The 50,732-nt window shown below is 52.4% G+C and carries 44 protein-coding genes and 1 pseudogene (1 of these 45 only partly in view); 1 reads left to right on the top strand and 44 read right to left on the bottom strand.

Going from position 1 to position 50,732, the window contains the following annotated elements; all coding sequences use genetic code 11:
• Positions 1–173: 173 nt before the first annotated feature.
• The gene (gene pduL, locus HYD27_RS18390) at positions 174–746 is read right to left on the bottom strand and encodes a phosphate propanoyltransferase (RefSeq protein WP_219217572.1); all 573 of its coding nucleotides are present in this window, start codon (positions 744–746) and stop codon (positions 174–176) included.
• Positions 747–908: 162 nt separating this feature from the next.
• On the bottom strand, positions 909–1,880 hold the full coding sequence (locus tag HYD27_RS18385; protein WP_309242090.1) for a dipeptidase: 972 nt from the start codon (positions 1,878–1,880) through the stop codon (positions 909–911).
• A gap of 58 nt (positions 1,881–1,938) precedes the next feature.
• Here HYD27_RS18385 and HYD27_RS32435 point away from each other — a divergent pair, with 58 nt between their 5' ends.
• Positions 1,939–2,067: a hypothetical protein gene (locus HYD27_RS32435; protein ID WP_255596478.1), complete on the top strand. Its 129-nt coding sequence runs from the start codon at positions 1,939–1,941 to the stop codon at positions 2,065–2,067.
• A gap of 266 nt (positions 2,068–2,333) precedes the next feature.
• On the opposite strand, the gene HYD27_RS18380 is transcribed toward HYD27_RS32435, so the two are convergent.
• From HYD27_RS18380 to proS, 42 genes and pseudogenes are all read right to left on the bottom strand, one after another.
• Positions 2,334–2,594: a stage V sporulation protein S gene (locus tag HYD27_RS18380; protein ID WP_019910496.1), complete on the bottom strand. Its 261-nt coding sequence runs from the start codon at positions 2,592–2,594 to the stop codon at positions 2,334–2,336.
• Positions 2,595–2,794: 200 nt separating this feature from the next.
• Positions 2,795–3,589, bottom strand: a complete 795-nt coding sequence (locus HYD27_RS18375) for a TIGR00282 family metallophosphoesterase (RefSeq protein ID WP_219217578.1) — start codon at positions 3,587–3,589, stop codon at positions 2,795–2,797.
• A gap of 52 nt (positions 3,590–3,641) precedes the next feature.
• Positions 3,642–5,183: a ribonuclease Y gene (gene rny, locus HYD27_RS18370; protein WP_219217569.1), complete on the bottom strand. Its 1,542-nt coding sequence runs from the start codon at positions 5,181–5,183 to the stop codon at positions 3,642–3,644.
• Between the two features lie 308 nt (positions 5,184–5,491).
• Positions 5,492–6,226 carry a regulatory protein RecX gene (locus HYD27_RS18365; protein WP_219217567.1) on the bottom strand — a complete coding sequence of 245 codons (735 nt, stop codon included), beginning with the start codon at positions 6,224–6,226 and terminating at the stop codon, positions 5,492–5,494.
• Positions 6,227–6,454: 228 nt separating this feature from the next.
• A complete protein-coding gene (recA, locus tag HYD27_RS18360) occupies positions 6,455–7,519 on the bottom strand; it encodes a recombinase RecA (RefSeq protein WP_219217565.1) in 1,065 nt (354 codons plus the stop codon).
• A gap of 280 nt (positions 7,520–7,799) precedes the next feature.
• Entirely contained in the window at positions 7,800–9,089 is a 1,290-nt protein-coding gene (locus HYD27_RS18355) for a competence/damage-inducible protein A (RefSeq protein ID WP_219217563.1), read from the bottom strand.
• Between the two features lie 54 nt (positions 9,090–9,143).
• Positions 9,144–9,731 carry a CDP-diacylglycerol--glycerol-3-phosphate 3-phosphatidyltransferase gene (pgsA, locus tag HYD27_RS18350; RefSeq protein ID WP_219217561.1) on the bottom strand — a complete coding sequence of 196 codons (588 nt, stop codon included), beginning with the start codon at positions 9,729–9,731 and terminating at the stop codon, positions 9,144–9,146.
• Positions 9,732–9,882: 151 nt separating this feature from the next.
• A complete protein-coding gene (locus HYD27_RS18345) occupies positions 9,883–10,374 on the bottom strand; it encodes a YajQ family cyclic di-GMP-binding protein (RefSeq protein WP_219217560.1) in 492 nt (163 codons plus the stop codon).
• 1,136 nt (positions 10,375–11,510) lie between these two features.
• Positions 11,511–11,675 carry a hypothetical protein gene (locus tag HYD27_RS18340; protein WP_219217558.1) on the bottom strand — a complete coding sequence of 55 codons (165 nt, stop codon included), beginning with the start codon at positions 11,673–11,675 and terminating at the stop codon, positions 11,511–11,513.
• A 130-nt stretch (positions 11,676–11,805) separates the two neighbouring features.
• The gene (locus tag HYD27_RS18335) at positions 11,806–12,747 is read right to left on the bottom strand and encodes a helix-turn-helix domain-containing protein (RefSeq protein ID WP_219217556.1); all 942 of its coding nucleotides are present in this window, start codon (positions 12,745–12,747) and stop codon (positions 11,806–11,808) included.
• 23 nt (positions 12,748–12,770) lie between these two features.
• Positions 12,771–13,538, bottom strand: a complete 768-nt coding sequence (locus tag HYD27_RS18330) for a DUF3388 domain-containing protein (protein WP_219217554.1) — start codon at positions 13,536–13,538, stop codon at positions 12,771–12,773.
• 179 nt (positions 13,539–13,717) lie between these two features.
• On the bottom strand, positions 13,718–13,978 hold the full coding sequence (locus HYD27_RS18325; RefSeq protein ID WP_219217552.1) for a DUF3243 domain-containing protein: 261 nt from the start codon (positions 13,976–13,978) through the stop codon (positions 13,718–13,720).
• Positions 13,979–14,099: 121 nt separating this feature from the next.
• A complete protein-coding gene (ymfI, locus tag HYD27_RS18320) occupies positions 14,100–14,867 on the bottom strand; it encodes an elongation factor P 5-aminopentanone reductase (RefSeq protein WP_219217550.1) in 768 nt (255 codons plus the stop codon).
• A complete protein-coding gene (gene yfmH / locus HYD27_RS18315) occupies positions 14,867–16,147 on the bottom strand; it encodes an EF-P 5-aminopentanol modification-associated protein YfmH (RefSeq protein WP_219217549.1) in 1,281 nt (426 codons plus the stop codon). The genes ymfI and yfmH overlap by 1 nt, the downstream gene beginning before the upstream one ends.
• A gap of 2 nt (positions 16,148–16,149) precedes the next feature.
• Complete coding sequence (gene yfmF, locus HYD27_RS18310) at positions 16,150–17,388, bottom strand: EF-P 5-aminopentanol modification-associated protein YfmF (protein WP_375373929.1); 1,239 nt, start codon at positions 17,386–17,388, stop codon at positions 16,150–16,152.
• Positions 17,389–17,607: 219 nt separating this feature from the next.
• Positions 17,608–18,462: a spore cortex-lytic enzyme gene (gene sleB / locus HYD27_RS18305; protein WP_219217545.1), complete on the bottom strand. Its 855-nt coding sequence runs from the start codon at positions 18,460–18,462 to the stop codon at positions 17,608–17,610.
• Positions 18,463–18,654: 192 nt separating this feature from the next.
• Complete coding sequence (locus HYD27_RS18300) at positions 18,655–21,306, bottom strand: FtsK/SpoIIIE family DNA translocase (RefSeq protein WP_219217544.1); 2,652 nt, start codon at positions 21,304–21,306, stop codon at positions 18,655–18,657.
• A 126-nt stretch (positions 21,307–21,432) separates the two neighbouring features.
• Positions 21,433–21,648 (bottom strand): YlzJ-like family protein, encoded by a 216-nt coding sequence (locus tag HYD27_RS18295; RefSeq protein ID WP_219217541.1) that lies wholly within the window; start codon positions 21,646–21,648, stop codon positions 21,433–21,435.
• Complete coding sequence (locus HYD27_RS18290; protein ID WP_219217539.1) at positions 21,645–22,424, bottom strand: ClpP family protease; 780 nt, start codon at positions 22,422–22,424, stop codon at positions 21,645–21,647. The genes HYD27_RS18295 and HYD27_RS18290 overlap by 4 nt, the downstream gene beginning before the upstream one ends.
• 157 nt (positions 22,425–22,581) lie before the next feature.
• A complete protein-coding gene (locus HYD27_RS18285) occupies positions 22,582–23,595 on the bottom strand; it encodes an anti-sigma factor (RefSeq protein WP_219217537.1) in 1,014 nt (337 codons plus the stop codon).
• A complete protein-coding gene (locus HYD27_RS18280; RefSeq protein WP_219217536.1) occupies positions 23,592–24,089 on the bottom strand; it encodes an RNA polymerase sigma factor in 498 nt (165 codons plus the stop codon). The genes HYD27_RS18285 and HYD27_RS18280 overlap by 4 nt, the downstream gene beginning before the upstream one ends.
• Before the next feature lie 167 nt (positions 24,090–24,256).
• A complete protein-coding gene (locus tag HYD27_RS18275; protein ID WP_219217534.1) occupies positions 24,257–25,936 on the bottom strand; it encodes a ribonuclease J in 1,680 nt (559 codons plus the stop codon).
• A gap of 599 nt (positions 25,937–26,535) precedes the next feature.
• On the bottom strand, positions 26,536–27,411 hold the full coding sequence (dapA, locus tag HYD27_RS18270; RefSeq protein ID WP_309242089.1) for a 4-hydroxy-tetrahydrodipicolinate synthase: 876 nt from the start codon (positions 27,409–27,411) through the stop codon (positions 26,536–26,538).
• Between the two features lie 16 nt (positions 27,412–27,427).
• Entirely contained in the window at positions 27,428–28,648 is a 1,221-nt protein-coding gene (gene dapG, locus HYD27_RS18265; protein WP_219217530.1) for an aspartate kinase, read from the bottom strand.
• A gap of 187 nt (positions 28,649–28,835) precedes the next feature.
• On the bottom strand, positions 28,836–29,432 hold the full coding sequence (locus HYD27_RS18260; RefSeq protein ID WP_219217528.1) for a dipicolinate synthase subunit B: 597 nt from the start codon (positions 29,430–29,432) through the stop codon (positions 28,836–28,838).
• Entirely contained in the window at positions 29,433–30,329 is an 897-nt protein-coding gene (dpsA, locus tag HYD27_RS18255; RefSeq protein ID WP_219217526.1) for a dipicolinate synthase subunit DpsA, read from the bottom strand. It abuts the gene before it with no gap.
• A gap of 930 nt (positions 30,330–31,259) precedes the next feature.
• On the bottom strand, positions 31,260–31,706 hold the full coding sequence (gene dut, locus HYD27_RS18250) for a dUTP diphosphatase (protein ID WP_219217524.1): 447 nt from the start codon (positions 31,704–31,706) through the stop codon (positions 31,260–31,262).
• The gene (locus HYD27_RS18245) at positions 31,684–32,949 is read right to left on the bottom strand and encodes a M16 family metallopeptidase (RefSeq protein ID WP_219217521.1); all 1,266 of its coding nucleotides are present in this window, start codon (positions 32,947–32,949) and stop codon (positions 31,684–31,686) included. The genes dut and HYD27_RS18245 overlap by 23 nt, the downstream gene beginning before the upstream one ends.
• A gap of 78 nt (positions 32,950–33,027) precedes the next feature.
• Positions 33,028–34,014 (bottom strand): polysaccharide deacetylase family protein, encoded by a 987-nt coding sequence (locus HYD27_RS18240; protein ID WP_219217519.1) that lies wholly within the window; start codon positions 34,012–34,014, stop codon positions 33,028–33,030.
• Between the two features lie 268 nt (positions 34,015–34,282).
• Positions 34,283–36,385, bottom strand: coding sequence for a polyribonucleotide nucleotidyltransferase (pnp, locus tag HYD27_RS18235; RefSeq protein ID WP_219217517.1), 2,103 nt, complete (start codon positions 36,383–36,385; stop codon positions 34,283–34,285).
• A gap of 353 nt (positions 36,386–36,738) precedes the next feature.
• On the bottom strand, positions 36,739–37,008 hold the full coding sequence (gene rpsO, locus HYD27_RS18230) for a 30S ribosomal protein S15 (RefSeq protein ID WP_219217515.1): 270 nt from the start codon (positions 37,006–37,008) through the stop codon (positions 36,739–36,741).
• Positions 37,009–37,164: 156 nt separating this feature from the next.
• Positions 37,165–38,106, bottom strand: coding sequence for a bifunctional riboflavin kinase/FAD synthetase (locus HYD27_RS18225; RefSeq protein WP_219217513.1), 942 nt, complete (start codon positions 38,104–38,106; stop codon positions 37,165–37,167).
• A gap of 38 nt (positions 38,107–38,144) precedes the next feature.
• Positions 38,145–39,059: a tRNA pseudouridine(55) synthase TruB gene (gene truB, locus HYD27_RS18220; RefSeq protein ID WP_219217511.1), complete on the bottom strand. Its 915-nt coding sequence runs from the start codon at positions 39,057–39,059 to the stop codon at positions 38,145–38,147.
• Positions 39,056–40,033, bottom strand: a complete 978-nt coding sequence (locus HYD27_RS18215; protein WP_219217509.1) for a DHH family phosphoesterase — start codon at positions 40,031–40,033, stop codon at positions 39,056–39,058. The genes truB and HYD27_RS18215 overlap by 4 nt, the downstream gene beginning before the upstream one ends.
• 21 nt (positions 40,034–40,054) lie before the next feature.
• Positions 40,055–40,408, bottom strand: coding sequence for a 30S ribosome-binding factor RbfA (rbfA, locus tag HYD27_RS18210; RefSeq protein ID WP_219217507.1), 354 nt, complete (start codon positions 40,406–40,408; stop codon positions 40,055–40,057).
• An 18-nt stretch (positions 40,409–40,426) separates the two neighbouring features.
• Positions 40,427–43,054 (bottom strand): translation initiation factor IF-2, encoded by a 2,628-nt coding sequence (gene infB, locus HYD27_RS18205; RefSeq protein WP_219217505.1) that lies wholly within the window; start codon positions 43,052–43,054, stop codon positions 40,427–40,429.
• A pseudogene (locus HYD27_RS18200) lies at positions 43,052–43,370 on the bottom strand (YlxQ family RNA-binding protein); the annotation flags it as partial. The pseudogene HYD27_RS18200 and the gene infB, both read right to left, overlap by 3 nt.
• On the bottom strand, positions 43,363–43,671 hold the full coding sequence (gene rnpM, locus HYD27_RS18195) for an RNase P modulator RnpM (RefSeq protein ID WP_219217503.1): 309 nt from the start codon (positions 43,669–43,671) through the stop codon (positions 43,363–43,365). The pseudogene HYD27_RS18200 and the gene rnpM, both read right to left, overlap by 8 nt.
• A gap of 34 nt (positions 43,672–43,705) precedes the next feature.
• Complete coding sequence (gene nusA, locus HYD27_RS18190) at positions 43,706–44,803, bottom strand: transcription termination factor NusA (RefSeq protein ID WP_219217501.1); 1,098 nt, start codon at positions 44,801–44,803, stop codon at positions 43,706–43,708.
• 26 nt (positions 44,804–44,829) lie between these two features.
• Positions 44,830–45,297: a ribosome maturation factor RimP gene (gene rimP, locus HYD27_RS18185; RefSeq protein ID WP_219217500.1), complete on the bottom strand. Its 468-nt coding sequence runs from the start codon at positions 45,295–45,297 to the stop codon at positions 44,830–44,832.
• Between the two features lie 278 nt (positions 45,298–45,575).
• Positions 45,576–49,901 carry a PolC-type DNA polymerase III gene (locus HYD27_RS18180; RefSeq protein WP_219217498.1) on the bottom strand — a complete coding sequence of 1,442 codons (4,326 nt, stop codon included), beginning with the start codon at positions 49,899–49,901 and terminating at the stop codon, positions 45,576–45,578.
• A gap of 184 nt (positions 49,902–50,085) precedes the next feature.
• On the bottom strand, positions 50,086–50,732 hold the final stretch of the coding sequence (gene proS, locus HYD27_RS18175; protein WP_219217497.1) for a proline--tRNA ligase. It continues 802 nt past the right edge of the window; only the last 647 of its 1,449 coding nucleotides appear in the window; the start codon falls outside the window, past its right edge; its stop codon occupies positions 50,086–50,088.

Raw genomic sequence — 50,732 nt, 5'->3', positions numbered from 1 at the left:
GACACCCTGCCTATCCGGGCAACCTTCGGTTGCCCGGATATCTACTTCGGCTACGGCACTTTAAAGGGTAAAGTTACCGGGTGGACTTGAACCACCTAGATGGTGCGACTGTGAGGCGCACAAAAAAGCGGAGGATTGCTCCCCCGCTCCTTCAATCTTATAAAGGATTAAGACTAATCCACAATTTCAGCAGTATCGCCGTTGCTGGCACCTGCAGCGTTGGCTTCGTCAGTGTCAATATGCATGTCGAGTGCAAAGTTGTCGGATACACGGGCAATCACGTTCTCAAGTACCAGGCCGCGTTCGCCGCCAAGGCGCACCTTCAGCAGCTGCTTGTCGGCAATGCCCCAAGCTTCAGCTTCCGAAGTATGGAGATGGATGTGGCGGGCTGCCACAATCACACCTGTTTCCAGCTCAATTTCGCCGGCAGGTCCTTTGACCGTAATGCCTGGCGTGCCTTCAATGTGGCCGGATTCGCGGACAGGGGCTTTCACGCCGAGGCTGAATGCGTCAGTGCGGGAAACCTCGAGCTGCGAGGCCGGACGGACAGGACCAAGAATTCTGACCTTGTCAAATTTTCCTTTGGTGCCAATCACGGCTACCTGCTCGTTTGCTGCAAATTGTCCGGGTTGGGAAAGCGGTTTGAACTCAGTCAATTGATATCCTGGGCCAAACAGCGCTTCTACGTGCTCCTGCGTAAGGTGAATATGTCGGGCCGACACACCTACGGATACAGTCTTGCTCATTGTAAAGTCACTCCTTGTATTTTCTCTGGTATCTGTACAAGCCATTGAACATTATACATCTATTTCTCTGAAAATAAAAAGACCCCCGTCACATAGAGGGTCCTTTTTTCCGCATTTTACGACTTTGGAAGTGGATTGTCAAGAAATCGCCACTTGCGGCGGTCAGGTCTTTCCGTTCAACGACGGCAGATGTTTTGCGAGAAAGGCCTGGGCATTGCCGTACAGCCAGCCCTTCACCTCTTCCTCCGGATAACGGGCCAGCAGCAGCTCGGCGAATTCCGTATATTTGCCCGGATGCTCCAGCCCTTCCACCCAAGATTCAATGCCGTCAAAATCCGAGCCGAACATAATGTGCCGGGAACCGCCGAAAGAACAGACATGCTCGATATGCCGCAAAATATCCTCCGCCTTCGCTTCTCCTCCGTCGCGGACAAACCAGGGGACAAACGTCAGCCCGATCCTCCCATCCATAGCGACCAATGCCTGAATCTGCCCGTCGCTCAGATTGCGCGGGTGTCCGCATACAGCGGCGGTGTTGGAATGCGAAGCAATGAACGGCCGCTCACTCCGTTCCGCAAGCTCCCAGAACCCGGCAGGCGCGAGATGCGACACATCCAGCAGCATTCCGCTTGCGTTGCACCAGTCAACCAGCTTCCGTCCCTGCTCTGTAAAACCGCCGTTCCGCTGCTCCAGCACGCCATCCGCCGCCCAGTTGGCATAATTCCAGGTAATCCCGAAGAAACGCACTCCCAGCTCAAAGCATAACTGGGCATAGAACAGATTGCCCTCCAGACCGTCTACACCTTCCAGGGAGAGCATTCCCCGGACAGCGGGTGTATCGGCCAGCTCTGCCGCCTCTTCCTTCCAGCGCAGCCACTGGAGGCCTCCAGGACCTGCTACTTTATTCCGGAAAGCTTCAATTTGTCCAAGAATACGTTCAAAGTCCGCTTTTTCCCGCAGCACCGAAAGATAAATGGCAAAAACCTGCAGTTCGACACCCCCCGCCAGCAACCGCTCCAGGGTCACATCCAGCCGGCTGTCCTGCCTGAAATCTATCTCCGGCGATGCCTGCAGCTTGCTGAGCACATCACAGTGAAAGTCCGCTACCTTCAATTGCCTATTTCTATTTTCCACCAGCGTATAAACCTCACTTTCTGTCCTGAAATATCGGTGTCCGAACGGAGGACTTGTTATGGAAGCATTGTCTGAAGTGCCGCGAACGGGCGGCATGAATGTCCGCTGCTCTATTTTGCCATATCCGCATTGGGCCTACTATAATGCTTATGCCACAGCATCGCTTCATTCAACCGGGAGCACCTAATTTCTTGAGACAGAAGAATTTACAGGCTTCACGCTATCCATTATCCTTCTGTTTCTCGCTGAAACGGATGCCTTAAGGCAAATTGCGGATCACTGCTCCGGATGTATATTGCACCCTTCAAGGACAGCGAGCGTTTCTGCTCGATTCACAGCAAAAAACCTGCTCACCGAAGTAAACAGGTTCATTCTCATAGTTTTACGCGGATGACTTCAACGATTTCGCTTCACGCAAAACCCGCTTCGGAAGCATCTGCTTAAGGCTATCTATTATCTGGGCTCTACAATCAGTTTAATCGCGGTCCGATCCTCTCCATCAATCACTATGTCTGTAAAAGCCGGGATGCAGATCAAATCGACGCCGCTTGGTGCGACAAATCCCCGGGCAATGGCAACTGCTTTGACGGCTTGGTTCAGTGCTCCGGCTCCAATGGCTTGCAGCTCGGCCGATCCGCGTTCACGAAGAACACCTGCTAACGCGCCGGCAACGGAATTTGGATTGGATTTAGCTGATACTTTTAATACATCCATAGTAAGTACCTCCCCTGGGAAAATGATGGTGTTCTTCCACTACTGTAGATGTTATTCGCGTTAGAAGAATTAATTCCTTCTTTTTGCGGACCATTCCGGAGAAATTAGGACAAAAGATACTCTTTTTCGATATAATAAAAATCACACTCAACCCAAACCCAAAGATATTTCCCAACAAACCTATTGAATTGTACCTTAGCCTAGCTCATTATCCAATCGCCTTCGCGCAGCCGGATCTTCTCCACACGGGTTGCCTTCCCTGTAGCCTCGTCAAGCTCTGCGAACAAGCCATGCAGCTGCCATTTGCCTTCATCCACCACAAATCTTGCCGGAAGCTGGGTAGTGAATTTATACAACACCGCATCCTTTTCCATACCCAAAATTCCTTCTCTTGAACCAACCATCCCGGCATCAGTTAAATATGCGGTCCCTCCCGGCAGGATAACCTCGTCATTGCTCTGCACATGCGTATGTGTTCCGACCACAATCGAGGCCTGTCCATCCATGAAGTAACCCATCGCAATCTTCTCGGAGGTGGCTTCGGCATGAAAATCGACAAGAATGCACTTATGCTTTTGCCGCAGCTCTTCCACAATCTCTTCACCAATCCGGAACGGGTCATCAATGGCAGGCAAAAACGTACGCCCCTGCAGATTGACAATGGCGAGCTGCTTCCCGTTCGCTTTGATCACTGTATGCCCGCGGCCCGGTGTTCCGGGAGGGAAATTAGCCGGACGGATAAGGCGCGGCTCATCGTCGATAAATTCAAATATATCCTTGTTGTCCCACGTATGATTGCCCATCGTAATGCCATGGACCCCCCAATTGAAGAATTCATTGGCAATCGCCGAGGTGATGCCTCTGCCGGCAGCGGCGTTCTCTCCATTCACGATGATAATATGCGGCTGATATTTATCCTTCAGGGAGGGCAGCATTTCGCGCAGCGCTTTTCTGCCTGTATTCCCACAAATGTCGCCAATAAATAAAACTTTAATGATGTTCTCCTCCTGAAAGAAAAAAGGCCCCGCAGAGGGGCCGATTTCCTGATTATTTAGCGTATTCTACTGCCCGTGTCTCACGGATTACCGTAACCTTGATATGACCCGGATAATCCAGCTCACTCTCAATCATCTTCGTAATGTCGCGTGCCAGACGGAAAGCTTCGGCATCGTCGATCTTCTCAGGCTGAACCATCACACGAACCTCGCGGCCCGCTTGAATGGCATAGGATTTCTCCACGCCTTCGAAGGATTCGGAGATTTCCTCCAGCTTTTCCAGACGCTTGATATACGTTTCCAGGGTTTCGCGGCGTGCACCGGGGCGTGCGGCCGACAAAGCATCGGCTGCTCCAACCAGCATGGCGATAACCGAGGTAGCTTCGCAGTCCCCGTGATGGGAAGCGATGCTGTTGATAACCACCGGATGTTCCTTGTATTTCTTCGCCAGTTCGACACCGATTTCCACGTGCGAACCTTCCACCTCATGATCCAGCGCTTTGCCGATATCATGCAGCAGCCCGGCGCGTTTTGCAAGCACGATGTCTTCCCCAAGCTCACCGGCCATAAGTCCAGTCAAATAAGCAACCTCCATGGAGTGCTTGAGTACGTTTTGACCATAGCTCGTACGGAATTTCAGACGGCCCAGGATTTTGATCAGATCCGGATGCAAGCCGTGAACGCCAACCTCGAAGGTAGCTTGTTCACCGTATTCGCGAATCCGTTCATCCACTTCCTTACGGGACTTCTCGACCATTTCCTCGATTCGGGCCGGATGGATACGTCCATCAGCAACAAGCTTCTCAAGTGCCGTACGGGCCACTTCGCGGCGAATCGGATCAAAGCCTGAGAGTATAACCGCTTCCGGCGTATCATCAATGATGAGATCAATACCAGTGAGAGTTTCCAGTGCACGAATATTGCGGCCTTCACGGCCGATAATCCGGCCCTTCATCTCTTCATTAGGCAGTGTTACGACCGACACGGTGGTTTCCGCCACATGATCGGCTGCGCAGCGCTGGATCGCCAAAGTAATAATTTCACGGGCTTTCTTGTCCGCTTCTTCTTTGGCCTGCTGCTCAATTTCCTTGATCATCTGGGCGGTTTCGTGGCGAACTTCCTGCTCAACATTGCTGAGAATGATACTTCTGGCATCATCGATGCTCAGATTGGAAATGCGTTCCAGTTCAGTGACTTGGTTCTTGTAAATAACATCAATTTGCTGCTGCGTTTCGTCAATTCGTTTCTCTTTGTTAGCTACTTGTTCTTCTTTTCGTTCGAGCGATTCCATTTTTTTATCCAGCGATTCTTCCTTTTGCAGCAAACGTCTCTCTTGCCGTTGGATTTCATTCCGGCGCTCACGAGTTTCTTTATCAGCTTCGGTGCGGATTCTATGGACTTCGTCCTTAGCTTCAAGTACCGTTTCCTTCTTCAGCGCTTCTGCCTCTTTCTTCGCGGTCTCCACGATGACTACGGCTTCTTTCTCAGCACTGGAAATCTTAGCTTCTGCAAGGGATTTACGAATAAAATAACCGAATCCAAAGAATATTGCAGCTACAACGAGAACGATTATGACCCAGATTGCGGTAGGCATTCTGTTCACCTCCTCGTTGGTTCCTCCAAGAACAGGCCTTGGGAATTTGTGCAGTTGTTAAACTAATCCGTTCATCACCATACAAAAAACCGGTAATACACCGATTGCCATACTGCACATGCTGCACATGCACACTGCCCGCCTTATCCGGCGATTACATTTCATATGAGTTGTACGCGAACCGCACCATAAGAGTCTGCTTTTTGGGAAGGAAAAAGGATTCTTATTTATGCCGATTCATGTTATATTTTATTATTTATAAAAAGACATTGTCAAGAGAGACGATAACCGCATTAAAGTCAAGACAATCAGTCAGGGAAGTAAAATTCCTCTTCTTCGCCTTCAAAATCCTCTTCCTCACGCAAAATGCCCAGCACCTGCCGGACCATATCCCCGGAAAACCCCCGCCGCATGAGAAACGCTCCGGTTTTCCTGCGCTTGTCATTCACATCACCGGAGATCAAATTCCATTTCTTCCGTCCCGTCTGCAGAGCACTTTCCAGCTCCTGCTCAGGAGTAATATTCTCCAGCGCCTCGGAAATGAGCGATTTGTCGATTCCCTTCTCGCGCAGCTCCTGGCGGATCCACAGCTTGCCTTTGCGCTGATTCGTAATGCGCTGCTCCGCCCATTGCTTGGCATACAGGGGATCATCCAGCAGACGCTCCTGCTGCAGGCGCAGCAGAACTTCGGCAATTATAGTCTCTCCTATTTCCTTCTCCCGTAAACGGCGCGCCATCTCCTGGGATGTCCGCGGCTTGCGTTCCAAATACCGCAGGCCCTCAACATAAGCCCGCTGCCGTTCATCCGCAACAACAATTTCCTCCAGATCGGCTTTCATGAAGGAACTCCCGGTAATCATCCGGTACTTAATCATGACATCTTCATGAACAGTCATAGGATGTGCGCCAAAATGAATGATATAGCGGCGGTCAGACTTCTTCCGGCGCTCCACTCGTGTAATCACCAGCAGTTCATCCGCCGGAAAATCGGCCAGCGCCTGCTCGTCCTGCTCTTCAGGTTCGGGATTCAATTGTATTACCATCGCTGCCTAATCACCTCGTTGCGGTCACAAGTCTTATTTGATTTACGAAAAAGCGCCCTGCTGTAATCAGTCACAGGGCGCCCGGTATCTTACCTAGATAAGCTGAACTTAAAAATTACGGCAAGGTGGCTCGTGTATTCCTTGCAAGCCAAGGATTTCACCACGGCATCAGGTTAAATTCTGAAGTTCACTTATATAGTATTCAATTTCAAAAGATTGCATATCAAGCTATTCAATTTCAAGCAGCAGCTTCTCTTCTTCCTCTTGCTCTGCCGCTGCCTCGGACTCACTTGGCGCAGCCACAAGCGTTGACAAATTGCTCGCTTCACGAATCTTGTTCTCAATCAGCAGGGCAATATCCTGATGTTCCTTCAGGAACTGCTTGGAGTTCTCGCGGCCTTGTCCAAGACGCTCACCCTCGTAGGAATACCAAGCACCGCTCTTGTTCACGATATCCATTTCCGTGCCGATATCCACAAGGCTTCCTTCACGGGAAATGCCTTCTCCATACATAATGTCTACATCTGCCTGCTTGAACGGAGGCGCTACCTTGTTCTTCACCACTTTGATCTTCGTGCGGTTACCCACAACATCGTTGCCCATCTTGATGCTCTCTACGCGGCGCACATCGAGACGCACGGAAGAGTAGAATTTCAATGCCCGGCCGCCAGGTGTCGTTTCCGGGTTACCGAACATCACGCCGATCTTCTCACGCAGCTGGTTGATAAAGATAGCAATCGTATTCGACTTGTTGATTGCCCCCGACAGCTTCCGTAAAGCCTGGGACATCAGGCGGGCCTGCAGGCCTACATGGGAATCCCCCATGTCGCCTTCGATTTCCGCTTTCGGAACCAATGCAGCCACTGAGTCTACTACGATGATGTCAACCGCGCCGCTGCGGACAAGGGCTTCGGCGATTTCCAAAGCCTGTTCACCTGTATCCGGCTGGGACAGCAGCAGCTCATCGATGTTAACGCCAAGCGCATTGGCGTATTTGGGATCAAGCGCATGCTCGGCATCGATAAATGCAGCTTGTCCACCTGCCTTCTGCACTTCCGCAATTGCGTGCAGGGCAACGGTTGTCTTACCGGAAGACTCCGGTCCATATACCTCAATAATACGACCCTTGGGAAGTCCGCCAATGCCTAATGCAATATCAAGTGCCAAAGATCCGCTAGGCACGACTTCCACTTTCATATGAGTGGATTCTCCCAATTTCATGATCGAACCTTTACCGAATTGTTTTTCTATTTGACGAAGCGCCATATCAAGCGCCGCACGACGATCTGACAATCAGACCACTTCCTTCACTGTTTATAGTTAATATAATAACGTGTTTTCGGGGTCTTGCCAAGCTTTTTTTCGAACATACATTCGTTTTTTCTGTCCCGGGGGCTGATACTCCCTTTTATTGTAAGCCTCCTTACCGATCTGGAATTATGCCGGAATATTCATTCACCGGGTGCCGGACAGTGCCTTCCTTACAAGGGACAGAAAAAACAAAAAACCGCAGCAAGGAAATCTCAGTGCCACGGTTCTTCCGTATGCTTGAATTATATACCGGACGGAAAGGTTATTGCAAGGCTGACCCTTCAAGCGGTGTAGCCACCTTGCGTTCCTCCAGCCTGCGCCAGAGACGGTACAGCAGCGCCTTGACGGTCCGCAGCCGGATGTTCTCGCGCGTGCCTTTGAGGTTAAGCTCATAAACCTCCGTAGGACAGCCGCGTTCCGCCAGACCCACAAATACAAGTCCTACCGGCTTGCGTTCCGAATATCCCGGGCCGGCCACCCCCGTAACCGACAGCCCGAAGTCACTGTCGGCGATCATTCTCACCTGCTCCGCCAGCACCACGGCCACTTCCCTGCTGACCGCTCCCGGTGCATCCGGCCCCTCCAGCAAGGCCGCGGGCACGTTCAGCAGCTTCTTCTTCATATCGTTGGAATAGCATACAATTCCACCGAGAAACATGGAGGCGCTGCCCGGAATATTCGTAATGCTCTCCATCAGCAGACCGCCGGTACAGCTCTCCGCCGCGCTTAAGGTCAAGCCGGCATCTGCCATCCAGTCCACAATCAGCTGCTCCAGCGGCACATCTATATTGGCATACATATGCTCCGGCAGGATCTCCTGAATGGTTTTTTCCAGCACTCCAAGCTTCTGCATGGCCTCCCGTTCCGAAGGGGCTTTGGTGGAGATTCGCACTGTCACCTCGCCCTCCTTGGCATAGGGGGCAATAGTAGGATCACTCTGGCCCCGGATCAGATCAATCAGCTTGTCCTCAAGAAGCGACTCTCCGATACCGGCGAACTTAAGCATTTTGGAATATATCGGCATTTCACCGGTCAGCGCATGCTGCAGCAGCCAGGGCTTGGCCTGGCCTGTGAACATGGGCTTCATCTCACGCGGAGGTCCGGGAAGCACAATGTAATGCTTGTCCTCCTCGGCAAAGGCAAGACCGACAGCCAGACCGGTTTCATTCGGAAGCGGTGTTGCTCCATCAATGATGAGTGCCTGCTTGCGGTTGTTCTCGGTCATTACAATCTTGCGTTCATCAAAAAAACGCTGAACATGATCCATGGCAAGCTGGTCGGTATGCAAGCTGCGGCCCAGGGAGGCTGCAAGCGCGTCTTTGGTAAGATCGTCTTCGGTCGGGCCAATCCCGCCGGTGAACAAAATCACATCCGCACGGCTGCGGGCAATCTCGATCGCCTGCTGGAGGCGGCTGCTGTTGTCCCCGACGACCGTCTGAAAATAGACATCAATTCCAAGCGCCGCCAGCTCTATCGATAGAAACTGGGCATTGCTGTTCACGATCTGCCCGAGCAAAAGCTCTGTGCCGACGGCAATTATTTCCGCTTTCATAGCTGGCTTTCTCCTCCTGAATATAGAGTTAGGTGAATTATCTGCGCTGTAAGGTTATGCGTTATGAAGCTGCAGCAAATCCTTGTTTTTCACGAAATAGTCAATACCTGAATAGATGGTAACGAGCGCCGCCGCCCAGATGGCAATATCATCTACAGGAATGCTGACGAATTGAAACGGAAAGTTGTTGAGCAGCAGCAGTGAAATCGCCACAATCTGAATCACTGTCTTTATCTTGCCCCATTTGCTGGCGGCAACCACTTTGCCGTCGAGAAGCGCTATCTGGCGCAGGCCGGTTACGGCAAACTCGCGGCTGATAATAACGATGGCGATCCATGAGTCGCATCTGCCCAGCTCCACCAGGGAAATCAGCACAGCGGAGACCAGCAGCTTGTCCGCAAGCGGATCGAGCAGCTTGCCGAGATTGGTGACCATGTTGTATTTCCGGGCGATGTAGCCGTCTATTCCATCCGTGCTGGCCGCAAGCAGAAAGATCACAGCCGCGATCAGATGGTTAACGGAGAGCTGGAACGAGCCCCAATGAATCGGTTCCGGATAAAAGCTGAAATTCACCAGCAGGAAAAACATCATAATCGGGATGAGGCAAATACGGGCAAGCGTAATTCGGTTAGGCAAATTCACAGAAGTTCCTCCCTTGATCCATACGAATCCGAATATTCCACTATTTTCTTAAAAACTGCTTAAGCAAGTATATTATAGCCCTATGTAGGTGTCAAAAAAACACAAAGCACCCCGCAGGCAAGAAAGCGCAAGCAGTGCGGGGTACGAAATCTTACTTTAAGTTGTTGAACTGCAAATCCAGCGGCAAATCCGCTTTGCGCAGAAGCTGTATAATCTGCTGCAGATCATCACGGCTTTTGCCGGTTACGCGGATCTGGTCCCCTTGGATCTGGCTCTTCACCTTCAATTTGGAATCACGGATCAGAATATTGATTTTTTTGGCATTCTCCTGGTCAATCCCCTGCTTGAGACCCAGGCGCTGGCGTACAGTTCCCATCGATGCCGGCTCGATCTTGCCAAAATCGAGATTCTTGAGCGTAATTCCGCGTTTGACCATCTTTGACTGTAAAATATCAATGACGGCATTCAGCTTGTATTCATCCTCTGAAGCGATGATAAGCGCGTCCTTCTCCAGCTTCAGACTGCTCTTGCTGTTCTTGAAGTCAAAGCGGTTGTCGATCTCCTTCTCCGTCTGGTGAACGGCGTTGGTCAACTCCTGCATATCCATCTTGGATACGATGTCAAATGAACTTTCCGAACTCATTAATCCACTTCCTTTGTATGCAAATATTCTTTTCCTATTATATGAGAAAGGAACTCTTAAGTCTAATTATGGCAGGGCCAGGCCGCCCGAAATACAAAACAGCCCCACAAAGTGGAGCCTTGCCAGTACACAAAATAACCCCACAAAGTGGGGCCTTGGCTTCGATGATGACTCAGGTACTTTGCGGGGACCCCAGAACATATACATTCTTATCTTTCAAGCAGAAACGGCTTCGCCGTCCTTGACCGGGCAGCGCAGCTGTTTGCATTCCAGGTGTAAGGCTGCCTGCTGAAGCCAGGCGGGGAGCCAGGTGGAAGAGGTCACTTCATATTCCCCCAGCCGCTTTTTCGCAAGGGTTAGCGGGAAAAAGGCTCCCTAATCGATCCGTTTCTCTCCCTTTCAGGGGAATACGCCTACATTAAGCTGAACTTGAACCATTCTTCCAAAGGGCAGCCATTTTAGTGGGAAAAAGGATAACTAATCCACCGCATTCGGATTCCGGATCATCCCTAGTGAGAAAAAGTACAACTAATTTGGCTGAAATCAGCCATATGGAGCGAGTGGGCCTCCATGAAGTGTACAAAATCCCACTAAAGCCCGTTAAATCCAGAATTCCAGCCCATTAGTGGTACTTTTTACACTTCGCTTCAGTCCCGTATGAATCTCTACCTTGCGTTCCATCAGCTTGTTCCGGTTCTCCGGTTCCATTCCTATACATTAAGTTTCTTTATTGTGTTTTTTTAAGATTACAGAACCGCCTCCCGCTTAAACAGCAGAGCGGACGGACCCGCGGAACAGCGGCAGCCTGGGTCTCCGGATTTTCACCGCTAAGGGGAATGAAAAAATCTGGAGAGCACAGATATTGGAACAACGCTCCGTTCGCGGAGCGTCCACTCCAAAAGCCTACGTATATCCTACGCAAGTGGAAACGGCTTCGCCGTCCTTAAAGAGGGACGGGGTGTTTCAGCGAGAAATAGAAGGATAATTAAGTATGCCAAGCCTATAAATTCCGCCCTGTAATAATGCGGCCGCAGCGATATTTCATTCCTCAGTGATGCCGCGCAGCGGCATGGGGGTTTATCTTTTAAGAAAAACGCGTCCCCCGGATCAAAGGCTCGGGAGACGCTGCATGCGGGCTACTGTCTGCTGCGTCCGGGGGTCCGGAACATGTCCAGAATTCCCAGATAGATATGCGCCAGTCCGAAACCCAGGATTCCATATCCCCAGGCACCCGGCGTCAAATAGTATCCCAGGAGACTGACGATAATCCCCAGCCCTGTTACGATCCAGCTAACGGTCATAAGAGAATACACCTCACTTTGGCGTAAGAACTGTAAATCAGTCTTAGGTTCTCCAAAAAGCCAAAGTCTATACATCCAACCCTTTTTATTAAGCAGCTGTGCCCGCCCGGTCAAAAGCCTTGTCCTGGCTTCACTCCGTTTCGCTGTTGCCTGCTCCGGTCCCGGTAGCCGCCGGGCCGTCATCCAGCTCCAAAAGAAGACGGGAAGAGGTCTTGCCGTCGGTGACGACTTGCCCATTGACTGTAATTTCGGTAGCCGGAGAATACCCGGACTTGATGTACATCCCTTCGCTGTCCAGAGTGAAGCTCATATTGTCGCCGGCGGCGGTATTGCCGAAGCTGAGCTTCTCGCCCTTGGAATTCTCGCCCTTGTATACCTCAAGCCAGCTTACTCCAGTGGCTGCGATCTCGACCTGAACGGCGCTGCCGGCAGGCGCTGAAACCTTGTACACCGTCGTTTTGCCCGATTTCCGGTCCTCTGTAACAGTAACCTCCTGTGTCGTTGGAAGCGGTGTAGCTGTAGGAGCAATCGTCGCCTCCGGAGTCGCCGTAACCGGGTCAGCCCCTGCCGAAGCGGAAGGGGCTGCTACACCTCCGCCCTCCGCCGTCGGCGAAGGCTGAACCTTGGAAGGGTCCTGTGTAGCGGTAGTCAGGTTTGCCGGCTCCGCTTTGTCCGGATCAGGTTTGTTCATGTTGGAAGAAGCGTACAGATAGATCACCACGATAATCAATACGGGAAAGGTCCACATCAGAACCGTTGGCAGCCACTTCGCATTCCGTTCCGTCTCTGGTCTGCGGCTGCGTTTCTGTATCACCGTTTCCATCGTTGTGTCTACCGGAGCTGCAGGCACATTGCCGTGCTCCTCCATCAGCTCATCAGGATTGACACCCACGGCCTCCGCATAGGTTTTGATAAACGCCCGGACATAAAAGCTTCCCGGCAGCACCTTGTAATCCCCCGCTTCGATGGCTTCCAAATATTTTTTGCGGATTTTCGTTACTTCCTGGACATCATCAAGGCTCATCCCTTTTTGCAGACGCGCCTCCTTCAAATGCCGGCCCAGTTCCGACATACCATCACCTCCTAATGTGTATTTTATAGATCATCACTGTAGCTCGTCGTGAACGAGTCGTACAATATCTCTTCGTTCGGTGTGTTGCGCAGCTCAATAATAATATCAAAATCATCATAGCTGTACTCGGATTCGCGCACAAAAATATCCGGATGCTCAATCACCTTCGTGCTGGGCATGTTCATCACATTCTGCAGCAGATTATAATGCTTCTCATTGGAGCGGATCGTGCTGACAATGCCGTCAATGATGAAAACATTATGCGGATTCATTTCATCCTCGGCGAGCTGGCTGCGTACGGTCTGCCGCAAAAGCGTCGAGGAAACAAAGGTCCAGCGCTTCATGGCGCAGACGCTTCCGGCGATAATCGATTCGGTCTTGCCGACACGCGGCATGCCCCGAAGACCGATAACCTGGTTGCCTTCCCTTTTGAACAGCTCGCCCAGAAAATCAACCAGCAGTCCAAGCTCATCCCTGGTGAAGCGGAATGTCTTGCGGTCATCCGAATCGCGGTCAATATAGCGTCCATGCCGGACGGCCAGCTTGTCTACCAGCCGTGGGGAACGCAGAGCCGTAACCGTTATATTATCAACTTTTTTGAGCATTTCGCCCATCAGCATGATTTTTTCATCGTCACTTGTTTCCAGCAGCATTCCGCGGGTCTTGCCCTCCACTCCGTTGATGGTCAGGATGTTGACCTCCAGCATTCCGAGCATTGAAGCGATATCGCCAAGCAGACCGGGTCTGTTCTTATGTATCTTGTACTCCATATACCATTGTTTATATTCCACTTGTACACCTCATAGATTTCCTTTTCCCTTAACTTTGCGCCAGACGTAAAAAAAGCCGGCTTCGGCAAAGTGTTCTGAAACATGGGTCATGTTAATGATATATAAAATAAAATTGAAAGGCAAGGTCAGTCCTGTAATAATTGCAGAAAAGCTCCCGCGAGGGGAGCTAGTTCCGCGAGCTATGCGTTTTTCTTCGCCAGCTTGACCATGAGGGAAGCAATCGTATGCTTCTCTTCATCCGTGCCGACATCCCACAGCTCTTTGATCGCCCGGTTGGAATAGTTGCCCGGATCGACTTTTTTATCAAGGAATTCCCCGATTTCAAAAGCCAGCTTGGAAATGGTTTCATCACTCATCCCCATTTTTTCAGCCTGAATGACCCGATCGCCCAAAAAGCTTTTCCAGGTATCAAAGTTTTTCACTACGGAGTCTGTTGACATCTTAAATCCTCCTCAAAATGTTGTGGGTTACGTGAGATTTAAAAGCAACAGTTATAATATGTCTCAGCCCGGAGAATCTTATGCTGGAGCATTTCTCCAAACAACAGTCCACAGCGGGGCTTCAGGTAATCCAGCCGCCGTTCGGACTGATAATCTGCCCGGTGATATAACCGGATTCAGGCAACGCCAGAAAATACACCAGCGAGGAAATTTCCTCCGGCGTGGCCAGACGTCCTGCCGGAATCTCCTCCTCCAGCATCCGCACCTCATCCTCCTGCAGATTGGACAGCATTGCCGTGTGGACGGCTCCGGGCGCAACAGCATTGACTGTGACTCCGGAGGGGGCCAGCTCCTTGGCCAGCGCCTTGGTAAAAGCATTCACACCGCCTTTGCTCGCGGAATACGCCACTTCGCAGGAGGCGCCGGAAATGCCCCAGACGGAGGATACATTGATAATCCGCCCAAAGCGCTGGGAAACCATAAAGGGCATGAAAATCTGGGTGCACAAAAAGGTGCCCTTCAGATTGACCGCCATGATCCCGTCCCATTCTTCCTCGGTGACATCGGCCAGCATTCCGTAATGCGCCTTCCCGGCATTGTTCACAAGGATATCCGGCCGCATGCCGCTGGCCTCCAGCCTTTCCGCCATGCGCACAAGCTGGCTGCGGTCCTTCATATCCGCAGCCACTGTCATTACCTTGGCCCCAAGCGCCAGGCAGCGCCGGGCCACATCATTCGCCGCTTCGTGCGAATTCATATAATGGATTACAATGTTCATTCCCACAGAAGCAAAACGCTCGGCGATGGCACCCCCGATTCCGCCGCTGCCTCCGGTGATGAGCACTGTCATTTCACCTATCGGCTTGCTGTTCTCTCCCGGAAGCGCCATTAAGGACTCACCACAAGCGACACCGCGAGCTGCTCCCAGTCCACATGCGCGCGCAGGCGCGAGTTGACCTCCTCGAGTGTGATCGATTCATAGAGCGGAAGCACTTCGAAAAGATCTCCTCCGCGGAACTGGTAACGCGTGAATTCATGGGCAATGCTCTCCGGCGAGTTCAGCATCCGCAGATAGCCGCCGATTTTCTTTTTGCGGGCACGCTCGAAATCCTTCTCCGCGAAGCCCGACTCAAGCACAAGGCTGATCTCTTCCTTAATCCGCTTCAGCAGCAGATCCGGGTCCTTCGTATCTCCGCCAATAGCCGAGAAGGCATACTGCGGAGAACTGTTGAATTCATGCCCGAAGCTGTCGGAGATCAGTTCCTCGTCATACAGCTTCTGGTACAGCTGTGTACTGCTGCCCAGCAGCAGGTCCAGCATCAGCTTGGTTGTCAGATCGCGGCGGACCGCCGCTTCTCCGGTCAGCCCCTCCGCCTTCTCCTTGAAGCCGAACAACGTCTTAGGCATAGACACGGCTAGCTTGCTTTTCTTGACCTTTGCAGCCACCTGAGCCGGCTCTTCCTCGAAGATGCGCTGAATCTCGCCCTGCTTGCCGTAGGACTTGCCGCTCTGGCTGCTGCGGATCAGCCCGAACACCTTCTCGGGATCAACGCCGCCCACAACGAACAGCAGCATATTGCTCGGATGGTAAAAGGAATTGTAGCAGGTATAGAGCGTTTCTTTGGTGATCGTGGCAATCGATTCGATGGTGCCGGCAATATCGATATGGACCGGATGTTTGGCATACATGGCTTCGATCAGGCCAAAATAGACGCGCCAGTCCGGATTATCCGCATACATATTGATTTCCTGGCCGATGATGCCTTTTTCCTTCTCCACGTTCTCGTCGGTGAAATAAGGCCGCTGCACGAAATCCACAAGCGTACTGAGATTGGTCTCGATATTTTCCGTGGCCGAGAAGAGATATACGGTCTGATCAAAGCTGGTGAACGCATTCGCCGAAGCTCCGTTGGAGGCAAAGGTGGCAAAGATGTCGCCTTCCGGCTCCTCGAACATTTTGTGCTCCAGAAAATGGGCTATGCCGTCAGGCACGGTTGTTTCTTCGCCCCCGGCGACCTTAAAGTGATTGTCCACAGAACCGTATTTGGTTGCGAAGGTGGCGTAGGTTTTGAGAAAAGCCGGCTTCGGCAGCACATATACCTGCAGACCGTTATCCATAACCTCGTGATACAGCGTTTCTTGAAGTTTCTCGTAATGGATCTTTTCCACCGCTATTCCTCCTTCCCTGTCAGGAAATAAATCGTATCCAGCTCGAAGGTGCCGGCCGCAGCCTTCACATCTTCCGCTCCCGTGCTGTCCACCTGGGCCAGCAGCTCCTGGGCTGAGCGGTCTTTTCCGGACAACTCACGGTTAAAGTCAAAGGAAATCAGCTCAAAGGCGGAATCCTGAATTTCAGAAAGCAGATTGCGGATCATCGCCTTGGTCTGGCTCAGCTCCAGCCCGCTGATATTCCCTGCCTTCAGTTCATCCAGCTGCTTGCGGATAATATCCACGGCTTTGCCGTAATTCTGCGTTTCAATCCCCGATTGAATGGTGCCGATGCCTTTGTGGCCGTCGTAACGCGAAGAGGCGTAATACGCCAGGCTCTCTTTCTCGCGCACGTTCACAAACAGCTTGGAATGCGGATAACCGCCCAGGATGCCGTTGTACATCAGTGCGGAAGCATACCGGTCGTCTTTGTAGGTAATCGAGGTGCGGAGCCCCATGTTCAGCTTGCCCTGACTGACATCAAGCTTCTCTTCCACTGTGCGGACCTCCGTAACCGCTGCCGGCACGAAATTGGAGGAATACGCAGCCGGCTCGCCTGGAGCGCGGCCGAAATGGCGGACCACCAGCTTTTCCACTTCCTCCGGCGTAGTGTCTCCGACCACATACAAATCAAGAATGGCTCCGCCCAGCCAGGAATTGTAGGACGCATAGAGCGATTCCGGCGTAATTCCGTCGAGATCGGCTCTTTGGCCCAGCGGGTGAAGGCGGTAAGGCTCCTGACGGCACATTTCCTCTATGCAGCGTTCGGCCGCATAACGGATTTTGTCGTTGACGATGGCTTCCAGCTTCTTGCGCACCGTTTCGCGTTCAGTGGCCACATAGGAAGCGCGGAAGCTCCCATCCTCCAGCAGCGGCTTCGTCAGCACATCCCCGAGGAACGCAAACGACTCGCCCAGCAGGCTCTCCTTGCTCTGCACGAAGGAATCATTAATGGTGTCCATGCGGAACTGGACGATCTGATAGTCGCCTCTTTTATAAATGTCGAAGCCGAAGCCGGCACCGTACAGCTCCTCCAGACGTTCACGGAACTGTGTGGTTTCGGGATAAGCCGCCGTACCTCTGCGCAGCACAAAGGGAACCAGCGCCGTAGGGGTAACCGTGCTTTCGTCAAGCGGAACGCCGGCATAGAGCGAGATGGCGAATGTCTTGAACGCCTTGGTCGGCAGAACGTGAATGCGCATGCCTGCGGCGCTGCCATGTTGAAATCCGTTGTTTGTCAAGTCCAAAACTCCTTTGCGGCGGGGATAACTGCTTCTTAAATCCACTCTCTTTACAACAAGTTTATGAAGTATTATCCATTCTAAACCATTCCAAAGTAAGGAAGCAACCGGAAGCAGGCTGCCGGTTGCTCTTGGTCGATTGTTATTGCTGAAAGTGTATTGCACGCTGCCGGCTTGCGGCTACATGCAGAAAATATGCTGGCCGATGGTCTTCACCTGCGGACGGGTCCAAATCCATTTGGATGTGGCGGTCTTCGGATTGAAATAATAGATGCAGCCGCCGGAAGGGTCCCAACCGTTCAAGGCCTGCTGTACGGCTTTGCGCGCCTGTTCATTGGGCTCCAGATAAATCTGTCCATCCGCTACAGCCGTGAAGGCGCCCGGCTGAAAGATCACACCGGAGGGAGTGTTCGGAAAGCTCGGTGATTTCACACGGTTCAGAATTACTGCCGCTACGGCCACCTGGCCTTCAAAGGGCTCTCCGCGCGATTCGCCATACACCGCGTTCGCCATAATTTTGAGATCATTCTCCGATAGGCCCATCGTGTTGCCTGACGTCAGCTCGGCCGTATTGGAATTGGAGGTGCCTGCAGTGCCGGTACCGCCATTATTCTGAGCGGTGCCGGTTGAGGGCTCTGTCGGCTTCCAGGCCTGGGTGGCATTGTACAGCTTAAGCTTGGTTTTTGCACCGACGATGCCGTCTACCTTCATGCCGAATTTCCATTGAAACCAGGTGACCGCATTTTTGGTTTTGGTTCCAAATTGGCTGTCAATGGCCCCGGCATAATATCCCAAGTGCTTCAGTCTTCCCTGCAGCTCATAGACATCCTGTCCGGAAGAACCCACCTTGAGCGGAGTTGTTCCGAAAGCCGGTAAAGCCTCCTCCTCGGACACCGGGTTCTCCATCCTAACGGCTGCATTATTATTCTGATTTGCGTAGGCTGCACCATGCTCCTTAAAGAATAAGCCTGTGAACGGTGCAGCTGCCAGTGCAAGGGTTAGTGCGGCAAATATCCACTGCTTCTGCTTTTTCATTGGGGATCGCTCTACCTTTCTCTTGTAAGTTCTGTATGGATGGCTAAAGTTATTATGACGACTGGCAGGGCATCCTATGCATTACCGGTTCCGATTAAAGAGGCTCCGCCTCTTCTTGCCCATGCTCCGCACAGCCAAAAACCCCCTTCCATCTAGGAAAGGGGCTTGGGATCGAAAAGGATATTTGCAAATTTATGAACTGATCCGGTTATTCTGATACTGCTCCAGCGACATTAACACCTCACGGGGCTTGCTGCCCTCGTAAGGCCCGATTACGCTCCGCGCTTCCATGGCATCGATCAGACGTGCCGCGCGCGTATAACCCACACGCATGCGCCGCTGAAGCAATGATACAGAAGCTTGCTTCGCTTCAAGCACAATTTGAACCGCCTGCTCATACAATTCATCCTGCGGCTCCTGGTCTTCCGTCACCGCATCATCCACCTCAGGGACAATCGATTCGTCATAATTGGCCTCCCCCTGGCTGCTGACATACTGGACAATGGTTTCCACTTCCTGGTCGCTCATAAAAGCACCCTGGACGCGTATCGGCTTGGAAGCGCCCATCGGCAGGAACAGCATATCCCCCCGGCCCAGCAGCTTCTCTGCACCCGGCATATCCAGAATGGTCCGCGAATCCACATTGGAGGATACGCCAAATGCGATACGCGAAGGAATATTCGCTTTGATCAGCCCGGTGATGACATCGACCGACGGACGCTGGGTCGCAATAATTAAGTGAATCCCTGCGGCACGGGCCATCTGCGCCAGACGGCAAATGGCATCCTCCACATCGCTGGCCGCAACCATCATGAGATCGGCAAGCTCGTCCACAATAACAACAATGTAGGGCAGCACCGCAGCCGGATTATCCTTCATCAGATTATTGTAGCCTTCTACGTTGCGTGTGCCGGATTTGGAGAACAGCTCGTATCTTTTCTCCATTTCGACCACAATCTTCTTCAAGGCCAGACTTGCACGCTTCGGATCTGTAACCACCGGAGCGAGCAGATGGGGAATCCCGTTATATACATTAAGCTCAACCATCTTGGGGTCAACCATCAGGAATTTAACCTCATTTGGCTTGGCCTTATATAGAATACTGGTAATGATGCCGTTAATACACACCGACTTGCCGGAACCTGTTGCTCCTGCAACCAGCAAATGGGGCATCTTGGCCAGATTGCCGACAATCGTCTGGCCGGAAATATCGCGCCCGAACGCAATCGACAATCTGGATTCGGCATCCTGGAAAATCTGGGTTTCCATCACCTCGCGCATTGTGACGACCGACACTTCAGAATTCGGCACTTCGATCCCGATGGCGGACTTGCCCGGAATCGGCGCCTCCATGCGGATATCCTTGGCGGCCAGAGCAAGCGCGATATCATCAGTCAGATTAACAATCCGGCTGACCTTGACCCCGATATCCGGCTGTATTTCATAACGCGTAACCGCCGGCCCTCTAACAACCTCAAGCACCTTCGCCCTTACGCCAAAGCTCTCCAGCGTGGCTTCCAGCTTGCGCGCCGTCTGCATGTAATCGTTCTGGTCGCCCGCCTTGGCTCCGTTATTCGGCTTGGCCAGCAGACGGAACGAAGGCAGCTTATACGGTTTGGGCGGCGGCGGAAGCGGTGCAGGAACGGGCTCTCCGCCCTCAGTCGATTCCAGCAATCCGTTCAGCTCAAGCGGAGCCAGCTCCTCTTCCGAGAGCTCCCCCTCTGCAGAGGGGGAGCCGCCATGCGGATGCGGAGCTGTGCCGGAATGGGCATCCCTGGCCGCTACGCTGCGCGCCGCAGGAGAGAACTCGCTCCAATCTTCCCGGTCTTCCGCATTCAGTCCTTCGGAACGGATATGCTCGAAGAAATCGCGGATAATCGGAGTTACCGGCTCGGTATCATCCCCAAGATAATCCTCATCGTCATTCAGCTGGGACAATTCCTCCAGAGGAAGACCTGAAATAATGGGATCGGTGTGCGTGCCTGCCAGCACCACATCCTCTTCCTCTGTCTCAGCTTCGCCGGCAGGCTGTCCAGCCCTAGGCGCACCGCTGAACCAGCCGGCAATTCTCCTCAGGAACTGCGGCTGGCTGCGGCTTGGAAGCTGCAGCTCGTCCTCTTCCTCATCGGCCGCAGCCTGCACCGGCTGCGGAGCAGGCGTTCTGCCGGATCTTGAAGCTCTTGAGGCCACGGGAACCGCGGCGGGCCGGTTGGCTGTTTTTAGCCGGAGGCCCTCCACAAGCTTCACCAGCCGGACCCTCAGCAGCGTGAACAGCTCAACGTAGGAGAGGTTCGTAATCAGCATGAAGCTGATCGCCAGCATGACAATCATCAGCAGCTTGGCCCCCAGGCTGCCGAACAGCCACAGCAATGCCGCATATTCCAGTGCCCCCAGATATCCCCCGCTGATATCTTTGCCAAGCATATATACATCACTGCCGCTGGAACCGGATGACAGCGAGCCTGACAAATCATTATGTATTTGTGCAAGCACATTGCCCGGATGCAGCATCGACAAGGGTCCCAGCTTCTGTTCCATAGCCGAGATCGTACTCATCAGGCACATGGACAGCACCAGCAGCAGCGCGCCGGAATGGCGGCTGTTCCAGTTAGAAGGCCACTTTCTGTGAATCATTACCATCAATCCGTAGAAAATACCGACGAGCGGCAGCACAAAATAGAATCTCCCGAATAAATACCCTGCCATATTGGAAAGGGAGCGTCCTACCGCCGCCTCACCGGATAATGCAATGACGGATATTGTGATCAGCATAATTCCGTAAATTTCATATTTTAAAACGCTGCCGAGCAGCGCTTTTTTCTTTTTCTTTCTTCGTTTAGCCACACCAGCCACCCCCGGAACAATATTATACCATATAATGGCGTGGCGTACCTATGTTCTCTTTTGTCAGAAAATGCATCTTTCTGGTACCCTGTTCGCATTCCTGACAAAGGTCCGGGGAGACGGAATTCAAGAATTCCTGCTGATAATCGCTCCCGGTGACAATGCCGGGTCCAGATATTTCTCAAGCGGACAATCCAGCAGCCTGACAATGCGCGCCTGTCCGCGCTCCAGCGGCTCCACCTGCATCAGCAGGCCCTGAAAGTTAATCTCCTCCAGCGGCTGCGTGAGCTGAATCGCCCCTTCAAACACCTGCTCCATCGGAATTACGGTGTACAAGGTCATTGTGTCAGCCCTCCTTGCTTGAGCGGTTCCGGCGACTGTATAATTTCTCCGGCGATCATTCCGTTCAAACGGGACAGCGCCGCCCCTATTCCCCCCACCTCATCCATCAATCCGTATTTGACCGCGTCATAGCCTCCGACGGCAGTGCCGATATCCCGGTTCAGCTCGCCTGTCCGGAACATCAGATCCTTGAACTGCTGCTCGGAAATCCGTGAGTGGGAGGTTACAAACCTCACCATCCTCTCTTGCATCCGCTCCATATACTCGAAGGTCTGCGGCACTCCGATGACCAGACCGTTCATTCGTATAGGATGGATGGTCATCGTCGCGCTTTCGGCGATAATGGAGTAGCTGGAGGCTACCGCAACCGGCACCCCGATGCTGTGGCCTCCGCCAATCACCACCGTCACCGTAGGCTTGGACAGCGAAGCTATCATTTCCGCAATCGCCAGACCCGCTTCTACATCACCGCCGACTGTATTCAGGATAATCAGCAGCCCTTTGATCGTTTTGCTCTGCTCGGCAGCCACCAGCTGCGGAATAATATGCTCGTATTTAGTGGTTTTATTATGCGGAGGCAGTACGAAATGTCCTTCAATCTGTCCGATAATTGTCATGCAAAAGATGTCCGGCTCCCCGGTTGGTACGATGGTCTGGCCCAGCTCCTTCACAATTCCCGCGCTTCCCGGAAGAACAGGCTCGCTGGTCTGCGGCTTCACCACATCCGGGAAAATCTCCCCATCCGTGCCGGCATTAGCCCCTTCGGTTACGTCCATAGTTCTCAGCACTCCTTCTCTGCTTGCAGCATTCACCGGCTGCAGCCATACTAGCTTTGATTAGTTAGTATGACATTCCGCAGGACTTCCTTATGCACAGGCTTGCAAATTACACGGCCCGGCGCTCCTTTCCAAGAACTCCCGCAGTCCTGCTGCGTCAATATTTATCCACGACAGCGCCGAGCACAGCGGCGCGGACATAGCTTTGATTCTTGAAGCTTTTTAATCCATCAGCAGTGCCAGTAACAACAACACCCAGTATCCGGAGATCAGCGGCTTCCGGCTCTGTCTCGTCTTTCTTGAGATCATTATAAATGCGCCGGTATTCGCTGTTGTATTTGTCTTTTCTTTCAATTCCGCTTTTCACCAAATCGATAAAATCTTCAGGTGCTGCCTGATCCGAATCCGGCCGTATCCCAAAGCCATACACCCCAAATGAGGATGTCATGGGCAGCGGATAGCTCATGTTGCCGTTCCCGTCCCTGTAGGGCTTGAAATTGAATCCTGATCGGTCAGCGTAAGTATCAACCCAGTACCAAACCGGACTTATGCCTGCTGGAAGCATTGTTTTAACCTCGGCAAACGAATAGCTTGTGTTAAAAGAAATAGCCATCTCCACCAGCTTTTCTTCCTCCATGCGGTCCAGCAGGGAAAGATCGTTCAGAATTTTACCATTGTAATCGACTTCCGGAATGTAATACGCCATCTCTCTTTGCCCATTGTAAGGATTGTAATTCCGGTAGTATTCATATCCCTCCTGTTTCATATTGGAATCCTCTACAGTCAGGTTAGAAGTTCCGCCATACGTTCCGGTTGTGAAAGGAAACCACCATTCGTTGTAATTGATCCATTTGTTATGCCAGGGTATCGGTACATTCTCCACGATTTTGTAAGTATTCAGTTCCATGACACCGGATAAAAAACCGCGGTTATCCTTGTATCCGGACTCATATTCATTAGGACTGCTGATCATCATAAAATTCCATTCACTGAAAAGAGTTTCGGAAGACCTGCGGTCTACCAGCTGTGAAGCGCCGACAAATATGCCGATCAGTGTAAGAATACTGACGGTAAGCGAAATTATAATACTGCGGATCATGCTTTTCCGCTTGGTTTTTTTCAGAATATTCACGAGATTCTGTTCTTCTGCTTCTTCCCACGGGGCAGTCATTCGCCCTCACCTCCATACAATTGTTGAAATTGCTGCCTAGCCCTATAAAGAGTAGCTTTTACTTTGCCTTCGGATATACCGAGCAGCGCCGCAATTTCTTTATAAGACAGCTCCATCTCATATTTCAGCAGAATCAGCTGCCGGTTCACAGGGCTTAGCTTGGCAAGCACAAATTCGATCAGCTCTTTCTCCTCCTGGCGCAGCAGCACGGCTTCCGGCATTTCACTGCCCTGTACAGCTTGTTCGTCCACTTCCTCACTGTAAAGAAATCTTTTCTGCTTCCGGCAAAAATCATAGTACCGATTAATCGCTACTTTATACAGCCAGGCGCTGAACTTGCGCTCATCGATCGCTTCAAGATACAGCAGCGCCTTATAAACCGTATCCTGCACGATATCCTCCGCATCAGCCGCCTCCGCGCCCAAGCGGATTAAGTATCGGCAGATTTCCGCCATTTTGAATTGGAGCAGCTTCTCCATATCTCCAGGCCCCATCCCGCACCCCCTTGGCTATATAACGATTGGGCAGCCCAAATGTTGTTGCCGGATACCTATAACAAGCAAAAAGAACCCCTTCTCCCCTGGAAACCGTCCAATATTTCCGGGGAAAAGGGGCTCTTGGCCCTGCATATTTATTATTGGTTAAGAAGCATGCTTCTTGATTACACTTCCATGATGATCGGCAGGATCATCGGTCTGCGGCGGGTTTGCTCATAGAGGAAACGGCCGAGCGAATCTTTGACACTGGTCTTGAGTGAAGCCCACTCATTGACCTTCTCGCTCATCAGGCGCTGCAGCGTGCCGGAGACAATCCGGTTCGCTTCATCCAGAAGCCCTTCGGATTCCCGCACATAGACGAAGCCGCGGGAAATGATATCCGGACCGGAGACAATGGCCCCATTCTGCTTGCTCAAAGTTACAACTACTACAAGGATACCGTCCTGGGACAGCAGCTTGCGGTCACGGAGTACGATGTTTCCCACATCACCCACACCAAGTCCGTCAATCAGCACGTTGCCTGCGGTTACTTTGCCGGCTCTGCGTGCTGCGCCTCCGGAAATTTCAATCATTTCACCCAGTTCAGTGATAAAAATGTTGCTTGGCTCTACACCTACGGATTCCGCCAGCAGGGCATGTCTGCGCTGCATGCGGAATTCGCCGTGAATAGGAATGAAATATTTCGGCTTCATCAGGTTGAGCATAAGCTTCAGCTCTTCCTGGCTGCCATGACCGGATACGTGAACACCGGAATTGGAACCGCTGTAAATCACGTTGGCGCCGAGCCGGAACAACTCATCAATCGTACGGCCGACATATTTCTCATTGCCTGGTACCGGCGTTGCCGCAATAATTACGGTATCGCCCGGCAGAATATCCACTTTACGGTGGCTTGAGCGTGCCATGCGGGTAAGCGCCGACATCGGCTCGCCTTGGCTGCCTGTGCACAGAACTACCACACGGTTGCCGGCCATTCTGTTCATTTCCTCCGGCTCGATCAGCATGCCGTCAGGCACATTCAAATATCCAAGCTCGGAAGCAATGGATACCACGTTCACCATACTGCGGCCGATAACGGTAATCTTGCGGCCGGTTGATTCCGCCGCGTTAACCACCTGCTGGATACGGTGCACGTTGGAAGCGAAGGTTGCTACCACGACGCGCTGTTCAGCTTTGCGGAAAATATCCTCCAGAACAATGCCGACATTCTTCTCCGACGGCGTGAAGCCAGGCTTCTCGGCATTCGTACTGTCTGACATGAGTGCAAGTACGCCCCGCTGTCCGATTTCAGCCATCCGGTGCAAATTGGCAAACTGACCGTTGACTGGGGTATGGTCAAATTTGAAGTCGCCTGTGTGGACAACATTGCCTTCCGGTGTTTCGATGCATACGCCGACCGAGTCGGGGATACTGTGGTTCGTTCTGAAGAAAGTCGCTTTGAGCGAGGCGCCGAGTTCAATTTCCGAATCTTCATTAATGGTAATCCGTTTGGTTTCGCCAAGCAGGTTCGCTTCCTTGAGCTTGTTCTCTACAAGGCCCAGCGTAAGTCTGGTTCCGTAAACCGGAACATTGAGGTTCTTGAGCACATAAGACAAGCCGCCGATGTGGTCCTCGTGTCCATGGGTAAGTACAATCCCTCTTACTTTGTCACGGTTCTCTGTCAGGTACGAGATGTCAGGAATAACAATGTCAATACCGAGCATGTCCTCCTCCGGGAATTTAAGTCCCGCGTCCACGACTACAATGTCGCTGCCGTATTGAACCACATACATGTTTTTCCCGATTTCTCCGACTCCGCCCAAAGCGAAAATCGTCAATTTATCGTTGTTGTTTTTTTTGGACAAATGAATCTAACCCTCCTAATGATGTTGGACGTCATACTTTTATTTGCAAACAATAAGCTTCATTATTTCAGCGGCGCTGAACACATCTTCAAATTGCTGATAGCTTCCACAATCAACAAGGAAATTCCATAAGTCTGTATAATTTCGCATTGCGAAATCTCCTGAATCGGGCAGTGAAACCCTTCTTGAGCGGAAAAAAGCCGTCAAAATTCACTGCCCGCGCCCCTCGCGCGAAAATCTGGCGCTATTAGCGCAGACTTATTCAAGGACCTATCCTGTCTCACAATGTAAAATACATTGACGGAAGATTACCGCATATTTAATTTTTACCGCACCCAGTCACTTAAGAACATTATACATGATTTTTTTGGCAAAAGACAAGTCATCGACTCCGCATCCCTATTCTTTCCTTAATTCATGGCCTTTATTTGAGGAAAAGACAAGCAGAAACAGAGCGCCGTGTTTGTCTTATCCTTTGTGAAGGCACGCTGAAACTTTATAATGCGTTTATATTTTTGACACAAAACATACAGAAGCCGGCACTCCTGGGCAAGGAATGCCGGCTTCTGAGCGAAGGCAACCGGAACGTTCAACTGAAGCTACTTCAGCAGCGCTGCAATAAATGCCGCCTCTTCCTCTGTAGGTGAAATCAGCGGAAGCCGCACCGAACCTACATCGATACCGCGCAGCCCCAGTGCGTACTTCACGGCAGAAGGATTAGGAAGCGGCTGCGGGCATTCGAACAGCCCCTTAAATACCGGGAACAGCTTGCGGTGAAGCGCCCCGGCCCGCCGTACGTCGCCTGAGACAAAAGCTTCGATCATCTCCGCCATCTGCCCGCCCACCACGTGGCTGGCTACACTTATAATGCCATGGCCTCCAACAGCAAGCGCAGCAAGTCCTGCGGAATCATCCCCCGAATATACCCGGAAGCCGGCGGGACAAGCGGAAGCAATCTGTGTAATCTGATCCACCGACACGCATTCCTTCGTAGCCACAATGTTCGGGATCCCGGCCAGCCTGAGCGTGGTGGCGGCACTCATGCTGATACCGGTACGGCTTGGGACATTATACAAAATAACAGGAAGTGCCGTCTCCCCAGCGATAGCTGAAAAATGCCGGTACAGCCCTTCCTGGTTCGGTTTGTTGTAATAGGGAACAACCAGCAGCACACCGTCCACACCGATTTTCTCGGCTTCCTTCGTCAGACGCATGGAATGTCTGGTGCTGTTGCTTCCAGTGCCGGCGATGATTTTACAGCGGCCGGCAGCCCTGCCGAGTACATAAGCAAATAACTCAAGCTTTTCTTCATCGCTTAAGGTAGGGGATTCTCCAGTCGTCCCGCAGACCACAAGCGCTTCGGACTTCTGCTCCTCAATTAAGTAGTCTACAAGCCTTGAGGTTGCTTCCCAGTTGATCTCCCCTCCCCCGTCAAAGGGGGTAACCATGGCGGTTATTAATCTTCCGAAGTCCACTTTGAATTCCTCCTTGTCAGCGGTGTAATTCAAATTTGGCATGCAGCGCACGCAGCGACTGCACCATATCTTCCTTTTTGACCAGAACCCAGATGGTTGTATTGGAATCCGCCGACTGCAGAATCTGAATATTCTGCGAGCTTAGCGCTTCAACGATGCGGGCCATGATGCCGGGAACCCCATTGATGCCGCCGCCGATTACTGAAACCTTGGCGCAGCCGGACAGGCTCGAAGGACGCAGCCCCAGCTCCTGCAGCGCGGCAATCGCCTGCTCCGACTTGTCATCGTTCACTGTATACAATGCTTCGGTCGGCGTTACGTTGATGAAATCCACACTGATGCCGTTGTCGGCCATGCTTTTGAAAATTTTCAGCTGCACGCCGGTACCGTTGCCATCCGGGCATTCCACAGAAATCTGGGTGATGTTGCTCACATAGGCAATGCCCGTGACAAAACGGTCCACCACTCCGTGCGAAACATCGCTGAACCCTTCAGGATGAGTTACGAGCGTGCCTTCGGCTTCGGAGAATGTAGACCGTACACGTACCGGAATCTGGGCCTGCATGGCAATCTCCACTGCGCGGGGATGAATCACCTTGGCGCCTTGGTAAGCCATGTTGCAGATTTCCGTATAGCTTACATAGGTCAGTTGCTTGGCGTCTTCGACAATCCGCGGATCGGCGGTGAGAATACCGTCCACATCCGTATAAATATCGACCATATCCGCACGCAGCGATGCGCCAAGCGCCGTTGCCGAAGTGTCGCTGCCGCCGCGTCCAAGGGTAGTGAAATCACCGGCTTCGGTCTGCCCCTGGAACCCGGTTACAATAACTACCTTATGCTCGCGCAGCTCGCGTAGAATGCGTTCGGTTCTAACATCCAGAATTCTTGCGTTGCCGTAGCTGTTATCGGTCAGAAAGCCGGCCTGTGCTCCTGTCAGCACGGTAGCGGGAATGCCCTCCTGCTCCAGCAGGCCGCACAGGGTTGTGGCGGAGATGATCTCTCCGCAGCACATCAGCAGGTCCTTCTCCCTGGCCGGCAGGGAATTTCCGTTCTGCACCGCCCAGTCGAGCAGCGTATCGGTTGCATAAGGCTCGCCTTTGCGGCCCATGGCCGATACGACCACCACCAGGCTGAAGCCGCTGGCCAGCTCGCGTTTGACATGACGGATGACATGTTCTCTGGCCGCAGGTGTGGAGAGTGAGGTTCCGCCGAATTTTTGCACCAAAATACCCATTTATAATTCCTCCATTGCTTCTCTGAGCAAGCACACTAATACGTACGCAGAACAGCCATTCCTCAAGCGGGAATACTGCCTGGGCCAGGTCCGTATTCGGATAGCTGAATAAAGTGTTGAACCGCCCTCGGAATGAGGACGGCAGATGTATACCTTTATGGCCAGAGTGCCTGCGTGATTCAAAAGTCTATGCTGAATGAAACCGTTCGATAATCATCGGCTGCAGCTGGCTGCCCTGCAGAGCCGAATAGCAGGCCTCAGGGATGAGGTCCATCTGCGCCACAAGCGAATTCGGCTTGCTCTGCGGATTATCCTGGCCGAACGGCACGAAATAAATATTCTTCGTCACCAAAAGCTTCGCGATATTCGCCGCATTCAGTCCGAGTCCGTCATTGGTAGAGATCGCCAGCACCAGCGGGCGGCCATTGCGCATTTGCGATTTGGCAGCCATCAGCACGGGACTGTCGGTCATGGCATTCGCCAGTTTACTCGTCGTATTCCCTGTGCAGGGCGCAATGGTCAGCACATCCAGCAGCTTGGAAGGCCCCAGCGGTTCCGCTTCAACAATTGTAGAAATGATATCATTCCCTGTTATATCTTTCAACTGTTTTAACCAATTTTCCGATGTCCCGAAGCGGGTGTCCGTATTCAGCACGGATGCGGAAACAATCGGCACCACCTTCGCACCGCCGTCCATAAACCGCTGAATCTGCGGCATGACCTCGGCAAACGTGCAATGAGAGCCGGTAATTGCATAACCTACTGTTTTACCATGCCAATCCATTTATTCGTCCCCCCTGTTCAAAGTCTCGTCCGATATCGACTGTACCAGCGCGTTAGCCATAATGATTCCGGCGCTTTTGGGAGCAACGATTCCGGGCAAGCCCGGTGCAAGCATGGCCTTGATCCCGCGTTTTTCCGCATAGCGGAAATCGCAGCCGCCCGGGGCGGAAGCCAGATCGATAATTACACAGTGTTTGGGAAGACGCGACAGAACCTGCGCCGTGATGATCATGCTTGGAATCGTATTAAAGATGAGGTCCACGTCCGGCGCATGAGCCAGCAGCTCTCCGGTCATAAAGGGCTTCCAGCCCATTTCCTCTGCCCGTGCGAAATGCTCCTGTTTTCTTACTCCCACCTTTACGCCTGCACCCAAGCCCTGCAGTACCCTTGCCATGGTAAAGCCGGTTCTGCCCATGCCCAGCACCATTGAGGTGGACCCGTGGATTGTAAAATCCGTATTCTGAATTGCCATAACCAGCGCTCCCTCAGCCGTAGGGATGGAGTTATAGATCGCCACATCGTCCCGGCTCAGCAGCTCCACCAGCTTCAGCGAATGCCGGGCGCACAGGCCGCGCAAATAGCTTTTGGCCATGCCGGTATATACCGTGCAGCTTGGCGGCAGCGCAGCAATATGCTCCTCCAGCAGCTGCAGGCGCTCATTGGACATAAGGGCAGTGATATTGCCTTCATCATCACAGCCCACCGTAGGCAGCACCAGGACATCCGCACGGCTCAGCAATTCTGACGACATCTGTTCCAGGCTCACCCCCGGGCTTGGGGCATCCCACTTGTCGAACCCGGCAGCGCTTACCGTCGCATCCATTTCCACACATTTCCGAATCACTTCAATCTGTCTCGCGTCCCCGCCCAGGAACACGATCCTGATGCCAGTAAGCATAGGGATGACGCTCCTTTCCACATACACACTATCGACTATAGAGCATCTTATGCCGCAGGCTGCGGATGGGTGATGAGCGGAGAAGAAATAGTGGGCACTCCGAATAAACCGCAGAAAAGCAGCCGAGTTCATTTTTATGATATGTTCAGAGGGCCAGGGAATTTTTGGAGGTATTCAGGCAGGGAATATAATACACAGCAACGGACTTGAGAAACAGCGGAGGTCAAAGAGGACGAATTGATGGAGAGCGAAACATAACAATCCTTATATTCCCATAAGCAGAAATGGCTGCGATCCAAAGGGCAGCCATTTTAGTGGTAAAAAGGATAACTAAAGTAGCGCATTCGGATTCCGGATCATCCCTAGCGGGAAAAAGTACAACTAATTCGGCTGAAATCAGCCGTATGGGGGAACGGGCCTCCATGAAGTGTACAAAATCCCACTAAAGCCCGTCAAAGCCGGAATTCCAGCCCATTAGTGTTACTTTTTCCACTTCGCTTTCTATGAACCTCCTTGCGTTCCATCAGCTTGTTCAGGTTCTCCGGTTCCATTCATATAAACCTGAATTCCGAAAGTGAATTGAACCAATCCAGATAGGACAAGGGATAAACCCTCTTTTTCCTTCACCCTTTTGGTTGCAGGCTGTTTTTAGCAAGAAATCCCTTCGTGTAGAGCCTTTGAGATGATTTGTAGATGCTTACTTTCGAAATTCAGGATAAATTCTTATCTTTCAAGCAGAAACGGCTACGCCGTCCTTATAAGAGACGGGGTGTTTCAATGAGAAATAGAAGGATCATTTAATGTGCACAGCATATAAATGCTTATATTTCAAAAAAAGCTTGCGGAGCCCGCCGTTACCGGCGTTAATCCGCAAGCTTTCCCTATGGCTGCGAGGAACATGCTGTCCTTGAAAAAGGACGGCCCCGCTTCTTATTTGCCCGTGTGCCCGAAGCCTCCGGCTCCGCGCCGGGTTTCCGATAGCTCTTCCACCTCGGCCAGAGTCACGGAAGGTACAGCCTGAAAGACCATCTGGGCAATCCGTTCATTGCGGGCAATGGCAAATGGCTCCTGCCCCAGGTTGATGAGCAGCACCTTGATTTCGCCGCGGTAATCGGCGTCGATCGTTCCCGGGGTGTTCAGGCAGGTAATGCCGTGCTTGAGCGCCAGCCCGCTGCGCGGCCGGATTTGCGCCTCCAGCCCGTCCGGCATGGCCAGTGCTATTCCCGTCGGGATTAGTGCACGCTCGCCCGGAGCAAGCACAACAGCCTCCCCTACGGCTGCGTAGAGGTCATAGCCTGATGCCTGCTCGGACATTTTGCGGGGCAGCTCTACGTCCTCCGTGCCCGGAAGCCTATTAATTTGAACGTAATAAGACAAGATCATCTCTCCTAACATTGGCAATAGCTTTGTCTGTGGAGCCTACCATCGCCAGCGCCAGCGGCTCCGCAAACATTTGGTCCAGCAAATAATTGACATCATCCATCGTCACCCGCTGAATTTTGGCGATCATATCATCCAGTGTATCATGTCTTCCCAGCATCAGCTCATTTTTACCGATACGGTTCATCCGGCTGCTGGTGCTCTCAAGGCTCAGGATCAGGCTTCCTTTTAGCTGCTCCTTGCCCTTTCGCAATTCCTCTTCGCTAAGCCCCTTGACGGCAAGCTCGTGCATCATTTCTTTGATCAGCTCGGTAACCTCTTTGGTCTGCTTCGGCGCGGTTCCCGCATATACCGTGAACATGCCGCTGTCCGCCTGAGAGCTGTGATAGGAATATACCGAGTAGGCCAAGCCGCGTTTCTCGCGGATCTCCTGGAACATCCGTGAACTCATCCCGCCGCCGACCGCATTGTTCAGCAGCACCATCGGATATTGCAGCGGTCCGCCGCTTTGGACGCCAGGCAGGGAGAGGCAAATATGGTTTTGCTCTGTTTTTTTGCGGTGAAACAGCAGCCCGCCATGGAAATCAGGCGCAGCCAGCGCTGCGGATTCGCCATGGTTGTCAAAAGACCCGAAGTGCTTCTCCAGCAGCTCGGCCAATCCGTCATTAATGTTGCCGGCTACGCTGATGACTGTATTCTCAATCGTATACTGCGTCTTCATATACGCGCGGAGATCCTCAGGAGTCATTTCCTGCAGACGTTCCTTGAGCCCGAGAATTGAATAGGCCAGCGGGTGCTCCCCGTAGGCTGCGGCACACATCAGATCATGCACCAGATCATCCGGCGTGTCCTCGCACATGGCGATTTCCTCCAGAATGACGTTTTTTTCCTTCGCCAGCTCCTCGGCATCCATCCGCGAACGGAAAAACATGTCGGCAAGCACATCCACAGCTATGGGCAGATGCTCATCCAGCACTTTGGCATAATAGCATGTATATTCCTTGGAGGTAAATGCATTGACGTTGCCGCCAATCGCGTCGAACTGTTCGGCAATATCCTTGGCGCTATAGCGGTCGGTGCCTTTAAAAAGCATATGCTCAATAAAATGAGAAATCCCGTTGTTGAGCGGAGTCTCATTGCGGGAGCCTGTTTTGACCCAAATTCCAAAGGAAACGGATCGGCCGGTGGGGATGGTTTCGGTAACCACCCGCAGACCGTTTGACAATACTATTTTTTCCACTTCTAAGTCCTCCTGGCATAGACCTGATTCTATCTGTATTTGGTGTTCGCGCCTCTTATCCTACCAGAATTAAGCGGCTCACTCAACATCCGGCGGCAGTACACGCTCTGCGGAGAGCGTCTGGCTGACCGTTCCCAGCTGCAGGCCTTTGGCCTTGATTCCGCGGATCATCCCCTGCAGAGCCTTCGATGAGGAGGCAGTCGGATGCATCAGAACCAGGCTGCCCGGCTCAATCTTGCTGCTGATCTTGGTGATGATCGAATCCGGTGAAGGATTGCGCCAGTCCACCGTATCAAGCGTCCAGAGCACGGTTTTCAGTCCAAGCGAGGCCGCAATATCTACAGTTTCCTGGTCAAAATCACCGGATGGAGGTGCAAACCAGGTATTGGTCACCCCAAGGCTTTCCTTTAGCAGATTCTGCGTTTTCTGGATCTCGGCGGTCGCGCGCGCCCGGCTCAAGGTGCTCATATTGGGATGGGTATAGGCGTGATTCTCCATTTCATGCCCGCGCTTCAGCATTTCAGCGGCCAGCTCTTTATTGTGGCTTAGCCAGCTGCCGTCGAGAAAAAAGGTGACCTTCACCTTTTCCTGGTCCAGGATGTCCAGCATCGGGAGAATGTACTGGTTGCCCCAGGCTACATTGATCATCAGCGACACCATCGGCTTCGCGGGGTTGCCCCGGTAGATCGGCTGGGCCCCCAGATCATTCAGTGAAATTTCAGGCTTAATCTGGCGGTAAAGCAGCTTGAGGCCAGCATTCGGTCCCGCTAGCTGCGCATTCCGGTAAGTAGCCTCCACATCCACTTCCAGGCCGTTATAGCCAGGGATAGCCTTCCATACCCGGTCCACAGTGGCATCTATTGGAGGGGAGTTCAGCTTGGCCGCCTTGACCTCAATGCTTGTACGCAAATCATCCTTCGGTTCTGCGGCAGTCCCGCCCCACACAGCCAGCTCCGTCTGCGGCTTAAGCTGGGCCAGCATTTTCTTCACCGGCCCGTTCGTACTGCCGATGCCGATCACTACAGCGATGCAGGCCAGCACAAGCGCCGCCTTTTCCGTCTTCATGTCGTTTTTCCTCCCCGGCAGAAACGGTTCATTTGTCCGTCCCGGCACAGGGTACATGCAGAGACGCTTTGTCCCAGCCTATGAATTTCCAGAGGAAAATATGCAAAATAACCCCACAAAGTGGGGCATTGGCTTCGGTGATTTACTCAGGTACTTTGCGGGGACCCCCAAAAATATAAATTCTTTCAAAAAAAGAGCCAGAACGCAGTTGCTTCTGTCTCTCCTTATTCATTCAAAACATTAATTCGGTTGAAGCTGCATGGTGAAATTATGCCTTAGCTGCGCCTTCCGAAGTGAGTACAGCCTTGCGCGACAGATTGACGCGGCCCTGCTGGTCGATTTCGGTTACTTTGACAGTAATCGTGTCGCCGATAGCTACGACATCCTCTACCTTGGCTACGCGCTCTGTGGACAGCTGCGAGATATGCACCAATCCGTCCTTGCCCGGAATCAGTTCAACAAAAGCACCAAACTTCTCGATGCGTCTAACCGTTCCCACATAGATTTCTCCGACCTGCACTTCACGCACAAGGCCTTCGATAATGCCGCGGGCTTTTTGAATCATAGCTTCGTCCGAAGAGCCTATGAATACACGTCCATCCTGTTCGATGTCGATCTTCACGCCGGTTTCTTCGATGATTTTGTTGATGATCTTACCACCTGCACCGATAACATCGCGGATTTTGTCCGGATTGATGTTGATGATAATGATTTTTGGTGCGTATTTGGACAGGTTAGGTCTGGGCGCAGAGATGGCCTCCATCATTTTGCCCAAGATGAACATACGTCCTTCTTTGGCCTGCTGGAGAGCATCCTGGAGAATCTTGCGGTTGATGCCATCAATCTTGATATCCATCTGAATCGCAGTAACCCCTTCTGCCGTACCTGCAACCTTGAAATCCATATCTCCAAGATGATCTTCCATTCCCTGAATATCGGTCAGGATCGAGACATGCTCTCCGTCTTTGATCAGCCCCATCGCCACACCGGCTACAGGCGCTTTAATTGGCACACCCGCATCCATCATCGCCAAGATGCTGGCGCAGATACTTGCTTGGGAAGTAGAACCGTTCGATTCAATCGCCTCAGAAACCAGACGGATCGTGTACGGAAATTCAGTTTCGCTTGGGATGACTTTGGACAATGCGCGTTCCCCGAGGGCTCCGTGTCCAATTTCGCGGCGTCCCGGTGCTCTGAGCGGACGGGCTTCCCCAACGCTGAACGGCGGGAAATTGTAATGGTGCATGAAGCGTTTGGTCTCAGCCGGATCAATTCCGTCAAGAATCTGCACATCTCCAAGCGCGCCGAGCGTACATACGCTAAGGATCTGTGTTTGTCCGCGAGTGAAGAGTCCGGAACCATGGGTGCGCGGCAGCAGAGCCGTGTCGCATTCAATGGGACGGATTTCGTCAAGCTTGCGTCCATCCGGACGAATCTTGTCATGCGTGATCAGACGTCTTACCTCATCCTTCACGATATCATGCAGCACTTCCTTGACATCCTTCAGAAGCTCTGGTGTTTCTATGTATTTCTCTGCGAAATACTCCACCGTTTCATTATTGATCAGATCGATGGCATCCTGGCGGGCATGCTTCTCGGCAATCTTCACGGCTTCCACCAGACGAAGCTGCGCATATGCACGGACCTCGGCATTCACGTCGGCATTTACCGTATGCAGCTTCACCGCCATCTTTTCTTTGCCGGCAACCGCAACCAGCTCTTCAATTACAGCTACGATCTTGCGGACTTCATCATGCCCGAACATGATGGCTTCCAGCATTACATCTTCCGGCACTTCGTTGGCTTCAGCCTCCACCATCATAATGGCGTCCTTCGTTCCGGCTACGACCACATAAATGTCGCTGGCCGCTTGCTGTGCAACATCAGGATTAATGATGAACTCACCGTTAATGCGGCCCACAGCCACACCGCCGATCGGACCGCTGAACGGCACATCGGAGATGCTGAGGGCTGCAGAAGTACCGATCATAGCAGCGATATCCGGCGCACAGTCCTGATCCACGCTCATTACAAGATTCAGGACCTGCACATCGTTGCGGAACCCTTCGGGAAACAGCGGGCGGATCGGACGGTCCGTCAGACGGCTGGACAGAATCGCTTTTTCGCTTGGTCTGCCCTCCCGTTTGATGAAGCCTCCGGGAATTTTACCGACTGCATATAATCTTTCCTCATAGTTAACCGTAAGCGGGAAAAAATCCAGATCTTTAGGCTCGCTGGAGGCTGTAACCGTACACAATACTGAAGTGTCTCCATAACGGACCATGACCGCAGCATTTGCCTGTTTGGCCAGGCGGCCCGTTTCCAGCACAAGGCGTCTTCCGCCAAGCTGCATTTCTACACGTTTTTCCATAAAACCCCTCCTTGAATGGTATTAGACCCGCATCTCGCTATCGCAGGTTCAATGATAGCCCGGAAAATAAAACGTTTGTTGCAAGTGAAACGGCTATGCCTCCCTCAAGAATCCGTTTCAGCGAGAAATAGAAGGACAATATATAGCCTGAAGCCTATAAATTCTTATATTTCAAGCAAAAACGGCTTGTCCTCAAGCAGAGATAAAACAGCCGTTTGTGCAAAGAATATCAACTTGCCAATAACAATAGTTTCCCCTAAATTTCCAAAAAGCAACCCGGCTGTCCCGCTGTCGCTCGTAAGAAGGACATACGGTATACAACCAGGCTGCTTTAGGGTAACGATTATGAAAAATTAGCGACGCAATCCCAGTTTTTCGATCAGGGCGCTGTAACGTCTGATGTCTTTGTTTTTCAAATACGCCAGCAGTTTACGACGTTGTCCAACCATCTTCAGCAGCCCCCGGCGGGAATGATGATCCTTCTTGTGCGTACGCAAGTGGTCGGTCAAATTAACGATGTTCTCCGTTAGGATAGCAATTTGCACCTCAGGGGATCCTGTATCGGATTCATGAGTTTTGTGCTCGTCAATCAATTGGTGCTTACGTTCTTGAGTCAATGCCATCCTGTTCACCTCCTTCAATATAATCGCCAATAGCCTCGTCACCGTCGGTGAGAACATGCAACCAAGCTAAGGTTATGATGCTGTCATTCCAGCACCGTTAATCAGTATAGCACCTTCGAAGACAAATGTAAACGGCATGTCCACGGTGTACCGGGATTAAACTTCCAGCAGTTTTTTGGCTGTATCGGCATCCTTGCCAATCTGTGCGATTAAGGCACCTATGGAGTCGAACTTGCGCTCGGCACGGATGAATGAGACCAGTTCCACCTTAAGCTCCTGCCCGTAGATATCCTCCGCAAAATCAAACAGATGCACCTCAAAGCTCGGCGCCTTTACCCCGTCGTGGAAGGTTGGCTTCACACCGACGTTCATCACACCGTGGAGCACTTCAGCCTTATAGAGGACTCTTACCGCATATACACCCTTGGCCGGAATCACATAGCGGTCTTCAAGCTGAATATTCGCTGTAGGAAAACCGATTGTGCGTCCACGCTTCTCCCCATGCACGACTGTCCCGCGCAGATGATAACAGCGGCCGAACCATGCATTTGCCAGGGCAAGATCGCCGCTATGGAGACTTTTCCGGATACCCGAGCTGCTGACCTTCTCCCCTTCAAGCAGGAATGCAGGCACAGCCTGCACATTCATCACGCCCCGGCCCAGCTCACGAAGACGATTGACGTCACCCTCACCCTTGTAGCCGAAGCGGAAGTCAAAGCCGACCACGGCAGTAACAATCTGCAGCGGAAGCAGCATCACAGAGACGAAATTCTCCGGACTCACCCGGGAGAGCTGCTCATCAAATTCAATTACATACAAAATATCGACGCCCATCCCGGCAAGAATCTCCTGCTTGTCGTTCGGCGGGGTCAGATATCCATCATAGTCGCCTTTGCCCATGACATCCTTCGGATGCGGATGAAAGGTTATGACTGCAGCGGGTATGCCCTCTTTGCGGGCCAGCTCCACCGCGGTAGCAATGACGCTGGCATGTCCACGGTGCAGCCCGTCAAACTGTCCCAGTGCGGCTACTTGCGGCTGTGCCCACTGATCCTCTGTCTCCGGCGGTATGGGATAGCTTAAGGTTACGGTTCTCACGCTGTTTCTCACCTACAATTCACTAATTAAATTAAGCTTTAAGCTTGTGCAAAGACCTTAACAGGCGCAATAGCTCCGGTTTCTTCCAATTCATAAATGCCCAGGAACCCGCCCTGAATGTCATATAGCCGAAAATGTCCAACCTGCTTCACCTCAGGCGCCACATGGCGGAGAGACAAACGCTGCCCCTGCAAAGCTGCCTTCTTCTTTTCATCCATCACCGTATGTCTGGGCAAATGGGAGATGGCTTCATCAGCCGCAATCAAATGGTCATCCAGGGTTCCGGCTTCCTTATACTCAGCTATTTGCTCCAGGGTCAGGCAACGGCTGGCTGATATTCCGGCGGACATGGTCCTTTCAAGCTTAACCATGACTCCCGGAAGTCCGAGCGCCCGTCCGATATCCACACAAAGAGTGCGGATATACGTGCCTTTGGAGCACAGCACACGGAATGTGATATCGGGATGCTTGCCATTCCAGACCATGCCTGTCATTTCAATCTCATAAATTTCCACTTCACGGCTTTTGCGCTCTACGGTTTTGCCTTCTCTGGCCAGTTCATAGAGGCGTTTGCCGGCAACCTTGACAGCCGAATACATCGGAGGAATCTGGGAGATTACGCCTTTAAAAGAATGCAGCACCGCGAGGACTTCGTCTTCCGTAACATGTACTTCATCCACCGACTCCGTTATCGTTCCCGTTAAATCCTCCGTATCACTGGATAATCCCAGCCTCAAAGTCGCCGCATATTCTTTGGGCAGCTCCTGAATGTACTCAACGACACGTGTGGCCCGTCCGAGACAGAGCGGCAGGACACCGGTTACCTGGGGATCAAGCGTCCCCGTGTGTCCGATCCGCTTCATGCCGAGAATGCGCCGTGCTTTGGCAACAACATCATGTGAAGTGAAGCCGGCAGGCTTATAGACAGCCAGAACACCTGTAAGCTCACTCATAAATGACGTCTGACCTCCTGAAGCACCATCGGAATAACCTCTTCCAGAGCGGCATCGATGCGCGCACCCGCCGCGCGGGTATGTCCGCCCCCGCCAAAAGTCTGCGCCAAAGCGGCTACATCCACCTTGCCGGCAGACCGCAAGCTGACTTTCACCGCCCGCTCATGGATCACCTTGAACAGAATTCCAACCTCCACACCGCGGATATTGCGTGGATAATTAACGATGCCTTCAAGATCTTCGTTCGCAGCATCGCAATCCAGCATGTCTTGAGGTGTCACATATACCCAGGCGATGTCCCCTTGCGGGGTCAGCTCCAAAGTGCTAAGCGCCCGGTTCAGCACCTTGACCTGGGCCAGGGTCATCTCTTCCAGCAGCGTTTCCGCAAGTTCAGGGCCGTTGACACCGAGTGCCAGCAGATCGGATACTGCCGCCATCACCTTGGGTGAGGTATTGGTGTAACGGAAACCGCCGGTATCCGTCAGCAGCCCGGTATAGATTGCAGTGGCAATATCGATATCCCATTCCACCTCAAACGTCTTCAGCAGATCGAACAATATTTCCGCAGTCGCAGCAGCATCCGGCTTGATCAGCGTCACGAAGCCGTAACCGTTGTTCGTCGGATGATGATCTATGTTCACGATCAGGGCATCGGCGGCAAAATGACGCTGGGTAAGCCCTACACGCTGAAAATCGGCACAATCGACGCAAATGACATAGCTGTACTGGCGCGGCAGTCCGCCTTCAGACAGATTGACAATCTCATGGGCATGCCATAAGTATTCCATCCGCTGCGGGATCGGACCTTCGTTCAGCATAGTATATTTTTTGCCCAGACATGAGAGAAGCCAGCCCACCGCGAGGGTGGAGCTGACTGCATCTCCGTCCGGCTGAACATGCGACACTACAAGATAATCGTCGTGTTCCAGCAGAAACTTACGGGTCTGCCGGAGACTTTGTTCATAGCTCTGCATTCGCCGTCTCCTTTATGTTTCCTAGCTTTCTTCATTTTTGCCGATTTCACCGAGCAGCTTCTCGATATGGCTTCCGTAAGCAACGGATTCGTCAATCTTGAAGATCAGCTCCGGTGTATGGCGCAGGCGAATCGCTTTGCCAAGCTCCGTACGGAGAAAGCCGTTTGCTTTCTCAATCGCTTTCAGGGAACCCGTTTTCTGCTCCTCGTCCCCGAATACGCTCAGGTATACCTTAGCCTGCGACAAATCGCTCGTCACATCTACACCCGTTACTGTTACAAACCCGATGCGCGGGTCCTTAAGGCCGCTTTGGATGAGCTGGCTCAGTTCTTTCTTAATCTGTTCGCCAACCCGTCCGGCTCTGATTTTAGACATCTGTATTCACCTCTTCGCTTAGCGCTCTACCGTTTCCATGATAAACGCTTCAATAATATCGCCTTCGGCGACATCATTATAGCGTTCCAAAGTTATGCCGCATTCATAACCCTGCGCCACTTCCTTGGCATCATCTTTGAAACGTTTCAAGGTGTCGATCTTGCCTTGGAAGACAACGATGCCGCTGCGGATCAGGCGCATTTCAGCATTGCGGGTGATTTTGCCGGAAGTAACCATACAACCTGCAATGGTGCCCACTTTGCTGATTTTGAAGACATTGCGCACTTCGGCATGGCCGATAACGTTCTCTTTGTAGATGGGATCAAGCATCCCTTTCATCGCACTTTCAATTTCTTCAATTACATTGTAGATGATGTTGTGCAGACGGACATCCACTTTCTCCTGCTCGGCCGCCGCTTTGGTCTGGGCATCCGGACGTACATTGAAGCCGATAACGATAGCATTGGATGCCGCCGCCAAAGTAATATCGGATTCCGTAATCGCACCCGCACCGCTGTGAATGATTTTCACGCGCACGCCTTCGACTTCGATTTTGGCCAAGGAGCCTTTCAGCGCCTCTACCGAACCCTGCACGTCGCCTTTGATGATCACGTTCAGATCTTTGATTTCGCCTTCCTTGATATGCTTGAACAGATCATCCAGAGTTACGCGGGTGTTCGTGTTCAGCTCGGATTGACGCTGCGACGTCGAACGTCTGTCCGCAATTGCACGGGCTTTGCGTTCATCTTCAAACGCCATGAACGGATCGCCGGCTTGCGGAACTTCAGTCAGACCGGTAATTTCAACCGGTGTGGAAGGACCCGCTTCCTTGATCTTGCGCCCTTTGTCATTAACCATGGCACGCACGCGTCCGAAGCAGTTCCCTGCTACAAAGGCGTCTCCGACCTTCAGCGTACCGTTCTGCACGAGAATCCGGGCAACCGGCCCACGATTCTTATCCAGCTCGGCTTCAATGACAGTACCGCGTGCCCGTTTGTCAGGGTTCGCTTTGTACTCATTCACTTCGGCAACGAGCAGAATCATTTCCAGCAGCTCTTCCAGATTGATGCGCTGTTTGGCCGACAGGTTGACGAAGATGGTGTCTCCGCCCCACTCTTCCGGAACCAGCTCATAATTGGTAAGCTCCTGCTTCACGCGGTCCGGATCTGCCCCCGGTTTGTCAATCTTGTTGACAGCAACAATGATCGGGAGACCTGCAGCCTTGGCATGGTTGATCGCTTCTACCGTCTGCGGCATCACACCGTCATCGGCAGCTACTACGATAATAGTCATATCCGTTACCTGCGCTCCACGGGCGCGCATGGCGGTAAACGCTTCGTGGCCCGGTGTATCGAGGAACGTAATTTTTTTGTGATTGATTTCGACTTGATAAGCACCGATATGCTGGGTAATCCCGCCGGCTTCGCCGCCGGTTACATTCGTCGAACGAATGGCATCCAGCAATGTAGTTTTACCATGGTCGACGTGACCCATAATGGTTACAACCGGAGGCCGAGTCTGCAGATCCTCTTCGGAATCGTTCTCTTCCACCGTTTCGAAGCTGTCTTCATCGACTGGAATCTTCACTTCTACTTCTACTCCGAATTCACCGGACAGCAGGAGAATTGTGTCAATATCCAGCTCTTGGTTAATTGTGGCCATTACGCCCATGGAAATCAGCTTCTTAATTACCTCTGAAGCATCCTTGTGCAGCAGCTTGGCGGTTTCACCGACAGTCATGCTGCCGCGGACAATGATTTTCTTAGGGGTATTGTCAATCTTTTCACGGCGTTCCATAGGCTGATTGTTTCTGCCACGGTTGTTCTTGCCGCCACGGCCGCGGAAATTCCCGCCTTTGCCGTCTTCAAAACGTTTTTGGCCGCTGTTGTTGTTCGGTCTGCCGCCAGTTGCGTTCTTCTTCGGTCCTCTGTCTCCGCCGCGGGAGAAATCCCCGCCGCCTTGACCTTGCGGACGGCTGTCGGCAGTACGGGCTGCGCCTTGACCTTGCGGGCGGTCGCCGGTACGCGGCGCACCGCTGCCTTGACCCTGCGGGCGGCTGCCGGTGGAGCTGCCTTGCGGACGGCTGCCGCCAGTAGCGCTCTGCGGACGGCTGCCGGCGGAGCTGCCTTGCGGACGGCTGCCGCCAGTAGCGCTCTGCGGACGGCTGCCGGCAGAGCTGCCTTGCGGACGGCTGCCGCCAGTACTGCTCTGGGGACGGCTGCCGCCAGTAGCGCTCTGCGGACGGGAATTCTGTGTGGTACCTGATGCTGCTCTGCGGGAATCTTGTCCGCTTTGGGGCCTTGGGGACGTCGTCGATTGGGTGTTTTTTTGGTTACTGTTCATACCTACCTGCTTTTCCGGTTGATTTTTGTTGGCATTCTGAGCACTTTGGGGTTCGGCGGTTACCGTACCGGCAGATGCCGGACGGCTGCTGGTCCCGCTGTCCCGCTTGGCTGCAGCGTTTGACTTGATATCCTTGAAGAACTGCTCTACTTTGTTCACGGAGCCATTCTCCATGACACTCATATGATTATTCACAGGGACATTCAAACGCTTCAGAATAGTAATAATCTCTTTACTGCTCATATTGAGCGATTTCGCGTATTCATACACGCGCAGCTTTTCCTTATTGTCTTCTTTAGTCAATAACTCCACCTCCGACAGTATCTCCAAGCACTCTGGAGATCATTTCCGCGAATCCTTTATCCGTAACGGCCAGCACTACGCGCTGGTCCTTACCAATACTTGCACCGAGTTCATCCCGGTGAAATGCGATTACTAGTGGAATATCGTAGGTTCCGCACTTGTCACGGAACTTTTTCTGAGTATTTTCTGAAGCGTCACCGGCCAGGACGACCAGCTTCGCCTCCGAAGACCGCACCGCTTTCAGTACAGCTTCGTCGCCGGTGACAATCTTGCCCGCTCTCATGGCAAGCCCTAAATAAGAAAGTGCCTTACTCATTGTCCTCACTATCCTTTGCTGCCAGAAACTGCTCCTCCACGGATGCAAAATCCCTGGCAAGCTGGGCATAGATTTCAGGACTCACTTGACACTTCAATGCACGGTCAAGTGCTTTATTCTTTTGTGCCAGCTTAAAACATTCCTGTTTGCCGCATATATAAGCGCCCCGGCCCGACTTCTTGCCTGTCAGGTCAATCAGCACTTCGCCTTCAGGCGTTCTCACCACGCGAATCAGCTCTTTTTTGGGCATCATCTCCTGGCTGGCAACGCATTTGCGCAGCGGCACCTTGCGCTGTTTCATGTCAAACGCCTCCCCTCATAATAGAGCAGGTTAATTAGTCAATGGAGACGGAATCCTGATGCATTTCATCATTGGAAGTTCTTGGTCTGCCGTATTCCTGCTCCGCCTGGCTTTCGCTCTTGATATCAATTTTCCAGCCGGTCAGCTTGGCGGCAAGACGGGCGTTCTGCCCCTTGATGCCGATTGCCAGCGACAATTGATAATCAGGAACGATAACACGGGCCATCTTCTCCGCTTCAAAGACCTGGACCTCAAGCACCTTGGACGGGCTGAGCGCATTGGCCACGTATTCCTGAACCGCTTCGGAATAGCGGACGATATCAATCTTCTCGCCGCGAAGCTCGGTAACGATCGTCTGAACACGTGTACCTCTTGGGCCTACGCATGAGCCTACCGGATCGACTTCAGGGTTGCGCGAGAAAACGGCAATTTTGGAACGGAAGCCGGCTTCGCGGGCTACGGAACGAATTTCGACCACGCCGTCAAAAATTTCCGGAACCTCCAGCTCGAACAAGCGTTTCAAGAGGCCCGGATGACTGCGGGACAACATGATCTGCGGCCCTTTGGTCGTATTCTCAACCTTGGTGATATACGCCTTGATGCGCTCGCTTTGCTTGAACTTCTCACCCGGCATCAGCTCGCTGAGCGGCAGAACCGCTTCGATTTTGCCAAGATCAACATAGATGTTGCGCATATCCTGACGCTGTACAAGGCCGGTAACGATGTCATCTTCCTTGTCGATAAAAGCGTTATAGATGAGTCCGCGCTCCGCTTCACGAATGCGCTGGGTCACCACCTGCTTGGCCGTCTGGGCGGCAATTCGCCCGAAGTCACGCGGAGTCACTTCAAGCTCGGCGATATCCTCCAGCTGAAAATGCGGGTTGATCTCACGGGCAGACAGCAGCGAGATTTCGGTCCGGGTATCGAGAACCTCCTCGACAATCAGCTTGCGGGCGAACACCTTGATTACTCCTGTGTTGCGGTTCATATCCACCCTTACGTTCTGCGCCGCATTGAAGTTGCGTTTATAGCTGGAGATCAGCGCAGCTTCAATGGCTTCAAACAGCACATCCTTGCTGATGCCTTTCTCCCTTTCCAGTTCATTCATAGCTTCGATAAAATCCATACTCATGAAATTCCGGTCCCCCTTTCAAGACGTTAAAAAATAATGGCCAATCTCGCACTGGCGACTTTGGCGTACGGTACAACATGTTCTTTTTTGCCCGCGGAGATGAGCAGTTCCTCGTTCTCGAACGAGAGCAATCGGCCTTCGAATTCTTTGAGTCCCTGAATCGGCTCATACACCGTTACATAGACATCCTTGCCAACCGCTTTGGCAACATCCGCCGCTTTTTTGAGCGGACGTTCCGCACCGGGAGAGGACACCTCAAGGAAATAAGCCTCGGGTATAGGATCATTCTCATCCAGCTTCTGGCTGAAATATTCGCTGATGGCACCGCAGTCATCAATATCGATGCCGCCTTCTTTGTCTACGAATATGCGCAAAAACCAGTTGGAGCCTTCCTTCACATATTCAACGTCCACCAATTCGAAACCATTGCCCTCGAGATAGGGCCCGAGCATCTGCTCTACCGTTTGTTTAATTTGGGATTTGGGTGTGCTCAAAAGAAAATAACCTCCACGAACTTGTCTTTTGCTATATACCAAAGATAAAGAGTGGGTTTCCCCACTCTTTACACAACGGACTTATCTCATTATTACCAAAAAAATTATACCATAGTGCGTCAGCAGTGACAAGTGCTAGCCCTTGACTGCCTCATTTAACGGGGAGAAAAAGCGTGCTGCCATTCGGCTTCCACGCCAAAATATTTAAACAGCAGCTCTACTTTTCCCGCAAAGTACCTGCCATTCTCCGGAGCATTCTCTCCACTTTGTGGGGTGATTTAGAACAGGGAAAGCTGGTTGCTCTCCGGCAAGCCGCGGAAGCAGCCCATGCCGTTCAGCAGTTCAATGATCGTCTTGCTCGCCTTCGATTTCTGCTGGAAATCCTCGATCGACAGGAATTCTCCGGCATCCTTGGCAGCGGCGATATTAATGGCGGCATTTTCGCCTATTCCCGCAAGCGAGGAGAACGGAGGAATCAGGCTGGTGCCGTCAACCGTGAATTTGGTGGCATCGGAACGGTACAAATCGATATTCTTGAAGGTGAAGCCGCGCGCGGTCATCTCCAGAGCCATTTCCAGCACCGGGAGCATCGCTTTTTCCTTCGGCAGCGCCTGGAAGCCTTTTTGCTCGATTTCTACGATTTGACGGCCTATGGCCTCATAGCCCTTGCAGCATAATTCAATGTCAAAATCGGCCGCCCGGACGGAGAAATATGTCGCATAGTATTCAATAGGATGATACAGCTTGAAGTAGGCGGTGCGTACTGCAGATATAACGTATGCGGCAGCATGCGCCTTCGGGAACATGTACTGGATCTTCAGACAGGAATCAATATACCACCCGGGAACCTTGCACTTCTTCATTTCCTCGATCCATTCGGGGGTCAAACCCTTGCCTTTACGCACGCTCTCGGTAATTTTAAAAGCCATGCCGGCATCCATTCCCGCCTTGTAGATCAGAAAGAGCATGATATCGTCACGGCAGCCAATAACCGTTTTAATGTTGCAGGTATTGTTCTTAATCAGCTCCTGGGCATTGCCCAGCCAAACGCCGGTGCCGTGGGACAATCCGGAGATTTGCAGCAAGTCGGCAAAGCTGGACGGCTTCGATTCCACAAGCATCTGGCGGACAAACTTGGTTCCCATTTCCGGCACCCCATAGGTTGCTACCGGTGTGCGGATCTGATCCGGTCTGACCCCCAGCGCCTCAGTGGAATTGAACATGCTCATGACCTTGGGGTCGTTCATCGGAATGGTGGTCGGGTCAACGCCGGTCAAATCCTGAAGCATACGCATCATGGTCGGATCATCGTGGCCCAGAATATCAAGCTTCAGCAGGTTGGCATCAAACGCATGATAATCGAAATGGGTGGTCTTCCATTCCGCACTGACATCATCGGCCGGGAACTGCACCGGGGTAATATCTTCGATCTCCATATAATCCGGCAGAACGACGATACCGCCGGGATGCTGCCCTGTGCTGCGCTTCACCCCTGTGCAGCCTGCCGCCAGACGCCCGACCTCGGCTCCGCGCCAGCGCTTCTGATGATGCTCCTCGTATTTCTTCGTGAAGCCAAAGGCCGTCTTCTCGGCCACCGTACCAATTGTGCCGGCACGGAACACATTGTCAGGCCCGAACATGGTTTTGGTGAAATTATGGGCATTCGGCTGATATTCACCCGAAAAGTTAAGATCGATATCGGGAACCTTATCTCCCTTAAACCCGAGGAAGGTCTCAAACGGAATGTCCTGCCCTTCGCCTCTAAGCTTGCCGCCGCAATTCGGACAGGTCTTATCCGGAAGGTCGAAGCCGCTCGGCACGCTGCCGTCGAGGAACCATTCGCTGTGCCGGCATTCCGGGCTGGCGCAGATGTAATGAGCCGGCAGCGGGTTAACCTCGGAGATTCCGAGGAAGGTTGCCACTACAGACGATCCTACGGAACCGCGCGAGCCTACCAGATATCCATCCTGGTTCGACTTTTTAACCAGCCGCTCCGAAATCAGATAGTTGGCAGAGAACCCGTATTTGATAATCGGCGCAAGCTCCTTTTCCAAACGGGCAACCACTACCTCCGGCAATTCCTCTCCATAGATCGATTTGGCCGTATTGTAGCAGGTTTCCCTGATTTCCTCGTCGGCACCATCGATTATAGGTGTGAACAGCTCGCTGGGGAACAGCGGATATTCCTCGAATCGCTCAGCCAGCGCTACAGTGTTGGTGACAACAACCTCCATCGCTTTTTCCGCGCCAAGAAATTCAAATTCAGCCAGCATTTCATCCGTAGTACGGAAATGGGCATCCGGCTTGCGCTGGTCCTTCAGCGGGCTGAAGCCGGTAATGCCATGGATGGTAATATCGCGGAACAGCTTGTCTCTGGGCTCCAGATAATGCACGTTGCCGGTGGCAATAACCGGCTTGTTCAACTGCTCGCCAATCTCACAGATCTTGCGCACAACCCCCCGCAAATCCTCGGGACTGGCTACAAAGCCCTTGTCCACCAGATGCATGTACATGGTCAGCGGCTGAATTTCAAGAACATCGTAAAACTGCGCGACCTCCATCGCTTCCTCCGCAGTTTTGTTCAGCACCGTCTCAAAAAACTCGCCGCGTTCACAGCCCGAAATCACCAGCAGTCCCTCCCGGTGCTCTTCAAGCTTGGACTTCGGAATGCAAGGCACGCGCTTGTAGTATTCCGTATGCGACATGGAGATCAGCTTGTACAGATTTTTTTTGCCGGCCGGGTTAAGCGCGTAAATGCCGCAGTGGAACGGCCGCATGTTCGACAGATCGTTGCCGACATAATCATTCAGCCGGTCCAGCCGGGTCAAGCCCTTGAGCTTCTCCGCATCGGCCAGCAGGCCGTTCAGGATGCCTCCCAGCGCAACGGTATCGTCTACCGCACGGTGATGGCTCTCCAGCAGTACTTTATACTTATCCGCCAATGTGTTCAGCCGGTGATTCTTCATCGTCGGGAACAGCAGGCGCGCCAGCTCGAGCGTATCCAGCGAGGGGTTCGGCAATATCGGCTTGCCCAGCTTGGCCAGCGATGCCTGGATAAATCCCATATCGAATCTGGCATTGTGGGCAACCAGGATGCTGTCCCCCGCAAACTCCACAAATTCCTCCAGCACAGGCCCCAGGTCAGGGGCATCCTTAACCATTTCATCAGTGATATTGGTCAGCTGCTGGATATGGTATGGAATTTTCTCATGCGGGTTCACAAACGTCGAATAGCGGTCCAGCTCCTTGCCTTCGCACATTTTGATCGCCGCAAGCTCGGTAATGTTGTTGCGCGTGATCGACAGGCCGGTGGTCTCGATATCGAACACCACATAAGTCGCTTTTTTCAGCTCCAGAGGCTGCGGATTTTCCACAATATTGACCGAGTCGTTGACAACGTTGGCCTCCACCCCATAGAGCATTTTAATTTTGTGCTTATGGGCGGCGTGGTCCGCATCAGGGAAACTCTGCACTACACCGTGATCGGAGACGGCAATGGCCGGATGGCCCCATTTGGCGGCTGTTTTGACATACGCATCAATCGGCGTCACCGCATCCATCGTGCTCATGGTCGTATGGAGATGGAATTCCACCCGTTTCACCGGTGCCGTATCTTTACGGGCTGGAGGCGCCTGCACCTCGGACAGATCCGAAGGAATCATAATGAGCTCGGGAATCTGCATAAAACGGTCGTATTCCACTTTGCCGCGTGCTCTGACCCATTTGCCGTTAGCCAGCTGCCCCATAATCTTCAGATCCTCTTTGGTCTTCGCAAACATCTTGAGTTGCAGTGAATCGGTAAAATCGGTAATGCAGAAGGTGAACAGCGTATTGCCGTTGCGCAGCTCCTTGCTGTCGAGTCCGAAGATGGTTCCCTGGATCGTGATCTTCTTTTCTTCATCCTGAATCTCAATGATCGGCACAGCCTGCTCCTTAATTTCATACCCTACCTGGAGCTTAATGACCTCGTCCGGATTTCCTTTGTCCACAGGCTCGTCCGGCTCGCTGGCCATCATCATCATTTCCACCAGCTCACGCTGCTCCTGCTGCAGCTTCTGCTGGAATTCCTCATAGGCGTCCGCTTTGCTCTCATTCTCGGCAATCTGCAGCTTGACCTTAAGGGAAAGGCCGAAGAATTTTCCGTAAAATTTCACAATCGCGCCTTCGATCCCTTTTTTACGCGCCAGTTCGAGTGACATCGAGTCGCTCAGGCTCAGCAGCAGCGTACCCTCCTGCAGCTCCTGGGTAGAACGTGTCAGCCAGCCGTTCACGGAAGGGATTTCCCGCTGCACCCATTCCAGAAACAGCCCCCAGTATTCCTGCACAAGCTCCGCTCTGCTGATCTTCTCAGCATACAGGAACAGGAAGCTGACTTTGGCAATATGCTGAAACTTCTCCCGCATTCTGAGTACAAAGGTCCGGTACGTCTGGGCCGGAACCAAAGTTTCTTTGACAATGACAATGTGCCAGTCATGATTGCCGCGGCTGATCTCCACACGTTCAATATGTCCGTCCAAAAAGTAGGGATCAATGATCGCGGGCGGAATTTCTCCCTGCTTCATCAAAAGCTCGAACCGCTTTCTTCTCTCCGTGTTCTGTTCCATGCTTCCCCCCACCTAACTTACACAATGATAAAAATAAAAATGCCTATAATTCCAGAATAACAGCAAGAAACAAGATTTAAAAAGCTTCCGGGTCAAAAAGCATTGGGTTCTTTCGGCCCGCTGACTCCTCTCACCAGAAGCTAGATTTAAACAATGGGATCAAAATAATCAAGCAGAAACAAATTTAGTAGGCTTTGGCGAATACAACCGTATGCTCGGCGGGCTTGCCGCAGCAAATGCAGACCTGCTTGATTTCTGCCGGGCTAAAAGGTATGTTGCGGCTGGTTGCGCCGGTTTCCTCCTTCACCTTCGCTTCGCAATCCTCGGAGCCGCACCAGCCTGCGAGCGCGAAGCCGCGTTTCTCTTCCATGGAAGACTTCATTTCATCAAGTGCATCAACGGAATAGAAGTGATCCTCGCGGAATTTAAGCGCTCGCTCGAACATTTCATTATGCACCTGCTCCAGCATCGCCTGCACTTCTTCCACCAGATTCTCCTGCCGGATAACCTTTTTCTCTCCGCTGATGCGGGAGACCAGCACACAAACACCGTTCTCCATATCACGTGGTCCCAGCTCCAGCCGGACTGGCACACCGCGCATTTCGTACTCATTGAACTTCCAGCCCGGCGTTACATCCGCACGATCATCCACCCGCACGCGGACGCCCGCGCTTTTTAGCTCCTTGAACAGCTCGTCCGTCCGCGCAATGACAGCGTCACGGGTTTTTGGAGGGCCGATTGGAATCATAATGACTTGAGTCGGGGCAACCTTGGGGGGCAGGGCCAGTCCGCGGTCGTCACCATGAACCATAATCATCGAACCGATCAGGC

It is taken from the genome of Paenibacillus sp. S150 (genome assembly GCF_019352175.1).
GTDB lineage: Bacteria > Bacillota > Bacilli > Paenibacillales > Paenibacillaceae > Paenibacillus_AQ.
Note: the sequence above shows the minus strand (reverse complement) of the source record. Positions and strands in the feature narration are given on the sequence as shown.

Coding starts and splice junctions, on each gene's coding strand:
- HYD27_RS18215 (WP_219217509.1), bottom strand. CDS start 40,033: ATGCAGAGCTATGAACAAAGTCTCCGGCAGACCCGTAAGTTTCTGCTG.
- HYD27_RS18345 (WP_219217560.1), bottom strand. CDS start 10,374: ATGAGTTCGGAAAGTTCATTTGACATCGTATCCAAGATGGATATGCAG.
- HYD27_RS18295 (WP_219217541.1), bottom strand. CDS start 21,648: ATGACCTTGTACACCGTAATTCCGATGGAGCAGGTGTTTGAAGGGGCG.
- ymfI (WP_219217550.1), bottom strand. CDS start 14,867: ATGGCGCTTCCGGGAGAGAACAGCAAGCCGATAGGTGAAATGACAGTG.
- HYD27_RS18290 (WP_219217539.1), bottom strand. CDS start 22,424: ATGGACGTAACCGAAGGGGCTAATGCCGGCACGGATGGGGAGATTTTC.
- HYD27_RS18340 (WP_219217558.1), bottom strand. CDS start 11,675: ATGACCGTTAGCTGGATCGTAACAGGGCTGGGGATTATCGTCAGTCTC.
- pnp (WP_219217517.1), bottom strand. CDS start 36,385: ATGGAAAAACGTGTAGAAATGCAGCTTGGCGGAAGACGCCTTGTGCTG.
- sleB (WP_219217545.1), bottom strand. CDS start 18,462: ATGAAAAAGCAGAAGCAGTGGATATTTGCCGCACTAACCCTTGCACTG.
- HYD27_RS32435 (WP_255596478.1), top strand. CDS start 1,939: ATGGAAGCATTGTCTGAAGTGCCGCGAACGGGCGGCATGAATGTCCGC.
- HYD27_RS18335 (WP_219217556.1), bottom strand. CDS start 12,747: ATGTCGGAACTGGGCCGGCATTTGAAGGAGGCGCGTCTGCAAAAAGGG.
- HYD27_RS18280 (WP_219217536.1), bottom strand. CDS start 24,089: ATGGGGCCTGGAGATATGGAGAAGCTGCTCCAATTCAAAATGGCGGAA.
- HYD27_RS18180 (WP_219217498.1), bottom strand. CDS start 49,901: ATGGAACAGAACACGGAGAGAAGAAAGCGGTTCGAGCTTTTGATGAAG.
- dapG (WP_219217530.1), bottom strand. CDS start 28,648: ATGGGTATTTTGGTGCAAAAATTCGGCGGAACCTCACTCTCCACACCT.
- rnpM (WP_219217503.1), bottom strand. CDS start 43,671: ATGAAACAGCGCAAGGTGCCGCTGCGCAAATGCGTTGCCAGCCAGGAG.
- nusA (WP_219217501.1), bottom strand. CDS start 44,803: ATGAGTATGGATTTTATCGAAGCTATGAATGAACTGGAAAGGGAGAAA.
- truB (WP_219217511.1), bottom strand. CDS start 39,059: ATGAGTGAGCTTACAGGTGTTCTGGCTGTCTATAAGCCTGCCGGCTTC.
- HYD27_RS18355 (WP_219217563.1), bottom strand. CDS start 9,089: ATGAAAGCGGAAATAATTGCCGTCGGCACAGAGCTTTTGCTCGGGCAG.
- HYD27_RS18260 (WP_219217528.1), bottom strand. CDS start 29,432: ATGGATTGGCATGGTAAAACAGTAGGTTATGCAATTACCGGCTCTCAT.
- pduL (WP_219217572.1), bottom strand. CDS start 746: ATGAGCAAGACTGTATCCGTAGGTGTGTCGGCCCGACATATTCACCTT.
- HYD27_RS18325 (WP_219217552.1), bottom strand. CDS start 13,978: ATGTCAACAGACTCCGTAGTGAAAAACTTTGATACCTGGAAAAGCTTT.
- HYD27_RS18380 (WP_019910496.1), bottom strand. CDS start 2,594: ATGGATGTATTAAAAGTATCAGCTAAATCCAATCCAAATTCCGTTGCC.
- dpsA (WP_219217526.1), bottom strand. CDS start 30,329: ATGCTTACTGGCATCAGGATCGTGTTCCTGGGCGGGGACGCGAGACAG.
- HYD27_RS18285 (WP_219217537.1), bottom strand. CDS start 23,595: ATGACTGCCCCGTGGGAAGAAGCAGAAGAACAGAATCTCGTGAATATT.
- rbfA (WP_219217507.1), bottom strand. CDS start 40,408: ATGTCTAAAATCAGAGCCGGACGGGTTGGCGAACAGATTAAGAAAGAA.
- rny (WP_219217569.1), bottom strand. CDS start 5,183: ATGCCTACCGCAATCTGGGTCATAATCGTTCTCGTTGTAGCTGCAATA.
- HYD27_RS18240 (WP_219217519.1), bottom strand. CDS start 34,014: ATGAAGACGGAAAAGGCGGCGCTTGTGCTGGCCTGCATCGCTGTAGTG.
- HYD27_RS18365 (WP_219217567.1), bottom strand. CDS start 6,226: ATGGTAATACAATTGAATCCCGAACCTGAAGAGCAGGACGAGCAGGCG.
- rpsO (WP_219217515.1), bottom strand. CDS start 37,008: ATGGCATTGACTCAAGAACGTAAGCACCAATTGATTGACGAGCACAAA.
- yfmF (WP_375373929.1), bottom strand. CDS start 17,388: ATGCGCATTCACGTTCTGCCGACCAAGGCGTTCAAGACATTCGCCATC.